General features: G+C 65.3%; 60 protein-coding genes, 3 pseudogenes and 2 other annotated features (2 of these 65 cut by a window edge). Of the genes and pseudogenes, 36 read left to right on the top strand and 27 right to left on the bottom strand.

All coding sequences use genetic code 11. From position 1 onward, the window contains the following. Both G6N43_RS09215 and G6N43_RS09210 read left to right on the top strand, forming a co-directional pair. Positions 1-11, top strand: partial view of an Rv2640c family ArsR-like transcriptional regulator gene (locus G6N43_RS09215; RefSeq protein ID WP_083156796.1) — the 3' end only. The gene continues 349 nt to the left of window position 1, outside the view; 11 of the gene's 360 nt are visible here — the last part of the coding sequence; its start codon lies off the left edge, out of view; it ends in the stop codon at positions 9-11. A 60-nt stretch (positions 12-71) separates the two neighbouring features. Further along, a complete protein-coding gene (locus G6N43_RS09210; protein WP_234810264.1) occupies positions 72-332 on the top strand; it encodes a hypothetical protein in 261 nt (86 codons plus the stop codon). A 12-nt stretch (positions 333-344) separates the two neighbouring features. Here the strand turns inward: G6N43_RS09210 and G6N43_RS09205 are convergent, their stop codons facing one another. Both G6N43_RS09205 and G6N43_RS30650 read right to left on the bottom strand, forming a co-directional pair. Next, positions 345-1,205: an IS3 family transposase gene (locus G6N43_RS09205; RefSeq protein WP_244960520.1), complete on the bottom strand. Its 861-nt coding sequence runs from the start codon at positions 1,203-1,205 to the stop codon at positions 345-347. After that, positions 1,172-1,298, bottom strand: a sequence feature (AL1L pseudoknot). It overlaps the preceding gene by 34 nt. Then, positions 1,253-1,597: a transposase gene (locus G6N43_RS30650; protein ID WP_244960516.1), complete on the bottom strand. Its 345-nt coding sequence runs from the start codon at positions 1,595-1,597 to the stop codon at positions 1,253-1,255. It overlaps the preceding feature by 46 nt. Positions 1,598-1,712: 115 nt before the next feature. Between G6N43_RS30650 and G6N43_RS09200 the strand changes: the two genes are divergently transcribed. Continuing rightward, complete coding sequence (locus G6N43_RS09200; protein WP_179967985.1) at positions 1,713-2,087, top strand: hypothetical protein; 375 nt, start codon at positions 1,713-1,715, stop codon at positions 2,085-2,087. A gap of 445 nt (positions 2,088-2,532) precedes the next feature. Here G6N43_RS09200 and istB read toward each other — a convergent pair. From istB to G6N43_RS09185, 3 genes and pseudogenes are all read right to left on the bottom strand, one after another. After that, a pseudogene (istB, locus tag G6N43_RS09195) lies at positions 2,533-3,389 on the bottom strand (IS21-like element helper ATPase IstB). Continuing rightward, positions 3,386-4,747, bottom strand: a complete 1,362-nt coding sequence (locus G6N43_RS09190) for a Mu transposase domain-containing protein (protein ID WP_163658056.1) — start codon at positions 4,745-4,747, stop codon at positions 3,386-3,388. The pseudogene istB and the gene G6N43_RS09190 overlap by 4 nt, the downstream one beginning before the upstream one ends. A 122-nt stretch (positions 4,748-4,869) precedes the next feature. Beyond that, positions 4,870-5,433: an abortive infection family protein gene (locus tag G6N43_RS09185; protein WP_234810362.1), complete on the bottom strand. Its 564-nt coding sequence runs from the start codon at positions 5,431-5,433 to the stop codon at positions 4,870-4,872. A 137-nt stretch (positions 5,434-5,570) separates the two neighbouring features. On the opposite strand from G6N43_RS09185, the pseudogene G6N43_RS09180 reads away from it, so the two are divergent. From G6N43_RS09180 to G6N43_RS09110, 15 genes and pseudogenes are all read left to right on the top strand, one after another. Beyond that, a pseudogene (locus tag G6N43_RS09180) lies at positions 5,571-6,830 on the top strand (IS3 family transposase). Next, positions 5,870-6,001: a sequence feature (AL1L pseudoknot), on the top strand. (Overlaps the previous pseudogene by 132 nt.) Positions 6,831-6,861: 31 nt before the next feature. Further along, a pseudogene (locus G6N43_RS09175) lies at positions 6,862-7,380 on the top strand (IS3 family transposase); the annotation flags it as partial. Next, positions 7,377-7,724 carry a tyrosine-type recombinase/integrase gene (locus G6N43_RS09170; protein ID WP_083157812.1) on the top strand — a complete coding sequence of 116 codons (348 nt, stop codon included), beginning with the start codon at positions 7,377-7,379 and terminating at the stop codon, positions 7,722-7,724. The pseudogene G6N43_RS09175 and the gene G6N43_RS09170, both read left to right, overlap by 4 nt. A gap of 74 nt (positions 7,725-7,798) precedes the next feature. After that, complete coding sequence (locus tag G6N43_RS09165; RefSeq protein ID WP_110810586.1) at positions 7,799-9,178, top strand: recombinase family protein; 1,380 nt, start codon at positions 7,799-7,801, stop codon at positions 9,176-9,178. Then, positions 9,165-9,671 carry a hypothetical protein gene (locus G6N43_RS09160; RefSeq protein ID WP_083157810.1) on the top strand — a complete coding sequence of 169 codons (507 nt, stop codon included), beginning with the start codon at positions 9,165-9,167 and terminating at the stop codon, positions 9,669-9,671. Before G6N43_RS09165 ends, G6N43_RS09160 begins: the two co-directional genes overlap by 14 nt. Positions 9,672-10,238: 567 nt before the next feature. Further along, complete coding sequence (locus tag G6N43_RS09155; protein WP_083157809.1) at positions 10,239-11,582, top strand: AAA family ATPase; 1,344 nt, start codon at positions 10,239-10,241, stop codon at positions 11,580-11,582. A gap of 176 nt (positions 11,583-11,758) precedes the next feature. Continuing rightward, positions 11,759-12,034, top strand: coding sequence for a hypothetical protein (locus G6N43_RS09150; RefSeq protein ID WP_083157808.1), 276 nt, complete (start codon positions 11,759-11,761; stop codon positions 12,032-12,034). A 120-nt stretch (positions 12,035-12,154) separates the two neighbouring features. After that, entirely contained in the window at positions 12,155-12,550 is a 396-nt protein-coding gene (locus G6N43_RS09145) for a hypothetical protein (protein ID WP_133056607.1), read from the top strand. Between the two features lie 55 nt (positions 12,551-12,605). Further along, positions 12,606-12,962, top strand: coding sequence for a hypothetical protein (locus tag G6N43_RS09140; RefSeq protein ID WP_083157806.1), 357 nt, complete (start codon positions 12,606-12,608; stop codon positions 12,960-12,962). A 402-nt stretch (positions 12,963-13,364) separates the two neighbouring features. Then, complete coding sequence (locus tag G6N43_RS09135) at positions 13,365-13,580, top strand: hypothetical protein (protein ID WP_234810351.1); 216 nt, start codon at positions 13,365-13,367, stop codon at positions 13,578-13,580. Positions 13,581-13,708: 128 nt separating this feature from the next. Further along, positions 13,709-14,395 (top strand): hypothetical protein, encoded by a 687-nt coding sequence (locus tag G6N43_RS09130; protein WP_234810350.1) that lies wholly within the window; start codon positions 13,709-13,711, stop codon positions 14,393-14,395. A 193-nt stretch (positions 14,396-14,588) separates the two neighbouring features. Then, the gene (locus G6N43_RS09125) at positions 14,589-15,386 is read left to right on the top strand and encodes a hypothetical protein (protein ID WP_083157803.1); all 798 of its coding nucleotides are present in this window, start codon (positions 14,589-14,591) and stop codon (positions 15,384-15,386) included. A 187-nt stretch (positions 15,387-15,573) separates the two neighbouring features. Continuing rightward, entirely contained in the window at positions 15,574-16,368 is a 795-nt protein-coding gene (locus G6N43_RS09120) for a hypothetical protein (RefSeq protein ID WP_083157802.1), read from the top strand. 191 nt (positions 16,369-16,559) lie between these two features. Further along, positions 16,560-17,000, top strand: coding sequence for a hypothetical protein (locus G6N43_RS09115; protein WP_133056606.1), 441 nt, complete (start codon positions 16,560-16,562; stop codon positions 16,998-17,000). A 43-nt stretch (positions 17,001-17,043) separates the two neighbouring features. Then, complete coding sequence (locus G6N43_RS09110; RefSeq protein ID WP_133056605.1) at positions 17,044-17,811, top strand: hypothetical protein; 768 nt, start codon at positions 17,044-17,046, stop codon at positions 17,809-17,811. A gap of 33 nt (positions 17,812-17,844) precedes the next feature. On the opposite strand, the gene G6N43_RS09105 is transcribed toward G6N43_RS09110, so the two are convergent. The 5 genes from G6N43_RS09105 to G6N43_RS09085 form a co-directional block, all read right to left on the bottom strand. Further along, complete coding sequence (locus G6N43_RS09105; RefSeq protein WP_234810349.1) at positions 17,845-18,156, bottom strand: CDGP domain-containing protein; 312 nt, start codon at positions 18,154-18,156, stop codon at positions 17,845-17,847. Between the two features lie 221 nt (positions 18,157-18,377). Next, positions 18,378-19,663, bottom strand: a protein-coding gene (locus tag G6N43_RS09100) for an IS3 family transposase (protein WP_110810599.1) whose coding sequence is annotated in 2 segments (ribosomal slippage) — positions 18,378-19,381 and positions 19,381-19,663 — 1,287 coding nt in all. Because the reading frame shifts where the segments join, the coding sequence is not laid out codon by codon here. Positions 19,664-19,711: 48 nt separating this feature from the next. Then, complete coding sequence (locus G6N43_RS09095; protein WP_083157420.1) at positions 19,712-20,464, bottom strand: hypothetical protein; 753 nt, start codon at positions 20,462-20,464, stop codon at positions 19,712-19,714. 649 nt (positions 20,465-21,113) lie between these two features. After that, the gene (locus tag G6N43_RS09090; protein WP_083157422.1) at positions 21,114-21,494 is read right to left on the bottom strand and encodes a hypothetical protein; all 381 of its coding nucleotides are present in this window, start codon (positions 21,492-21,494) and stop codon (positions 21,114-21,116) included. Beyond that, positions 21,485-21,700, bottom strand: coding sequence for a hypothetical protein (locus tag G6N43_RS09085; protein ID WP_083157423.1), 216 nt, complete (start codon positions 21,698-21,700; stop codon positions 21,485-21,487). The genes G6N43_RS09090 and G6N43_RS09085 overlap by 10 nt, the downstream gene beginning before the upstream one ends. A gap of 551 nt (positions 21,701-22,251) precedes the next feature. Between G6N43_RS09085 and G6N43_RS09080 the strand changes: the two genes are divergently transcribed. Next, positions 22,252-22,422, top strand: coding sequence for a hypothetical protein (locus tag G6N43_RS09080; RefSeq protein ID WP_163658054.1), 171 nt, complete (start codon positions 22,252-22,254; stop codon positions 22,420-22,422). An 8-nt stretch (positions 22,423-22,430) separates the two neighbouring features. Here the strand turns inward: G6N43_RS09080 and G6N43_RS09075 are convergent, their stop codons facing one another. From G6N43_RS09075 to ychF, 4 genes are read right to left on the bottom strand one after another with little or no spacing between them, the layout of a single operon-like run. Further along, positions 22,431-23,297, bottom strand: coding sequence for a tyrosine-type recombinase/integrase (locus G6N43_RS09075; RefSeq protein ID WP_234810314.1), 867 nt, complete (start codon positions 23,295-23,297; stop codon positions 22,431-22,433). Further along, on the bottom strand, positions 23,294-24,328 hold the full coding sequence (locus G6N43_RS09070; RefSeq protein WP_083157424.1) for a tyrosine-type recombinase/integrase: 1,035 nt from the start codon (positions 24,326-24,328) through the stop codon (positions 23,294-23,296). The genes G6N43_RS09075 and G6N43_RS09070 overlap by 4 nt, the downstream gene beginning before the upstream one ends. Then, entirely contained in the window at positions 24,325-24,675 is a 351-nt protein-coding gene (locus G6N43_RS09065) for a hypothetical protein (protein ID WP_083157425.1), read from the bottom strand. The genes G6N43_RS09070 and G6N43_RS09065 overlap by 4 nt, the downstream gene beginning before the upstream one ends. Positions 24,676-24,718: 43 nt before the next feature. Next, complete coding sequence (gene ychF, locus G6N43_RS09060) at positions 24,719-25,807, bottom strand: redox-regulated ATPase YchF (RefSeq protein WP_083157426.1); 1,089 nt, start codon at positions 25,805-25,807, stop codon at positions 24,719-24,721. 84 nt (positions 25,808-25,891) lie between these two features. On the opposite strand from ychF, the gene G6N43_RS09055 reads away from it, so the two are divergent. Then, entirely contained in the window at positions 25,892-26,923 is a 1,032-nt protein-coding gene (locus G6N43_RS09055; protein ID WP_083157427.1) for a DUF6542 domain-containing protein, read from the top strand. Between the two features lie 4 nt (positions 26,924-26,927). Here the strand turns inward: G6N43_RS09055 and G6N43_RS09050 are convergent, their stop codons facing one another. Continuing rightward, positions 26,928-27,929, bottom strand: coding sequence for a 4-hydroxy-3-methylbut-2-enyl diphosphate reductase (locus tag G6N43_RS09050; protein WP_083157428.1), 1,002 nt, complete (start codon positions 27,927-27,929; stop codon positions 26,928-26,930). Positions 27,930-27,983: 54 nt separating this feature from the next. Here G6N43_RS09050 and G6N43_RS09045 point away from each other — a divergent pair, with 54 nt between their 5' ends. From G6N43_RS09045 to G6N43_RS09015, 7 genes are all read left to right on the top strand, one after another. Next, complete coding sequence (locus G6N43_RS09045) at positions 27,984-28,556, top strand: lipid droplet-associated protein (RefSeq protein ID WP_083157429.1); 573 nt, start codon at positions 27,984-27,986, stop codon at positions 28,554-28,556. A gap of 21 nt (positions 28,557-28,577) precedes the next feature. Then, complete coding sequence (gene xseA / locus G6N43_RS09040; RefSeq protein WP_083157465.1) at positions 28,578-29,843, top strand: exodeoxyribonuclease VII large subunit; 1,266 nt, start codon at positions 28,578-28,580, stop codon at positions 29,841-29,843. Then, a complete protein-coding gene (locus tag G6N43_RS09035; protein WP_083157430.1) occupies positions 29,840-30,052 on the top strand; it encodes an exodeoxyribonuclease VII small subunit in 213 nt (70 codons plus the stop codon). Before xseA ends, G6N43_RS09035 begins: the two co-directional genes overlap by 4 nt. Before the next feature lie 63 nt (positions 30,053-30,115). Continuing rightward, positions 30,116-31,225 carry a 3-beta-hydroxysteroid dehydrogenase gene (locus G6N43_RS09030; RefSeq protein WP_083157431.1) on the top strand — a complete coding sequence of 370 codons (1,110 nt, stop codon included), beginning with the start codon at positions 30,116-30,118 and terminating at the stop codon, positions 31,223-31,225. A gap of 114 nt (positions 31,226-31,339) precedes the next feature. Next, positions 31,340-32,884, top strand: a complete 1,545-nt coding sequence (locus G6N43_RS09025; protein WP_083157432.1) for an arylsulfatase — start codon at positions 31,340-31,342, stop codon at positions 32,882-32,884. Then, entirely contained in the window at positions 32,884-33,804 is a 921-nt protein-coding gene (locus tag G6N43_RS09020; RefSeq protein WP_083157433.1) for an HAD family hydrolase, read from the top strand. The genes G6N43_RS09025 and G6N43_RS09020 overlap by 1 nt, the downstream gene beginning before the upstream one ends. A gap of 30 nt (positions 33,805-33,834) precedes the next feature. Beyond that, positions 33,835-34,716 carry a formylglycine-generating enzyme family protein gene (locus G6N43_RS09015; RefSeq protein WP_083157434.1) on the top strand — a complete coding sequence of 294 codons (882 nt, stop codon included), beginning with the start codon at positions 33,835-33,837 and terminating at the stop codon, positions 34,714-34,716. A gap of 13 nt (positions 34,717-34,729) precedes the next feature. Here the strand turns inward: G6N43_RS09015 and G6N43_RS09010 are convergent, their stop codons facing one another. Then, positions 34,730-35,179 carry an SRPBCC family protein gene (locus G6N43_RS09010; protein ID WP_179968029.1) on the bottom strand — a complete coding sequence of 150 codons (450 nt, stop codon included), beginning with the start codon at positions 35,177-35,179 and terminating at the stop codon, positions 34,730-34,732. A 77-nt stretch (positions 35,180-35,256) separates the two neighbouring features. On the opposite strand from G6N43_RS09010, the gene G6N43_RS09005 reads away from it, so the two are divergent. Genes G6N43_RS09005 through G6N43_RS08995 form a run of 3 tightly spaced genes read left to right on the top strand, consistent with a single transcriptional unit; the run spans position 35,257 to position 38,091 of the window. Further along, positions 35,257-36,036: an SDR family NAD(P)-dependent oxidoreductase gene (locus G6N43_RS09005; RefSeq protein ID WP_083157436.1), complete on the top strand. Its 780-nt coding sequence runs from the start codon at positions 35,257-35,259 to the stop codon at positions 36,034-36,036. Next, positions 36,033-36,860 carry an SDR family NAD(P)-dependent oxidoreductase gene (locus G6N43_RS09000; protein ID WP_083157437.1) on the top strand — a complete coding sequence of 276 codons (828 nt, stop codon included), beginning with the start codon at positions 36,033-36,035 and terminating at the stop codon, positions 36,858-36,860. The genes G6N43_RS09005 and G6N43_RS09000 overlap by 4 nt, the downstream gene beginning before the upstream one ends. Before the next feature lie 10 nt (positions 36,861-36,870). Further along, positions 36,871-38,091, top strand: coding sequence for an AI-2E family transporter (locus G6N43_RS08995; protein WP_083157438.1), 1,221 nt, complete (start codon positions 36,871-36,873; stop codon positions 38,089-38,091). On the opposite strand, the gene G6N43_RS08990 is transcribed toward G6N43_RS08995, so the two are convergent. Both G6N43_RS08990 and G6N43_RS08985 read right to left on the bottom strand, forming a co-directional pair. Further along, on the bottom strand, positions 38,072-38,869 hold the full coding sequence (locus G6N43_RS08990; RefSeq protein WP_083157439.1) for a dienelactone hydrolase family protein: 798 nt from the start codon (positions 38,867-38,869) through the stop codon (positions 38,072-38,074). The genes G6N43_RS08995 and G6N43_RS08990 overlap by 20 nt on opposite strands. Positions 38,870-38,892: 23 nt before the next feature. Continuing rightward, positions 38,893-39,540, bottom strand: a complete 648-nt coding sequence (locus G6N43_RS08985; RefSeq protein WP_083157440.1) for a DUF4245 domain-containing protein — start codon at positions 39,538-39,540, stop codon at positions 38,893-38,895. A 54-nt stretch (positions 39,541-39,594) separates the two neighbouring features. Here G6N43_RS08985 and glpX point away from each other — a divergent pair, with 54 nt between their 5' ends. The 4 genes from glpX (at position 39,595) to G6N43_RS08965 (ending at position 45,211) form a co-directional block, all read left to right on the top strand. Further along, positions 39,595-40,623: a class II fructose-bisphosphatase gene (glpX, locus tag G6N43_RS08980; RefSeq protein ID WP_083157441.1), complete on the top strand. Its 1,029-nt coding sequence runs from the start codon at positions 39,595-39,597 to the stop codon at positions 40,621-40,623. 32 nt (positions 40,624-40,655) lie between these two features. After that, entirely contained in the window at positions 40,656-42,065 is a 1,410-nt protein-coding gene (locus G6N43_RS08975) for a class II fumarate hydratase (RefSeq protein ID WP_083157442.1), read from the top strand. Positions 42,066-42,170: 105 nt separating this feature from the next. Continuing rightward, on the top strand, positions 42,171-44,897 hold the full coding sequence (locus tag G6N43_RS08970; protein ID WP_083157443.1) for a helix-turn-helix transcriptional regulator: 2,727 nt from the start codon (positions 42,171-42,173) through the stop codon (positions 44,895-44,897). A gap of 125 nt (positions 44,898-45,022) precedes the next feature. Next, entirely contained in the window at positions 45,023-45,211 is a 189-nt protein-coding gene (locus tag G6N43_RS08965; protein ID WP_083157444.1) for a hypothetical protein, read from the top strand. Positions 45,212-45,265: 54 nt separating this feature from the next. Here G6N43_RS08965 and G6N43_RS08960 read toward each other — a convergent pair whose 3' ends face one another. The 4 genes from G6N43_RS08960 to G6N43_RS08945 form a co-directional block, all read right to left on the bottom strand. Beyond that, on the bottom strand, positions 45,266-46,618 hold the full coding sequence (locus tag G6N43_RS08960; RefSeq protein WP_275989805.1) for an RNA 5'-3' helicase PhoH2: 1,353 nt from the start codon (positions 46,616-46,618) through the stop codon (positions 45,266-45,268). A 152-nt stretch (positions 46,619-46,770) separates the two neighbouring features. Further along, complete coding sequence (locus G6N43_RS08955; protein WP_083157445.1) at positions 46,771-47,598, bottom strand: acyl-ACP desaturase; 828 nt, start codon at positions 47,596-47,598, stop codon at positions 46,771-46,773. Positions 47,599-47,655: 57 nt separating this feature from the next. After that, positions 47,656-49,119 (bottom strand): glycine hydroxymethyltransferase, encoded by a 1,464-nt coding sequence (locus G6N43_RS08950; protein WP_083157446.1) that lies wholly within the window; start codon positions 49,117-49,119, stop codon positions 47,656-47,658. Between the two features lie 26 nt (positions 49,120-49,145). Next, entirely contained in the window at positions 49,146-50,360 is a 1,215-nt protein-coding gene (locus tag G6N43_RS08945; RefSeq protein ID WP_083157447.1) for a DUF885 domain-containing protein, read from the bottom strand. A gap of 30 nt (positions 50,361-50,390) precedes the next feature. Between G6N43_RS08945 and coaA the strand changes: the two genes are divergently transcribed. Continuing rightward, on the top strand, positions 50,391-51,329 hold the full coding sequence (gene coaA / locus G6N43_RS08940) for a type I pantothenate kinase (RefSeq protein WP_083157448.1): 939 nt from the start codon (positions 50,391-50,393) through the stop codon (positions 51,327-51,329). Between the two features lie 73 nt (positions 51,330-51,402). On the opposite strand, the gene G6N43_RS08935 is transcribed toward coaA, so the two are convergent. The 4 genes from G6N43_RS08935 to G6N43_RS08920 all read right to left on the bottom strand — a co-directional run bounded on the left by G6N43_RS08935 (position 51,403) and on the right by G6N43_RS08920 (position 54,617). Further along, on the bottom strand, positions 51,403-51,813 hold the full coding sequence (locus G6N43_RS08935) for a hypothetical protein (RefSeq protein WP_083157449.1): 411 nt from the start codon (positions 51,811-51,813) through the stop codon (positions 51,403-51,405). Positions 51,814-51,902: 89 nt separating this feature from the next. Then, entirely contained in the window at positions 51,903-52,331 is a 429-nt protein-coding gene (locus G6N43_RS08930) for a hypothetical protein (RefSeq protein ID WP_083157450.1), read from the bottom strand. Between the two features lie 123 nt (positions 52,332-52,454). Next, positions 52,455-53,810, bottom strand: coding sequence for a hypothetical protein (locus G6N43_RS08925; protein WP_083157451.1), 1,356 nt, complete (start codon positions 53,808-53,810; stop codon positions 52,455-52,457). A 15-nt stretch (positions 53,811-53,825) separates the two neighbouring features. Then, entirely contained in the window at positions 53,826-54,617 is a 792-nt protein-coding gene (locus G6N43_RS08920) for a (2Z,6E)-farnesyl diphosphate synthase (protein WP_083157452.1), read from the bottom strand. Between the two features lie 32 nt (positions 54,618-54,649). Between G6N43_RS08920 and trhA the strand changes: the two genes are divergently transcribed. Further along, the gene (gene trhA / locus G6N43_RS08915) at positions 54,650-55,405 is read left to right on the top strand and encodes a PAQR family membrane homeostasis protein TrhA (RefSeq protein WP_083157453.1); all 756 of its coding nucleotides are present in this window, start codon (positions 54,650-54,652) and stop codon (positions 55,403-55,405) included. A gap of 51 nt (positions 55,406-55,456) precedes the next feature. On the opposite strand, the gene G6N43_RS08910 is transcribed toward trhA, so the two are convergent. After that, positions 55,457-55,780, bottom strand: the 3' portion of a protein-coding gene (locus G6N43_RS08910; RefSeq protein ID WP_083157454.1) for a nuclear transport factor 2 family protein. The gene runs 48 nt beyond the window's last position; the window shows 324 of its 372 coding nt (coding positions 49-372); its start codon lies beyond the right edge, outside the window — the gene reads right to left on this strand; it ends in the stop codon at positions 55,457-55,459.

Raw genomic sequence — 55,780 nt, 5'->3', positions numbered from 1 at the left:
GCTGCACCTGACCCCTGCGCCCGGAGCGTTCCGGGTTCGACCGCGCGTGACCCCGCGTAACCTCACGTTTCGTGAACTGGTCGACATTTGTTTCCACCGGCCTTGTACCGATAGCTTCGGTCGTATCGACGGCGACCGTTGCGGTATGGACGAAGCGCATCGACGCTCGCAACAGGCGAGAGGATCGTGAACACGACAGAGTTCTCGACTACGAAAAGCGGGCGGCAGACGACAAGAAAGCTGTTCTTAAGTCACTGATTTCGGCGACTCTCTACATCAAGCGTGGAGCCGAAGCCGTCGGTAAAGAAGACAGTGAATCGCCCTGGTTCTGACGGAGACTCGAACTATTGGATTGCGACCAGGGGTTGGTCGGTCCGTTGGGCATCGTAGAACGCTGCTTCGAACTCTGTGGGTGAAACGTCATCGAGGTAGCTGTGGAGGCGGTTGGTGTTGTGCCAGTAGACCCAGCCCAGGGTGGCCAGTTCGACGTCCTCGACGGTCTTCCATGGACCGCTGCGGGCGGGGCCGTAGATCAGCTCGGCTTTGTAGTAGCCGTTGACTGTCTCGGCGAGGGCGTTATCGAAACTGTCTCCGATTGAACCGATCGAGGGCACCGCGCCGATCTCGGCGAGCCGTTCCCCGTAGCGGATGGACGTGAACTGCGATCCGGCATCGGAGTGACATGTCAAGCCTTCCAACAGGTTTCCGCGTGACCAGCGGGCCATTTCCAACGCGTCGAGCACCATGGTGGTGCGCATGTGAGACGCCACTCGCCAGCCCACGATCATCCGGGAGTAGGCGTCGACGATGAAGCAGACATAGGCCACCCCCGACCAGGTCGGCACGAACGTCAGATCGGTGACCCACAATTGGTTGGGCGCGCTCGCGCTGAACTTCCGGTTGACCAGATCCGGGTGGCGCGCCGCGGCCGGGTCCGGTGTGGTGGTGGGCACCCGTTTACCGCGGCGCACTCCGTGGATGCCGGCCGCGCGCATCAGCCGCGCGACCTGGTCGCGGCCGACGTCGTGGCCAGCGCGGCGGGCGGCTTTCCACAGCTTGCGCGCCCGTAGACGCGGTAATTGTCCTCCCACAACGCCACCAGGGCAGGCCCCAGGACCTCGTCCGCTGCGCGCGCCGACGGCGCGCGGGTCTTGGTGTCGTAGTAGGTGCTCGGGGCCACACCCTGCGGTGCGCAGGACGGTGATGATGGGCTCGACCCCGAACTCGGCGCGATGGGCGTCGACGAAGTCGACTACTTCTTGTGTTGGCGGTCGAGCTCCGCCCCGAAGAAACTGGCCGCTCGCTTCAGTATTTCGTTGGCACGCTTGAGTTCTCGGTTCTCCTGTTCAAGCGCTTTGATCCGCGCCGACTCCGCAGTGGACACTCCCGGTGCGTACCCGTCGTCGATGTCAGCCTGGCGCACCCACGAGCGCACCGACTCCACCCCGTACCCGAGCTGGCGGGCCACCCGCGACACCGTGCCCTGCTCGGTGCCCAACTCGGCACGCAGAGCGCGGACCATCCGCACCGCGGCGGCCTTCTCCTCCGGGCTGTAACGCCTTGACGTGGGCTTCCCGGCAGACTGTTCCTTCGGCATACCTGCATCCTCGTTTCCAAGGTCAGGAGCCTCCGGGATTTCCAGGGCGATTCACAGTGAGGCCGCCGCCAACCGCAGGCGCGCCGAGACGGTGAGAGAGCTTTACGAATTCCGCATGCGCATGGGTCTGGACGATGGGATCGCAGAGTTGATGGTCTACGCGGCGGAACCGGTGCGCGAATTGACCGACCTACTGCTTGACGAATGGGATCGTCAATTCCGCGAGCACGGTTATTCGTTGGCACAACTTGATTCCTGCAAGAGGCAGCTCGCCAAGACAGTTGTAGATGCTCCACCGCCCGACGACACCATGGTGTATTTCGGTGGGCACCAGAAGTGGTCAGAGCTGAAAGCTGAAGAGACCGCTTGGCTCGACCGGCTCGGCGAGGAATCAAACCTCGACATCGACGCACTGGTGGTCCTGTGTGACCGCACACTCAAGGCCGCCCACAAGGACCTAAGGGGCGGCTATGGCCTTGAACACGACTAGATCTGGGATCCGAACTAAACACGAGTAGTCAGGGCGGAATCATGCTGGAATAAAGGAGGATCAGCGAGCAAGAACGTCATACACGGTGGCGCGGCTAACGCCTAAAGACGGCTCAATGGTCGGCTCAATGGTCGACGCAGACTCGCCGCTCGCATGCATCCGCTGTGCCCGACGCGTCGATCTAGACGTTGAAGCGGAACTCGTTGCTGGGCGTTTGGCGCCGCTAGTGACGTTGGTTGCGTTAACTACCTGCAGGTCAGAAGGTTGGCTACGTATGACGACGCACGACGGTTGCCGAAGCTACTGCGGACGAACTGCGGACGGCGCTTGGCCCTCATCACTCCACGCGGGAGATCCCTTTGCACGGTCGAGCGTGGCGAGCGTGACCGCGCTCATCGAAAGTCCTCAGGTGTGCTCGTTGAAATTCCTCACCTGTGAGCAGCGGTCAGTGTAGTTGTTGGCGGGTGCCGGTGGTGGTGCGGCGCAGGGTTTCGGCGGCGGCCTGGTGGTCGCGGAGGCGGTAGGACTCGCCGTCGAGGTTGATGACCACCGAGCGGTGCAGCAGACGGTCGAGCATGGCTGCGGCGACGGTGGTGTCGCCGAGGATTTCGCCCCACGCACCCACCCCGCGGTTGGTGGTGATGACGATGCTGGTCTTCAAATACCGTTGGGACACAACCTGAAACAATGCGGAGGCAGCCTCGGCGGGCAGCGGTAAATACCCGAGTTCGTCGATAACCAGCAGGGTCGGTCCGGCGTAGAACCGCATCGTGGTGGCCCAGCGTCCCTCGATCGCGGCGCGGTGACACCGTGCGGCGAGGTCGGCGGCGGTCGTGAAGTATGTCCGGTAACCGGCGTGCGCGGCGGCGCGGGCCAATCCACGGAGAGGTGGGTTTTGCCGGTGCCCGGTGGTCCGATTAACAAGATGTTGGTCGCTGATTGCAGGTAGCGGCAGGTGCCCAGTTCGTCGATGAGCTTGCGGTCGATGCCGGCGGCGGAATCGACATCGAAATCATCGAGGGTGGCCGGGGTGGGCAGGCAGGCGAACCGTAGCCGGCCCGCCAGTCGGCGGGCGGTGCTGGCTTCGACTTCCACGGCCAGCAGTCGCTCCAGGGCCACGGTCAGCGAGAGGTTCTCGGCGGCGGCCTGGTCCAAGACCGCGGGCAGGGCTTCGGCGGCCGCGGCCAGTTTGAGTTCGGCCAGATGCGAACGCAGCTGCTGATACCGCGACGCCGCCGCCGACGGCGACTCGTCGCCGGTGGTCGTGGTGGTGGTCTTTGGGGTGCGGGGTGTGGGGGTCATTGGATGGTCCTGTTCTGGGCGGCCCGCTCATAGGCGGACAGATCGATGACGGTGGAATCGGTTGACGGAGTTGACGTTTCAATTGCCGTGATGGGTAGCTGCCTGAGTTGAAGTAGTTGCGCGGCAGCGGCTTTGGCCGCCGGGCCGGGTGGGATGCGTTCCTTGCGGCGGTGTGGCCGTCCGGTCGCCGCGGTGGCCATCGCCGCGGTGTCCAGGGCGATGACATGACCGCTGTCACGCACCATCACCCCGAGCCCGTCGGCGGCCATTCGGTGCCGGGCGACCACGATCCCGCTCATGGTGGCGATATCGCAGAACTGACCACCGACCGGATGGCTGACCACCACTTGAGCAGTGGCGAGCTCCGGGGGCACCGAGTAGCGGTTGCCGCGGTAAGACACCAACGCCTGCCGCGACGCCGTGCGGGTCTCGGTCACGATCACCGGATATGGGGTTGCCGGCATAGGTTGCAGTGGCTCCGTTTTGGCCACCACCGCGACCGAGGACCGGCCATCAGCGGTGGCCCGCAACCGGGTGTCACCACGTACCCGCGCAAAGCGATCCAGGTCGACCTGGGCCGCCTCAACCGTCATATCGTCGGCCAGGGTGCGCCACCAACGTTGCGCGGCGGTGTGGTTGACCTTCTCCACCACGCCCTTGCGGTTGCCGCGCCGGGCCGGGCAGATCGCCACCGAGACGCCGTAGTGCTTGGCGACCCCGGCGAACGACGCGGTCACCCGGCCCGAGCCGGGATCGCAGACCGTGGCCATCCGGTCGAAGCGCCACACCCGCGTGCACCCTCCCAGGCCACGGCTCACCCGGTCCAGGCCGGCGACCAGATGCGGTTGATCCTCCGACGCCGCCAGGAAGCCGCGCCATTTCCCGGAATGAGCCAGTGATCCGACCAGCAGGTGTGCGGTCTTGCCCCAACCCCACGATGCCGGTGGATCGGGCAATTCCAGCCAGTCCCATTGAGTTTCGTCCCCCGGTGGGTGTGGGATGACGGCGTTCGGGCGCTGTGTGGCTGCGCGGCAGGCTTCACAGACCGGGCGCAGGTTCCGGGTGCGGATGTTGCGGGTCAGGCTCTGATACGACAGCCCGAAGCCCAGTTCCTCGAGTTCGTCGAACAGGGTGCGGGCCCACAGGTGTGGGTCCTCGGTCAGCCTCGCGGTGACGTAGTCGACGAACGGATCGAAGGGGTCCGGGCCGGGGCGGGCTCGCACCCCGGGCTGGCCGTCACCGGCCAGGTACTTGCGGACCGTCTTGCGGTCGAAGCCGGTGTGCCGGGCGATCGCCGAGATCGTCCAACCACGCTTGGCCAGGGCATGTAATTCCACATCGTCCTCCCATGTGAGCATGAGAAAGCGGGCCTCCTTCGGGCAGTACTGCAGGCGTCAGACACCAGCAGCATCGAAGGAGGCCCGCCCTTCTCGGCGGAGCCACACGGGTGGGGAATTTCGATGAGCGTCAGTGGGGAATTTCAGCGAGCGCGGTCAAGCGCGAACTCAGCTACGGAGCACGCTTCCTTCACGACCAACCGAGCAAGCTCGGCGGTAACGCCAGTTGGCAAAGTCCGACCGTGCCCAGTGCCTTGTAGGTTCCTGAGAGCATTGACCTGCTCAGCAATCGTCCATGCACTCTGGAGGACCGACTTGATGTGATTAGCGCCGAGGGTGGTGCCCGCAACCTGCTGGGGAAGTATGCCGAGTCGTTCCCTCGCGAGGTACCAAAGCTGGCCAAAGTCGGCGTTCGGCTGAATGGGCCATTCCAGTTCCGAAAGAACGAACTTCGCGACAGCCTCAAGTAGGTCCTTAGCAGAACCAAGGGCTAGGGCCGGGTCATCATCTGCGCGTTGTAGACGACTCAGTTGCTCGTTGAGCGCAGGTCTGCCACCGGTGTCCAAATTGACCACCAGTTCGGCGATTTCGCCGGAATCGGACAGGATCCAACCTTGCCTACGAAATGCAGCCTGCGCTCGGCTGAGGTCGCCACTGGGAATCGAGCCGTCCTCAAAATGTCCACCCACGCGCAGATCGCGAAGCAAACAGTCGATAAGGAGTCGCGCGCGAGTCGGGCGACGCGTGGCGGCTTGTATCGCCCGACGGACCCGGGTCTCCTTATTAGGTGTGAATCGCCCTGGAAATCCCGGAGGCTCCTGACCTTGGAAACGAGGATGCAGGTATGCCGAAGGAACAGTCTGCCGGGAAGCCCACGTCAAGGCGTTACAGCCCGGAGGAGAAGGCCGCCGCGGTGCGGATGGTCCGCGCTCTGCGTGCCGAGTTGGGCACCGAGCAGGGCACGGTGTCGCGGGTGGCCCGCCAGCTCGGGTACGGGGTGGAGTCGGTGCGCTCGTGGGTGCGCCAGGCTGACATCGACGACGGGTACGCACCGGGAGTGTCCACTGCGGAGTCGGCGCGGATCAAAGCGCTTGAACAGGAGAACCGAGAACTCAAGCGTGCCAACGAAATACTGAAGCGAGCGGCCAGTTTCTTCGGGGCGGAGCTCGACCGCCAACACAAGAAGTAGTCGACTTCGTCGACGCCCATCGCGCCGAGTTCGGGGTCGAGCCCATCATCACCGTCCTGCGCACCGCAGGGGTGTCGATGGCCCCGAGCACCTACTACGACACCAAGACCCGCGCGCCGTCGGCGCGCGCGCAGCGGGACGAGGTCCTGGGGCCTGCCCTGGTGGCGTTGTGGGAGGACAATTACCGCGTCTACGGGGCGCGCAAGCTGTGGAAAGCCGCCCGCCGCGCTGGCCACGACGTCGGCCGCGACCAGGTCGCGCGGCTGATGCGCGCGGCCGGCATCCACGGAGTGCGCCGCGGTAAACGGGTGCCCACCACCACACCGGACCCGGCCGCGGCGCCACCCGGATCTGGTCAACCGGAAGTTCAGCGCGAGCGCGCCCAACCAATTGTGGGTCACCGATCTGACGTTCGTGCCGACCTGGTCGGGGGTGGCCTATGTCTGCTTCATCGTCGACGCCTACTCCCGGATGATCGTGGGCTGGCGAGTGGCGTCTCACATGCGCACCACCATGGTGCTCGACGCGTTGGAAATGGCCCGCTGGTCACGCGGAAACCTGTTGGAAGGCTTGACATGTCACTCCGATGCCGGATCGCAGTTCACGTCCATCCGCTACGGGGAACGGCTCGCCGAGATCGGCGCGGTGCCCTCGATCGGTTCAATCGGAGACAGTTTCGATAACGCCCTCGCCGAGACAGTCAACGGCTACTACAAAGCCGAGCTGATCTACGGCCCCGCCCGCAGCGGTCCATGGAAGACCGTCGAGGACGTCGAACTGGCCACCCTGGGCTGGGTCTACTGGCACAACACCAACCGCCTCCACAGCTACCTCGATGACGTTTCACCCACAGAGTTCGAAGCAGCGTTCTACGATGCCCAACGGACCGACCAACCCCTGGTCGCAATCCAATAGTTCGAGTCTCCGTCAGAACCAGGGCGATTCATGGGTCACCGTGACGTTCGTGCCGACCTGGTCGGGGGTGGCCTATGTCTGCTTCATCGTCGACGCCTACTCCCGGATGATCGTGGGCTGGCGAGTGGCGTCTCACATGCGCACCACCATGGTGCTCGACGCGTTGGAAATGGCCCGCTGGTCACGCGGAAACCTGTTGGAAGGCTTGACATGTCACTCCGATGCCGGATCGCAGTTCACGTCCATCCGCTACGGGGAACGGCTCGCCGAGATCGGCGCGGTGCCCTCGATCGGTTCAATCGGAGACAGTTTCGATAACGCCCTCGCCGAGACAGTCAACGGCTACTACAAAGCCGAGCTGATCTACGGCCCCGCCCGCAGCGGTCCATGGAAGACCGTCGAGGACGTCGAACTGGCCACCCTGGGCTGGGTCTACTGGCACAACACCAACCGCCTCCACAGCTACCTCGATGACGTTTCACCCACAGAGTTCGAAGCAGCGTTCTACGATGCCCAACGGACCGACCAACCCCTGGTCGCAATCCAATAGTTCGAGTCTCCGTCAGAACCAGGGCGATTCAGTTTCCCGGTCAGGGCGGAAACCCACTCCATCAGAACTCAGTTGGGTATCAATGGCGAAAGACACGGACGGCCGTCGACGTTGCCTACGACCTACATGACCTCCGCCACTTCTACGCTTCCGGCCTGATCTACGAGAACTGCGACGTGGTGACTGTTCAGCGGGCACTCGGGCACAAGTCGCCAACCGTCACGCTGAACACCTATGCGCATCTCTGGCCTAACGCCAACGAGCGGACCCGCAAGGCTGCCGCGAACCTCTTCAAGGCGGCAGTCAATCCTGCTGCGGACGGACTGCGGACGGAGAGCCGATAAATGGCTGTTGAGCAGCAACTTTACACGTTGAAGCGGAATTCGACCAGATTACAACGCTGTGCAACAATATGTCTATGGCAAGTGCGCAGCGCGCCGCGACCTACCTTCGAATTTCGCTCGACCAAACGGGCGAGGGGCTGGCGATCGCCCGTCAGAGGCGTGAGTGCGTCAAGATCATCAAGCAACGCGGCTGGAAGTTGGTTGGCGAGTTCGTGGACAACAGCATCAGCGCCAGCGATGCACGCAAAAACCGACCCGGTTACGACGCACTCGTAAAGGCGTATGAGGCAGGCGATTTCGACGCGCTTGTGTGCTACGACCTCGACCGCCTAACCCGTCAGCCCCGGCAGCTCGAGGACTGGATCGACGCAGCAGAGGACCGCGGCCTGGCGCTGGTCACCGCCAACGGCGAGGCCGACCTAACGACAGACGGGGGGCGCATGTTCGCCCGCGTCAAGCTCGCAGTGGCCCGCGCGGAGGTAGATCGCAAATCGAGGAGACAGCGCGATGCCGCCAGCCAGCGCGCGCGTCTCGGCCGCCCGCCGCTCGGCGTCCGACTGACCGGCTACACCCCGAAGGGCGAAATCGTGCCCGCCGAGGCCGACCTTGTGTGCAGAATGTTCCAGATGTTCCACGCCGGCGAATCGCTGAAGTCGATCGCTCGCACCCTAACCAACGAAGGCGTCACCACTCGCGGCCGCAAACCATGGCACCCTTCTACGATTCGCACGATCCTCGTCAACCCGCGTTATGCGGGCCGCGCAATATATCAGGGCAAACCGACAGGAAAGCTGGGCAACTGGGAGCCCATTGTCTCCGATGACGTGTTCGACGTGGTGCAGGCCAAGCTCAACGACCCGCGCAGGGTCTCCAATCGGGAAGGCACCGACCGTAAGCACCTCGGGTCGGGATTGTTCCTGTGCGGCATTTGTGAGGCACCGGTGAGTAGCTGGTCGCAGAACCGGTACGTGTGCAGAGAGCGGCATGTGAACCGGGCCCGCGTGCCCGTAGACAATTGGGTGCGCACTGTCATCGTGGCCCGACTGCAACGTGAGGACATGGCCGATTTGCTGGCCCCGACCGAGTCCGAACTCGCACCGCTGCTCGCCGAGGTCGAGCAGCTACAGAACCGGCTGGCACGCATCGAGGCCGACTACGACGCCGACCTCATTGACGGTTACCGGTACGCCTCAGCGACAGAACGGGTACGCGCTGAGCGCGCCGTCATCGAGCGCAAGATCGCCGCGCACAGTTCAGGTGCCGCGCTAGGCGAAATCCTCAACTCGCCAGACCCCGCAGCCGCATTTTTCGGCGCGGGCCTCATGGCGCAACGCGCCGTCATCGATGCGTTGTGTGTGGTTCGACTGCTACCGGGCACTAGGTATTCGCGCGTATTCAACAAAGACACTGTGGCGATAACACCAAAGAAGGGCGCCAAGGATGCACAGCGGTGACGACAAGGACATGCCGGTGTTCGACTCGCTCGATGCGCACCGCGAAGCGATGCGTCAGGAGCTTCAATCCACTGCCGACGACACGCCATTGACTATTCCCAATCCGTATCCTGTCGTCTTTATCTACTGCGGCAACCACAGGGAAACGCCCGTCGCCGAATTCGTAAAGGTCGACGGCGACTGGCTGCGGATGGATGAATCTGCGCGGTTGCGTTTGTTGTCGGACGCGGAAGTGTTCGTCGATGATGCGTCCGACAACTGGCTCACTGACGATATTGAAGATCCGAGGTGGACGGACCGCAGGTACAACGTCAAGTGTCCTAAGTGCGCCGACCTACCGCGGAAAGACACCGACCCAAAGCCCACCACTGTCCCGGTGCGTCACGCGAACTTGGTGCCGTTCCTGGATCGATGGCACGCCAAAAATGGCGCCGTGTCGTTCATCCCGCTTGCCGATTTAGCGGCTAACATGTCACGTAACAAGCGGCTCTAGTCGGTGCCGTTTGAGTAAGCCTCCCAGCGGAGGGCGTGATTCGCCCTGCCCTAGGAGGCAACACAATGGCCGCTCCCTCGGCCCCCGTCGCTAAACTCCGCGCTAGTAAAGCCCGTCGCCTACAGTCCTACCCTCCGGACCACCCAAAGGTCCGTGAAGTCGGCCAAGCCCTCGCCTACGAAGTCCTCGCCGAGCACGCCGCCCGAGTCGTAGCAGACTGGCCCACCCCAAGCGCAGAGCAACTCGCGAAAGTTGCAGCGGTACTGCGGAATGCAGGCGGTGCGGCATGACCGGACCGATCAAAGAAGGGCCGCCCGAAAAACCCGAAAAAGAAGTGGCGCCCCCCGCCACAGAGAGCGCCACCCACACGACAGCCGAAGTCGATGACCACAATGATAGCCGCCTCGACAGACAGTTCAGGCCTGAGTTCGTCCGCAAAGGGACGGTGTGTCGGCCGCCGGTCGACCAATCGACGCCGACGCAGCTTCGGCGGCGTCGGGAAGCGTCTCTACGCCTAGCGCCATCGCCGTACACACGACGCCGGGATCCGAGCTCGAGGATCGTCGGATGAGCGGCGACCCGGAACTCATCGATAGGGGCAGGGCCGTTGCGGAGCGGGTGGCACGCTTCGACGCCGGCGACTATCCCGTCACCGATGACGATTGGGCGCAAATCCCACTCCCGCCAGAGCCACCCGACGACGAGCGCACATCAACCGTCCCCCACAACGGGGCGGATTCGATATCCGACCGTGCCGACGCCAACAACGTGGCAGAGCACGGTGATCACGAAGAGCAGGTGATCGAGAACCGGATGCGCGTACTGCGGATTGAGCGGGAAGCTCGGCGCCGTCTCGACGAGCAGGACCGGCCGGCCGTAACACCACCCCCGGTGCGCAGCCTCGACGAGCTGCTAGCAGAGCCCGACACAGCTGCCCGTTATCGCATTGACCAGCTGGCGCTACTCAACGGCCGTGTACTGATGTCGGCTCAGTTCAAGGCAGGCAAAACCACGCTCGTCGGGAATCTGTTGGGGTCCTTATCAGACCAACAACCGTTCCTCGGACAGTTCGACATCCCGATGCCGCCGCGCAGAATCGCGCTAATCGACACCGAGCTCGACGACAACACTCTGCGCCGATGGCTCCGCGACCAGAACATCGCCAACCGCGCCGCCCTGGCCGACGTCGCCGGACTACGCGGCCGAGTCGCATCGCTCAACCTGCTCGACGACCGGATCCGCGCCCAGTGGGCCACACGACTCCGCGACCTCGGCGTCGAATACCTTGTGCTCGACTGCCTACGGCCGGTGCTGGACGCGCTCGGACTCGACGAACACCGCGACGCCGGCCAATTCCTCGTCGCTTTCGACGCGCTACTCATTGAAGCAGACATTCCCGACGCCTTGATCGTGCAGCACATGGGCCACACCAACGAACGTGCCCGCGGCGATAGCCGTCTGCAGGATTGGCCCGACGCGATCTGGCGTCTGGTCCGCGAGGACGACAACCCCGGGTCTCCTCGGTTCTTCTCCGCCTATGGCCGCGACGTCGATGTGCCCGAAGGACGCCTCAGCTTTGACCCCATCAACCGACGACTCACATACGCAGCCGGATCACGCCACGACGCGAAAATCGAAGCCGCAGAGCATGACGTCGTCGCCGCCCTGGCCCGACACCACGGGGAAGGACTGTCCGGCCGCGACATCGAAGCCGCCACCACCGACAGCGAACACACCCGGCGAGCACTGCGCGACGCACTAAAAGCCGCAGTCGCCCGCGGCCTGGTCACCGTCGACAACGGACCACACCGATCCAAGCTGCACCGCATCGCCAACCCCTGCGCGGTCTGCCACTACCCACTCACCGCCGGACAGACCGGACAACACCTCGAATGCGGGACAACCCAATGACCAACCCAGTGCGCCAGTGCGCCGAAGTGCGCCACCAGTGCGCCAGCGCACTAGTAAAAGTGAGTGCGCCAGTGCGCCAGCGCCCCTATAGGGCGCACGCGGCGCACACACACCACACAACAGACATTCAGAAACCAAACCAGTGCGCCAACAACACCCAACGAAAGGCACTCCAGATGGCCGACTTTCCACTCCTCGACGCGGACTACACCGCCGCCACCACAGACCTAAACCGAACCGTCCTCAACACACTCGACCCCATCGAACCCGCGATCGACGAAACCGACACCTACTGCACAATCCCAATCCGACTAGTCCACGACACAGCCGCAGGCCTACACCTCGAACTCGGCCCATACACAATCGACCACACCGACATCGAACGACTCCGCAACGCAATCCACGCATACGACCTCGCCAACCACGGACCAACACTGAGGCGAGTCAAATGACCCCGAACCCGGCGAGTCAGCCGCCCTGTCACCTACTGCTGACATTCTGCTGACATGAAACGCATTGGGACTCGGAGGGAGTCGCGGGCGCGCCATGAGCAGGCGGCCACTCTACGGGCCGTGGGCTACACGTGGCAGGCGATTGCGGATGAACTGGGGTTCGGGCATAGGCAGGCCGCTAAGAGCGCCGTAGAGCGGTTGTGGGCGCGAACGCGGGATTCGCCGGAGATGTCGCGGCGATCGCTGTCTGAGGGGATGCAGTTGATGAAAACGATGCTGTTTGAACAGGTTGCGGTCGCAGTGCAGCGTGGTGATGCAGACCTGATCGTGACGTTGTCTCGCGAACTGCGGTCTGTTACGGATCAGTTGGCGCGGATTGATGGGCTGCATGCGGCGCGGCGTGTCGAGGTCGACGTAACTCAGCGGACGACGGTTGAGGTGCTGGCGGATCTTCGTCAAGCGATGCATGCGGCGATTGACGCCGAGGTGGTCGAGACGCGGGAGATCGAGCAGTGAAACTACGCGTAGATAGGTCGTGGGTTGCGCGGAAAACGATGGGAGAGCTGGGAAAATGAGTAATCGTGCGGAGCGGCGGGCGGCCGCGAAGAAGCACGCGGTGGATGCGGCGGTGTCGATCGCGGATGACGTGACGACGGGGCGGCTCGATCCTGAGCAGCTCGAGGCCGAAGCGGTGAAGGCTTGCCGCGAGGTGGCCGGCACTGTCCTCGGCCCTGAGGATCCAATCTGGCCGCTCCAGGTCGATATCGCGCGCCAGGTCTTGGCGATCGGTGGCGCTATCTGCGCTAATGAGCTGGCCGAGTGGTCGGCCGTCGAACGGAGCCGTGAAAAGGGTAAAGCTGCCGAGGGTTCGTGGATCGAGCAGGTGTTGGCGGAGGGCGCTGATGAGGACGACGACGATGCGCAGTGACAACGGGGACGGGGTGTCCGTGGTCGTGGACGCCCTGCGCGTATCAGGGGTGTCTGTCTGGCGGGCACCCTTTTGCGTGCGGTCACGAAAAAGATCTGCGTTGCGTGCAGGCTCGCACCTGAGATGCGGTCCTGCGTGAGCTGGCTATCGAGCGGGAATCCCGCGAAGCCGAGTAGGTGTCGCGTCTGGAATGCCGGGGAGGTTTGCCCGAGGGGGGTGCCCGCTGAGCGCAGCGGAGGCCCCGCGAGAATTTCTGCAATTTTTTGGGTGTTGTGCGTGGTCGTTGTGTGATCTGGGTGACACTGGAGGTTACGGTTTGGATGTTGTTGCGACACAGGGTCTTAAGCGTTAAGACCTGTTGCACCGCAAGGGTTTACCGTCATATACATGGAGACCCTTTGTGTGAGTGAACCGGACTCGAAGCGGGCGTCGTTGTGGCGTGCTGAGCTCGGTCACTTGAAAGCTCTTGGGCGGTCGGAGGACGATCCGGGCGTTCGGGCGTGTCGGGCGGGTTTGGCGTATTGGACGGTTCGGCGTGCGATCGATGCGGCGAGGCCGAATCTGACCGCTGCTGGTGTTGATGCGTTGGCGGCGCTGCTGTTGGGGCTGGGCCGATGAGCGCGTGGGGTGTTGCGTCGCCGGTTGATGCGGAGCGGGTTGGGCGGCGGCGTTCGTTGCTGTCGAGTGATGCGCCGTTGTCTTCGGAGCGGGACCGGGGTCGCGCGCGGGGGTCGTTGGTGCGGTCGGTGCCGAGGCGGGTGGATTTCGACCAGGCGGAGGGGCGGGAGCAGCGCCGTCAGGGGTGGGACGTCCACTATGCGAGTTTCGATCTGTGCGCTGAGGTTGAGGCTCAGTGTCGGCCGTTGGCGGTTGAGGTTCAGGCTCTTCTGGCGGATGGTGTGCGGTTGGCGGACAGGCGCAATTTCGGTGACGGCGTACCTCCGCTGCTGGAGCCGCTGCGGGATGTCCGTGAGATCGCGAAGGAGGTGTGTGGTCTTCGTGCCGCGGTGGTGGAGCTGTTGGCGAAGCAGTCAGCGTCGGGGTTGCCGGAGGGTGCGCGTGATCGGTTAGCGGCGTTGGTGCGCGATCCGGCCCACAAGACTGTGCCTGAGATTGACGAGAGCGACTTGTACGACGGTTCGTGGGTGGATCTCCTTGTGGCGGTGGTGGAGCCGCTGAACTCGGATTTGGCGGCCGTGGTGGCGGCACAGCCGGCCGGCCAGGTATCGGAACTTGATGTGGGTCTCTCTGATGCGTTGTCGAGTGACAGCCTGGTTGGTTTCGATCAAAGGGTTGTGATGTTGCGAAACCGGCTGCCGGGGCTGCGGAATCGTCGTCAGCTTGCGTTGTCGGGTCGGGCGCTGGCGAAGGCTGCGGTACAGGACAGGGAGCGGGAGCGTGTGGCGGCTGATATGCGGAGGCTGCGGCTGTGAGTAGTCGGTTGGCGCGGGATTCGGCTGTGGGGGTGTGTCCGGACTGTGACGGCCCGTCGCGGACGTTCAAGGGGAACGTCCACAAGTGGCGGTGCATCGATTGCATCGAGCTGGTGGTGGGTGCCGACCGGCCGCCGACAGCGCCTCCCTCGACTGAGCTGGCTAACCCTGTTGTAAGAGAGGATATTTTGAGATGACGAGTGTGTTGGCGCCGGTGCCGTTTGACGCGCCGCTGGTGAATCCGTCGGTAGGTGGGTTGTTCACTGTGACGCAGTGGCAGCCGACGGCTGGCGACGTCGAGCGGTGGCTGCCGGACGGTGTCGAAATCAAACCCTGGAACTACGGGATCGACGACTCGTTCGGTGTCTGGGCGGCTGCCTGGAACGCATCTGAAGAGGACTTGGACCCTGAGGCGGACGTGAAGCGGGCTGCCGACCGTCCGTCCGCGTTACCGGTGTTCGCGGCGGTCACCACGTGGGCGGCCGACGAATGTGATTTGACGGCGCCGTCTAGGGATGAGATTCGTACCCGTGCAGCCCAAATCCACCGGTTGCGTGAACCGATCGCGGTGGAGGCGGAGTTCGCGGCAAGGCTCCTCGATGACGTAGACACGCCAACTGAGGTGGTCGACGTTGTCGCCGCGGTTGGTGCGCTGGATGAGATGCTGGCGGCGACGAACACCCTCGGATTCATACATGGACGTCCGTCGTGGATGTCTGTTGCGGCGCAGGCGAATTTGTTGGTCCGTACAGGATCGGTTTTCAAGACGCCATCCGGTCACACGTGGGTTTTCGGGGGTGGGTATCCCGAAACGCTGGGTGACACGTTGGTGGCGACGTCGCAGCCCTTTGGCTGGCGCGGGGAAGTCCATTTGCATCCCGCGGAAAAACTGGAGCACAACCGGTTTCACGTCATCGCGGAGCGGTCCCTGGTGATCGGATACGAAGCGCTCATAGGAGCTGTGGACATTGTTGGACCCGAGACACCATGAAAGCTATGAAGGGAAAGGAGCGTCAACTTTTCGTCGGTTCTACATTGCACAACAACGAGATTCACTTGAACTGCAGACAGGTGATCGCGTTGAACTCGGTTGGTTGTCGAGGGCGGGTGGTCATGCGCTATGTGCCGCGCCCGCCCTCGACAGCGAGACCTAAGACAGAGAAACAGGAGCATGAGCCGTGAACTTCACGATGCCCGACCAACTACCAAGCAGCGTGGCTGAGTTGGACGCGCTCACCGCGCAGGCGACCGCGGAGATCAACGTGTTTTCGGCGCGCGTCGGCGCGAACGATAGTTTCACCTATGCCGACACGCGCCGGCTGGAGTACCTGCTGGCGTCGCGGGACGATCTGTGGGAAGCCGCGATTTCGCTCGACAATCCGTCACCGGCTGCGGCGTCGCTAGAAGCCAAACCACGACAGGGATTTCAGCTTTCGGAGCGGCTGGCGCATGCCGGACACGAAGCAGGTCACGCCGTCATTGCCGTACTGCTAGGCGGTGAGGTGGACACTGCCGAGGTCTTTCGACCAGAACAAGGCGCCCCAATCGTTCACCGTGACGGCAGGCAGCTCAACGGGCAATGCCGAGTGGTGCCGTTGACCACGGTGACGGAGGCCCGACGCCACTTGGTGGCCGCGGCGGGGCCGGTAGCCGAGGCGATCGCACGGTTCGGGCCGTCTCCGACTCCGGCGCAGATCCACCAGGTGTTGGCGGGTCAGCCGGACTTCGAGGAGTTACGGCGATACGCGTTGACGGCCGGGGCGTACGCGCCAGATCCCATCGGTGAGGTGCTGCCGTTGGTGTTGCGGTGTTGGCCGGCGATCACGCAGCTCGCGGTCAAGATGGATGACGGACTTGTCATAACTCATGCGGATGTGGCTGCGGCGCTAGGTCTTTCGGCGGATCGCAGCCTTCATGGGTTCGAGTGCGCGAACATCCGCGCCGGCTTGCGTAGCGTGGGAGGTGCCGCATGATGTTCGTCGCTAGGGGCGGGATGTTCGCCGGATCACAGGCAGTTCCGTTTGACGCTGTCGGGGACGGCGCCAACGGCACCGGATCGGTCCAATCGTGGAGTCACACCGCCACAGCGGGCGCGGATGTATTTGTCTGGCACTGCACCACCGGAACCGCCACCTCAACGGGTTGCACGTACGGCGGAGTCGCCATGACGCTGCTGGGCGCGGTGTCCCACAACAACAATGCCAGCCTGGGGCAGCTCGCGCTGTACCACCTTGCCGGTGTTGCTGGCGGCTCCAAGACGGTAGCGGCCACCAAGAGCAACGCTACTAACTCTGCGTGCGCGGGTTCTGTCTCGTACTTGGGCATTGGGTCGGTTGGCACTCCCGCATCTGCGTACGGGGCGAGCTCGTCAGCGATGCAGTCCGCGACCGTCCCCGCGGGGAGTCTGGTGGTGCAGGGCTTGGGTGCCAGGGCTGACGACTTCTCCGGAATCACCGGTGGAGCACAACGCTTCAACGGAAGTCGGGGCGGTGTGGCAGCCGGGTTGATCATTAGCGATTCCCCGGTTTCGACAGCCTTCGTCGGCGCGATCAATTCATCCACCGACTGGTCTGCTCTGAACGTCGTCCTCACCCGTGCCCCGTAGCGGACCCCCACTACGGCCTGACTTGATCAGCGAGGTAATGCTGATGGCCGAGCGCCAGCACCGCGAGGCCGTCGTCGGCTGGCGTTTCTGGTACACGCGGCCGCACGATGACCGGCTGACGTTGCACTCCCCGCAAATACGGCACGCATATGGACGCCGGGGAGCGTCGGATCTGCGCGCGAGCGGCCGGATCATGCGTGCTCGTTGTTGTTACTACGATCATGCGCCGCCAGCAGAAGGATGCAAGTGTGGTGTCTACGCGTGCGCGAATGTTGTTGACGCGATTTTCCGGATGCGCGCAATGGTCCGCGGCATGCGCCACGCCGCCACTGTCCGCGGCAATAATCCCCGGGCCGAAGCGGTGCGCCGCGCCGCCGAAGGCCCGACCGGCAAGGTCGCCCTCGTCCTCACAGAGGTGGTCTGCCATCAGGCGGTGAGCCATAACGACAACCGGGGCGAGACGCCGATCCTGACGTCGAGCGGGCAATTTTCGATGCTCGGTCGAGAGACGCGTCTCGAGGTCGATCCCGACACCGGCCGCAACTGCTATTCGGTCATCGAGATCGACATCCCGGTGATCCGCGCGGCCGCAGTGGAAATAGTCCGCTTCTTTGTCCCTGATGAGCAGATCGGCGCCGCGGCGGCGCGCGACCTCGCTCAACGACTGGCGGTCCGCTACGGCGTCGAGGCGGTCACCGGCTATCCCGAATACACGCCGGATGAATGGGATTTGCGGCCGGAGTGGATGCGCACCGAACCGTGGCAGTCGATGTACTCGGTCGACGGGGTGCTCGCGGGGGCCGCCGCCTAGTCGGTCCGACTCGACGCGACGGGTTGAAGTCGCCTAGCCTTCGATGTGGTAGTTCGGCTGCCCGATCGGGAACATCGGGATCTGGTCGGCGCCAGGGACGATGAAACAATTCACGGTCGGCGGAGAGAACCCAACGCCGTCGCTGAACAGGCAGCGTTTCCACGACCCGTCCTCGCGGATCGGCCCGTCACAAAGCTGCTGAGCCAACGCGGTCACACACCCGTTAAGCGGATCACCAGGGACCGCACCGGCCGCGGGAGCCCCGACGCACGCCGCTGCTGCGATGATCGCCAGCACGGACATCCCCGCAAGGAACCACACTGTGGACGCGGTCGCGATGGACACAACACGCGCCGATGATGACGGCACCATCGGAACCCCCTGGCAAGTTGCAGTTAGAGAAGCGTACGACACCACGGTCACACACGGGGGTCAGACTGATTATCCCGGTTGCAGCACAACACAATCGCTGACAGTGCGTGCCCCTAGTCAAGACCGTCGGGCCAATCACTCACTCCATGGCGGTATGACCCGTCCCGGTGAGTCCAGAGACTGCATTTGTTGAATCACCCCGCCTTTGGTGGAGTGCGTCTGTGATCGTAGTGGAGCCTCTCGACGGCCTCAGGGGTGAAGTCGTCGAGGTACTCGTGGGGGCGTTCGGTGTTGAACCACGCGACCCATTCGGCGGTGGCGAGCTCGACCTGGTTGACGTCACGCCAGGGGCCTTGCCGACGGATGAGTTCGTTCTTGAATGAGCCAACGGTGGTCTCGGCCAAGGCGTTGTCCAGCGCGTCGCCGACCGAGCCGACCGAGGGATCCACGCCCTCGTCGATGAGGCGCTGGGTGAACGCCACCGATGTGTACTGGCTGCCGGCGTCGCTGTGCGCGATCAGCCCGCGCAGGCTGGTGGTGCCGTCCTGGGTGCGGGTGAAGAAGGCGTGCTCGATCGCATCGAGGACCAGATCGGTGGTCATCGACCGGGCGGCGCGCCAGCCCAGGATCCGGCGGCTGTAGGCGTCGATGACGAACGCCACGTAGACGAACCCCATCCACGTCGACACGTAGGTGAAGTCAGCCACCCATAACCGGTTTGGCGCACAGGCGTAGAAGCGTCGATCAACCAGATCGGGGTACCGCTGGTGGCTGTCGTCGGCGACGGTGGTCTTGTGCTTGGACCCGTAACGCGCACCCTCCCAACCCTGTTGGCGCATGATCCGCTCCACCGTGCACCGTGCCACATCGTGGCCCTGCCCGCGCAGCCAGATCCACAACTTGCGCGACCCCAACGTCTGGACGAACCGACCTTTCTTCTTGTCTTCCCTGGCCGCAGTGATGATCTCGACCAACTCGGCATCCCGGATCTGGCGACGCGTCGGGGTCTTCGTGATCCACTCGTAGTACGTCGACGGACTGATCGGCACACCGTGCTCGGAGAGCACCGCACACATGGGCTCGACACCCCAGCGCAAGCCGGCCCCACCGTCGGGGCCGGAGACCTGGTGGTCCTTGTGTTCGGCGATGAACCGGATCACCGTCTCCCGGGCCGGTCGAGCTCGGCCCCGAAGAAAATCGCCGCTGCTTTCAAGATCTCATTGGCCCGACGCAACTCGGCGATCTCCTTGCGCAGCGCCTTATTCTCCTCGGCCATCTGCGTCGTCACACCCGGCCGCTGGCCGGTGTCGACCTCCGAGCGACGGATCCAGGTCCGCAGGGTCTCCGGGGTGCCGATCCCCAACATGCCCGCAACCGCGGTGATCGCCGCCCACTGCGACGGGTACTGCGGGCGCACCTCAGCGACCATGCGCACCGCCCGCTCACGAAGCTCGTCGGGGTACTTGCTGACACGTCCCATGACTCAGATCCTCCCAAGATCGGGAGTCTCCGGACTCACCGGGACAGGTCAGTAACTCCGCTGGAGCCCCATCTGCATATGCCATTCATCTGCGAATCTCATACTCGACTCCCAAGCCCAGCGGGCGCCGCCGGCGCAGAGGGGCTGCTGGGGAAACCACGGGTGTGAACCACGAAGTAGCGGATTCTCGGGGACCAGGTGCTTCATCTCAGCTTCCAGGTCGTGGACCTGGTTGTCCCACTGCGTTTCTGGAGTGAAGTGCACCAATGCGTTGCGCAGTTTGATTAGCGCCTTGACATCCGAATATGGCCTACGGGACTTGTCTAGTGGCGGCTTACCTGCGCACGTCAGAAGCACCGCATACTTTTCCATCAGCTTGAGTGATCGCTCGACCCTTTGTGTTCGAAGGTCCCGCATCAGCGCTATCGCGTCCGAACTTAATCCCTGCAGCCGATCGGAGGGTACGACTGGTTCCGTCTCGGCGGCGTCCTCCCAGATTTCGTTCACCACCGCTTCCAACATGGCGACGGACTCCATGACGGCCCCAATCGCGAGCGATTGCAGGTGCTTGTCGACTCTCCGTTTGGCGCCGCCTTCGACCTCTGCGAGTAGCTGTTCCTCCCGCGCGCGACATAGGTGCGCCATCAGGCGTGCTGCCCAAAGGTGTTGTGCCGCGAAGTACTGGCGTACGCCTATCAGGGCGGTGGATGCTTGCGCGGAGGCAGTCGGAATCTGGTCGATATCGATTATCTGGTCGGAAGGGCGGCCGTCAGTAGCGGTCTCCAAGGGCTCATCTGTCACGGAACCAACGCTAAGACACGGGTGCGGGCATAGAGGCCGAGCCGCCCTGAAAACCTAACTACTTAATTCTCGGGACACGATGTAGTCACCGGCGGCGCCGGCGACCTCACGTTGGCCCGCGGGGCGGGGGGAAAATAATCCGTCGACCGTCGGCAGCGGTTGGGGGAGCATATATTGCATGGCCGACGACGACTACTGCGCCGAGTGCGGTTGCCCTGTCAACGAACACGATGACACGGGCGTCTGCCATGCCCTCGATCTGCCTGAAAATGGCGACGCCATCCAGTGCCGGTGCCCTGGACTCCCGCGCACAAGAGACCGACGCCGAGCACAGCGCGATGCGCTCCTGACGCAAATTGTTGAGGAGGATTACAGCGTCTTGGAGCGGTTGGGCGACGGGTGAACGGCGAGATTGCGCGGGCGGTAGTAGTACGTCAGATCCGTTCGGTGTACACGGCGTCGACAGACAATCCCGGGGCTCGCATCGACAGCAGCCCTTCTACGTGCCTGCGCGCCACAGCTCGGTGCCGGTGTAGAACGTGTGATCGGCTGGGGTCGGCTCGGTGGTCCGTGTGAGGGTTACCCGGGTTATCCGCTTCGCGATCACGGAGTCACCACCTCGACAATGATCTTGGGCTAGCCCATATTCTCAAGACGAGATGAGCTGCTGCGCACGCTGATGCGAGATGCCCAGCGCGGCACCGATGTCTCGTACCGTCATGCCTTCGTCCCGCATCGCCCGGGCCGCGAAGCGCCGTTCAATCGCTGATTGTGATTGAAACCAGGCAGCTTCGCCGGCGTACTTATCCGCTAGCTCTAGGTGGTGTCGCACACCATCCGGCAGATCTACTTGTCGTTCGAGTTGGAATGACTCAGGCTCAACCCCACGAACGAGTGAAATAAGTTCGCGCGCCATGGATTCGACTTCCTGCAAGTTGCGCGCTTGCGTGTACTGATCTAGTTCGGGGATGTAGACAAGCCAGAACTTTCCATCGCGGTTGACGACCGCATGGTAGGTGTTCAACGCCACCAGCCCCTTCCTAACTTGCCTTCGCATTGCTTGTACACGGTCTCGGCATAACGCTGTCCGAATTCCCTATGCCGTGCGATTGGAATCATCACCCCGTCGAGGTCGTAGATTGTGTGGTTCGCGCCTTCGCGGACTAGCAGAAACTTCAATTCGGCGGCCTTGGCCGCCTTTTGTATCTGCTTGATGATGTCTGCCCGCTTTGGCACGCTAGCAAGTCTAGTGCAGGCTAGACAACTCAGTCAATAGCGCACTAGACAAACAACATTCTTGTAACTCTGGTATCACCTCAGGTAGTCACGTGGAAGTGGTTCGGCCCCGCCATAAGGAGGAGGTGGGCGGGGCCGAGGTATTAGATCAGACGCAGCGCGAGGCTGAGCGGTTCCCCGCTACCTCCCGGTACCCTTTGGACTGCAGTAGAAGCTGCCCGTGAGCGTCATTCCCTCGCCTCTTACGAAAGCGGATCGCGGTGCCTGAGCGCCAGGACGTCGGTTCCCGGCCGAATCGCCGACGAGAACGTACAGACCATTGGTCCTCCGCGCGATGGTCGCGAGTGCGCGACTTGCGTAGCAGAAAGCCCTCACGCTTGGCGGCGCGACGGACACGGTTTTCGTGAGATTTTGCATGCATGGCAGATCCTCTCGGGTCGATTACAGGGATTCGATCCCGCGCCAAGCCATGCCCTGAATATCCGTGAGCGGACACGGTTGATAGTACTCGCAACTAGTCTCGCGGGTGAATATACGAATGGGGAAACCGAATGAGCGACAAAACCGACGTGCGCGCCAGTCTCGACCAGCTGCGCGATGCAGTCGCGAAGTTTGAATCACATGAGAGCAATGAGCTTGGGCCGTACCACGTGGCACGCCACAACCTCCTCAGTGCACTCAGCGCCGCCGTCCTCGCGATTGGCGATGAAGTAGCGAAGTAGGGGCCGTCTCACCCGAATGGGTCGAGTCGGTCGATTGCGTCGACGCGGCGTTCGTCGGACACCTCGGTGTAGATGGCGGTGCTGGCGAGATTCTCGTGGCGCAGCAGTGTCTGCGCGGTACGCAGATCGGCCCCAGATGCGACGAGGTTTGTTCCGTACCAGTGCCTGAGACGGTGACATGTTCCGCCGGGGATGTCGGCTCGCTTGCAGGCGTCGCTGACCGTGTTAACGACGTGACGCGACGTGACGTGCTCGCCGGGGCGGGTCGAGTTCGCGGGAAACCACCACCCCCGCGACGGCATTTCGCGTGCGACCTCGACAAGCAGCGGATGCAACGGGATCGTCGCCGCGTGCCCGCCCTTCCCGATGACGTACAGCGTGCGCGCGTCAGGGTCGACGTCCTGACCGCGAACCTTGGCGATCTCGTGCGCGCGTAGCCCTGCCAGCGCGGCGAGCATCACCATCGCTCTCGTCTTGCGCCGCAACGACAACGCCAGCAGCGCCTGCAGCTGCTCCGTAGTGATAGGGCGCGGCGTGCAGCGCGGCATACGCGGGCGCGGCAGCGTGGCCATCGCGTCCGCGCCGAGCCCCTCATTGGCCAGCCAGCGGAAGAACCCGCGCAGGTGCCCGAAATAGGTGTAGCGGGCCCGGGCTCCGAGATTCTCATCGCCGAGGAAGCGTGAAATCGCCAGCGCGGGTGTCGATTCGATCGGATAGCCGCTCACGTTCTGGAGACGCCGCAAGGTCAGTACCGAGTCGGTGATGGTGCGCGCGGCCAAACCGCGGCCACGCATCCACACCTCGTAAGCCTCGATCGGGGGCAGTTGTCCGTCGTTGGAGCCGGTCCCTTGGACCAGCCGCAGCACCGCGCTCATGCGCTTGCCGCTTCCATGGCGGCGCGGACCTCGTCGTCATCGACGGCGGTGTAGCGCTGTGTGGTGGCGACGGACGCGTGGCCCAGCAGCGTCTGAACGGCACGCAGGTTGCTGCTGCCTCGATAGGCGCGTGTGGCGAATCGGTGCCGCAGCGTGTGCATCGTCCACGTGTCCGGTAGCGCGGCGTTCACGATCGCGCCGACTCGTTTGGGGTCCAGGTGCCCGCCAGTGCCGTTGGGGAACAGCCAACAATCAGGCTCCACACCTGCGGGGATTTGGCTGGCCGCGCTCGAGCGAATCGCTGCAGCCACCGAGTCGCTGATTGGGACGATCCGCTTCTTGTTGCCCTTCCCGTGAACCAACAGCGAGTAGCCGCTCGCGCCTTCGGTCAGATCGCGGGTGTGCACCTGGGCGACCTCGGCCCGCCGCAACCCAGCCTCGGCCGCCAGCCGCATCATCAGCGCCACCCGAGGTGTCGCCGCCGCCAACGCCGCCCGCCACGCCGTATCAGGCGCCGGCCGCGGCGGACCAACGTGGCTACGCACCCTCGGCAAATCGTCGGCGATATGAACCGCGATGCGCCTGGTCCGATAAGCCCACAGGAAAAAGCTGTGGGCGCTGTTGCGGTGGCTGCGGCGATACTCAGGCGCCCACTCGGTGTGACGCCCCATCCACTCAATCAGATGCTCGGCCGTGATCTCGGCCGGACTGCCGCCGACCTCACGCGACATCTGCGTCAGGTGCTGCCGACGCAACGTCAGCGTGATCTGAGACGCCCCGCCCGCCGTCAAGGAGACGAGATAGTCCTCGATAATCGGCGCCCACGCCGCAGGTGGCTGCGCCCGCCGCGGCGTCGGCTTGGGCCGCACATACCGGTCGTTGACATAAGCCGCCACGGTGTCGATCGGGCCGCAGGTCACCAACCCCTCACCGTTCAGCAGATCGAACCGGCTGCCGTCCCGCTTCACCACCCGCAACCCGAGCGTCTTGGCATGTCGACGCAACCTCTGCTCGCGCGCATCCATCGTCATGCCGCCAGCACCTTCGCACCAGTGGTCAGTGCCCGCGCCATCGCAGCCGGATCGTCCCACGTCATCCCATCGGTACCGGTCACCGCGCGCTCGGCGCGCTGACACAAGGACGGAACCGCGTCGTCGCTGTTGACCGCGTCCACGATGATCGCCACCGCGGCGTGCTTGGCGTCATGCCACGACATCCCCGTGAAAGCCCCCGCGATCTCCAGGGCGGCGGTGAGCTCCTGCAGCACATCCAGCGGCGGCCAAGTCTTGCCGAGCAAGTCCTGCGGCAGCCGAACGATCAACTCAAGCGCTGCGGCCTCAGGATCTGACGGGTTTTCGGGAACTTCGAAGATGGACATCGCTACCCTCTCGGTACGGGCCGAGCGGGCAAGCAGCGCTGGCCTACTTCGGCTTAGTTGTTGCTCCGTGTCGGAATTCGACCACGTCACCGTCCTGCATGACGTAGTCCTTGCCCTCCATCCGGACCTTGCCGGCCGCCTTGGCCGCGGCCATCGACCCGGCCTCTTTCAGGTCGTCGAACGACACGACCTCAGCCTTGATGAAGCCCTTCTCGAAATCCGAGTGGATGACGCCCGCAGCCTTGGGCGCGGTGTCGCCCTGGTGAATTGTCCACGCGCGCGCCTCTTTCGGACCAGCGGTCAGATAGGTCTGCAGCTTCAACGTGTGAAAACCCGCCCGCGCCAACGCATCCAGGCCCCGCTCGGTCTGGCCGATCGACTCCAACAGCTCGGCAGCGGACTCGTCGTCGAGCTCCTGCAGCTCCGCCTCGATCTTCGCGTCGAGGAACACACAATCGGCCGGCGCCACCAATTCGCGCAGTTCAGCCTTCTTCGCCTCGTCGGTCAGCACCGATTCGTCGGCATTGAAGACGTAGAGGAACGGCTTGGTGGTCAGCAGGTTCAGCTCACGTAGAAGAGTCGTATCCACCCCCGCGGCGAACAACGTCTTGCCGCTGTCCAACACCGCCTGCGCGGCGACCGCCGCCTCGTGCACCGGGCGGCGGTCCTTGTGGGTGCGCGCCTCCTTCTCCAGTCGCGGCAACGCACGCTCCAGCGTCTGCATGTCGGCGAGGATCAGCTCGGTCTCGATCACCTCGATGTCGGCCTTCGGGTCGATGCGGCCGTCGACGTGAGCCACGTCATCGTCGGCGAACACCCGCACCACCTGGCAGATCGCATCGCTCTCGCGGATGTTGGCGAGGAACTTGTTCCCCAGTCCCGCACCCTCAGATGCGCCTTTGACAATGCCGGCGATGTCGACGAACGTGACCGGCGCATGGACGAGCTTTTCCGACCCGAACATCTCCGCGAGTTCGGCGAGCCGCGGATCGGGCAGCGGGACAACACCCTCGTTCGGCTCGATCGTCGCGAACGGGTAGTTGGCCGCCAGCACGTCGTTGCGCGTCAACGCATTGAACAGCGTCGACTTGCCGACGTTGGGCAGTCCCACGATTCCGAGGTTCAGGCTCACAGGGAGGACAGTCTAGGAGACTGTGACGCGCTCGCCAGCAGCGCGCTCACAGCCTCTCCAGGGGACAGCCGGTACGGTCGACGTGTGTCAGCACAGCGCGCACGGTCAGCCGTCACGGCCGACCACCGTTCCGTGCACCCCAACATCCCAGGCGTGCCCTGGTGGGGTGCTGTGCTCATCGCTGCGACATTGATGGCCGTCGGATTCGCCTACGACGCGGGGTCCGGCACGAAACAACTGACCAGTGTGTTCTCCGGCACCTATGTGGTCGGCTGCATTCTCGCGGTACTGGCGGTGCGGCAGGCGGGGCTCTTCACCGCGGTCATTCAGCCTCCGCTGCTGCTGTTCGGCGCCGTCCCGATGGCCTACTTCGTGTTCACCGGCAGTCAGCTGTCGAATCTCAAGGACACCCTGATCAACTGCGCCTACCCGCTCATCGAGCGCTTCCCGCTGATGTTCTTCACATCCGCGGTGGTGCTGCTCATCGGCATGGCGCGGTGGTACATCGGGATGTCCACGCGTCGCGGCGCACCGAGCACGCCCGTAAAGGAAGAGCCGAGCGGCGAGGGACCATTGGCGACGGCGGTCGCCAAGATCTCGGCTCTGCTTGCGGCCCGAAAGGCCGACGACGAGCCCGACGAAACGCCACGTCGGCGTAGGGCCGCCACCACCACCGCACGCCCCAGATCGACGAGTCGCTCCCCCAAGCCGACGAGCCGCTCGGCACCGTCGCGATCACGGCACGCACGCCCGCCGGAGACCGAGATCATCGAACCCGTGGCCGACCGGCCACGCCGCCCGCGCCCCAGGCGTCAGGGGGAGCCGCCCATCGAACCGCGCCGCAAGCCGCGGACCGGGGCCGGACAGCGCAGGCGCCGCTACGACGACGAGCCGCCCCCCGAACGTCGCAGTGGTTACGAACGCCCCGAGCGTCGCCGTCGCTACGACAATGACCTGCCGCCCCTTTCGTACGGCGGCAACGGCAGCGGCACACATCACCCGGTGTCACGCGTGCGCTATCGGGGCGGCGAAGACGGCGAGGACTACGACCAGTACCGCGCACCGCGCCGGTCAGCGCGCGAGCGGGCGGTAGAGAACTGGGAGTACGACATCTGACCCGTCAGGCGCGAGCCGGACGGATCTCCCTGGGGAGTGCGAAGACCAGCGTCTCGTTGGCCGTGGTTACCGGCTGTACCGTGTCGTAGCCGTACTCGGCGAGCCGCTCGAGAACGCCGCGCACGAGCAGCTCCGGCACCGACGCGCCCGACGTCACACCGACGGTCGTCACACCGTCGAGCCAGGCAGGGTCGATGTCTTCGGCGTAATCCACCAGGTACGCGGCATCGGAGCCGGCGTTCAACGCGACCTCGACCAACCGCACAGAGTTCGACGAATTGCGTGAGCCGACGACGATCACCAGCTCGCATTCGGGCGCCATGGCCTTGACCGCGACCTGGCGGTTCTGGGTGGCATAGCAGATGTCGTCGCTGGGCGGATCCTGCAGCGTCGGGAAGCGTTCACGCAGCCGACGCACGGTCTCCATCGTCTCGTCGACGCTCAATGTGGTCTGCGAGAGCCAGATCACCTTGTTCTCGTCGCGGATGGTGACGTCGTCGACGGAATCGGGTCCGTCGACCAGTTGCACGTGGTCCGGTGCCTCACCCGCGGTGCCGACGACCTCCTCGTGGCCTTCGTGTCCGATCAGCAGGATGTCGTAGTCGTCGCGCGCGAAACGTTTGGCCTCGTTGTGCACCTTCGTCACCAGCGGGCATGTGGCATCGATGACCTTGAGGTTCCGCTCGGCGGCGTTCTGATGCACCGTCGGCGCGACACCGTGGGCGGAGAACACGACGATGGCGCCCTCGGGCACCTCGTCGGTCTCGTCGACGAAGATCGCGCCCGCCTTGGCCAATGTCTCCACGACGTGGACGTTGTGGACGATCTCGTGTCGCACGTACACCGGCGCGCCGTGCTTCTCCAGGGCGCGCTCCACGGTCTCAACGGCGCGGTCGACCCCGGCGCAGTATCCGCGCGGCTCGGCCAGCAACACCCTCTTGCCTTTGACGCCACCGGTGACCGAGCTCGATGCGCCCGGAATCCCCATGTTGATAGTCGGTGGCATGTTTCCAAGGGTACTGACACGCGGGCTCAAGAGGCCAACCGTAGTCTGGAGCGCATGGCAACTGCACCGTATGGGGTCCGTCTGCTGGTAGGTGCGGCGGTGACCGCCATCGAGGAAACCCGCAAGATCCCGCAGACCATCCTCACGTACCCGATGACCGTGGCGAGTCAGATCGCCCACCTGGTGATGAAAGTGCAGCAAGACGTCGCCGACCTGGTCATCAAGGGCGACGAGACCCTCGACTCGCTGTTTCCCCCGAAGGACGAGCAGCCCGAGTGGGCCACCTTCGACGAGGATCTCGAAGACGCGCCCGCGAAGCCGGCGGTGGACGGCGAACGGCTCACCGAAGGCCGTTTCGCGCTCTTCACGGGTGGCGAACCCGAGACGGCCAAGGCCAGCAACAACGCCTCAGACCCTGAACCGGCGGCGCGGCCGGCGGACAGCGTGCCCGAGATCGTCGAAGAGCTCGATTACGAGTCGCTCACCCTGGCGCAGCTGCGTGCCCGGCTGACGTCGTTGCGGGTGGCGGATCTGCATGCGCTGCTGGAGTACGAGGAGACGACCAAGGCACGCGCGCCGTTCCAGACGCTGCTGTCCAACAGGATCACCCGCGCGACCGCGAAGTGACCGCCCCGGCGGATGCGGGAGATGACTGAGGCGGAGCCGGGCAAGTCGCCCGACAATCCCTGGCCCGTGCGCGCGGTCTCCACCCGCGTCCAGAAGTACATCGACAAGCTCGGCTCGGTATGGGTGGAGGGCCAGATCGCCCAGCTGAATCTGCGACCCACGGTCGCGTTCATCATGTTGCGCGACCCGGCTGCCGACATGTCGCTGTCCGTGATGTGCCCGCGAGACCTCGTCGAGAACGCACCGGTGGAACTCACCGAGGGCGTGCAGGTCATCATGCACGGCAAGTTGCAGTTCCACCCCGGGCGCGGCACTATCGCGTTGCGGGTGAACGAGATTCGCGCGGTGGGACTCGGTGAACTCCTCGAACGCATCGAGCGGCTGCGCAAGCTGCTCGAGGCCGAGGGTCTGTTCGATCCGCGCCTCAAGAGACCACTGCCCTTCCTGCCGAACACCATCGGCCTCATCACCGGACGGGCCTCGGCTGCCGAACGCGACGTCGTGTCCGTCGCTCAGAGTCGTTGGCCCGCAGTGCGGTTCGCCATCCGCAACACAGCGGTACAGGGGCCCAACACGGTTCCACAGGTCGTGGAGGCGCTGCGCGAACTCGATGCCCACCCGCACGTCGACGTGATCGTGATCGCGCGCGGCGGCGGGGACATCGACGCACTGCTGCCCTTCTACGACGAGACCCTGTGCCGCGAAATCGCCAAGTGCACAACACCTGTCGTGAGCGCGATCGGCCACGAACCCGACAATCCGCTCTGCGACCTGGTCGCCGACCTGCGCGCGGCCACCCCCACCGACGCCGCCAAACGCATCGTCCCCGACGCGGCCGCCGAACAGGCCGCCATCCGGGATCTGTGCCGACGCGGCGGCCGCGCACTGCGGAACTGGGTGCACCGCGAACAGCGCCACCTCGACCAGTTGCGCAATCGGCCGGTGCTGGCCGCGCCGCTGGCCGCCCTCACTGCCAGGTCCGAGGAGATACACCGCGCCCGCACCGCGGCCCGGCGCGACATCAACCGCATGGTGGCCGCGGAGACCGACCGCATCGGACACCTGTCGGCCCGCCTGGCCACACTGGGACCGGCGGCCACACTGGCGCGCGGCTACGCGGTCGTGCAGACCCTGCCGGATGCCTTCACTGGGAGGGTGCTCCGGACCACTGCCGACGCCCCCAAGGGTGCGCGGTTGCGGATTCGGGTGGCCGACGGTGCGGTCACAGCCGTCAGCGACGGTCCAGAAGGTCCGCTCAGCGCGAGCGCTGAAAGGGGTACTAGATGAAGCCCATTAGTGAGCTTGGATATGAGGAAGCCCGCGATGAGCTGGTCGCCGTCGTGCAGCAGTTGGAGCAGGGCGGGCTCGATCTCGATGCATCGCTGAAATTGTGGGAACGCGGCGAGGAGCTCGCTAAACGCTGTGAAGAACATTTAGCTGGTGCCCGTAAGCGAGTCGAGGATGTTTTGGCGGCAAGGGAGCCGGAAGAAAGTTGATATCGGAAGGACCCCGATCGCGGAAGGTCGAAACTGTAACACGTTTCAGTTAGGCTGGCTGGCATGGGCTCAACGATGACCAACGACCTTGGCCGCGTGCTTGTGACCGGAGGCTCCGGATTCGTCGGCGCCAATCTGGTGACCGAACTGCTCGAACGCGGTCACGAGGTCCGCTCGTTCGACCGCGCGCCCTCACCCCTACCCGCGCATCCGCGCCTCGAGGTCCTCGAAGGCGACATCTGCAACCCCGAGACCGTCGCCGCGGCGGTCGCCGGCATCGACACCGTCTTCCACACCGCCGCGATCATCGACCTGATGGGTGGCGCATCGGTCACCGACGAGTACCGGCAGCGCAGTTTCTCGGTGAACGTCACCGGGACCGAGAATCTGGTGCGTGCCGCGCAGGCGGCCGGGACGAAGCGGTTTGTCTACACCGCGTCCAACAGTGTGGTCATGGGCGGCAAGAAGATCTCCGGCGGCGACGAAACCCTGCCCTACACAGAACGATTCAACGACCTCTACACCGAGACGAAGGTGGTGGCGGAGAAGTTCGTGCTGTCACAGAACGGCGTCGACGGGTTACTCACCTGCTCGATCCGGCCGAGCGGCATCTGGGGTAACGGCGATCAGACCATGTTCCGCAAGGTGTTCGAGAGCGTGCTCGCGGGTCACGTCAAGGTGCTGGTCGGCAGCAAGAACGTCAAGCTCGACAATTCGTACGTACACAACCTGATTCACGGCTTCATCCTCGCCGCGCAGCACCTGGTGCCCGGCGGCACCGCACCCGGGCAGGCGTACTTCATCAACGACGGCGAGCCGATCAACATGTTCGAGTTCTCGCGGCCCGTGGTGGAGGCGTGCCGTCAGCGCTACCCGAAGATCCGCGTACCCGGCCGGCTGGTGTGGTTCGCGATGACGGTGTGGCAATGGCTGCACTTCCGCTTCGGAATACCCAAGCCGATGGTCGAACCCCTCGGGGTGGAGCGGCTGTACCTCGACAACTACTTCTCCATCGCCAAGGCGAAGCGCGAACTGGGATATGAGCCGCTGTTCACCACTGAAGAGGCGATGAAAGACTGCCTGCCCTACTACGTCGAACTGTTCGACAAGATGCAGAACGAGGCCAAGGCGCCTGCCGTCAGCCTCGCCGCGACCGCGCCGCCGGAGGGCTGAAAACCGCCGGCCGTCGGCTCAGATTCAGCAGGATCAGATCGTCAAGAACCCGAAGAGTTCCTTCCAGCGGCGTAGCTTCAAATCGGACGTCGACACTTCGGGAGAGGACGTGCCATGCCTGATTCAAAGCCGAACATCCTCGTCATCTGGGGCGACGACATCGGAATCTCCAACCTCAGCTGCTACAGCCGCGGGATGATGGGTTACTTCACTCCCAACATCGACCGGATCGCCAGCGAAGGAATGCTGTTCACCGACTCCTATGGTGAGCAAAGTTGCACGGCGGGCCGGTCGTCGTTCATCACAGGGCAGAGCGTGTACCGCACCGGCATGAGCAAAGTCGGGATGCCCGGCGTCGATATCGGGCTTCAGAAGGAGGACCCGACGATTGCCGAGCTCCTCAAGCCATTGGGTTACGCCACAGGGCAATTCGGCAAGAATCATCTTGGTGACCTCAACAAGTATCTGCCGACCGCGCACGGCTTCGACGAATTCTTCGGCAACCTCTACCACCTCAATGCGGAGGAGGAACCCGAGCACGTCGACTACCCGACCGCGGAGGAGGCCCCGCTGCTACGGGCCGCACTGCTCCCCCGCGGCGTCATCCATTCCTGGGCCACGACAGAGGATTCGGGCGAGGTCGACGACCGGTACGGGCCGGTCGGCAAGCAACGTATCGAGGACACCGGGCCGCTGACGAAGAAGCGGATGGAAACCATCGACGACGAAACCACCGCCGCCTGTGCTGACTTCATCAGACGCCAGCACGAAACCAATACGCCGTTCTTCGTCTGGATGAACATGACGCACATGCACTTCCGGACCCACACCAAGCCCGAGAGTCTCGGTCAGGCGGGCAGATGGCAGTCGCCGTACCACGACACGATGATCGACCACGACCGCAACGTCGGCACACTGCTCGATCTGGTCGACGAACTGGGCATCGCCGAGGACACCATCGTCATCTACTCCACCGACAACGGGCCGCACGCCAACAGTTGGCCCGACGGCGCGACGACGCCGTTCCGCAGCGAGAAGGCCACCAACTGGGAAGGCGCCTTCCGCATCCCCGAGATGATCCGCTGGCCTGGCAAGATCAAAGCAGGATCGGTATCCAACGAGATTGTGCAGCACCATGATTGGTTACCGACTTTCCTGGCGGCTGCGGGTGACCCCGACATCGTCGAGAAGCTCAAGAAGGGACACCAGGCCGGGGACATGAAGTACCGGGTGCAGATCGACGGATACAACCTGTTGCCCTACCTCACCGGCGAGGTGGACGAGAGTCCCAGACGCGGAATGATCTACTTCTCCGACGACGGCGACGTGTTGGGAATCCGGGCGGAGAATTGGAAGATCGTGTTCATGGAGCAGCGCTGCCCCGGCACGCTGCAGGTGTGGTTCGAGCCGTTCACCCCGCTCCGCGCGCCGAAGTTGTTCAATCTGCGTACCGACCCGTACGAACATGCCGACGTCACGTCAAACACGTATTGGGACTGGACGATTGACCGGCTCTACCTGATGCTCTACGGCTCCGCCCTTGCGACTCAGTTCCTGGAGACGTTCAAAGAGTTTCCACCGCGGCAGGAACCGGCATCCTTCACCATCGATCACGCTGTCGAGCAGCTCAACAAGTTCCTGGCAAGCCGAGGCGGCTGATGCTCGAGTCGTGGGTCGGCGGTCCCACGAAGTCCGCGATCATCGACTTCGTGGGGCGCGTCACCTCCGAAGGGCCCCACTTCGTCGCACCCGAGCATCGCGTCGCGGTCTTCGACAACGACGGCACGCTGTGGTGCGAGAAGCCGATGTACATCCAGCTCGACTTCATCGTTCGCCGGCTGGCGGAGAAGGCCGCGTCCGACAGATCTTTGGCCGCACAGCCGCCGTACCAGGCGGCGGCCGCCGGCGACTTGCACTGGTTCGGAGGCGCGATCACCAAGCACTATCAGGGTGACGACACCGACCTGAAAGTGCTTGTGCAGGCGGTGATGTCACTGCACGAGTCGATGAGCGTCGAAGACCACGCGGCACTGGTCGCGGCCTTCTTCGCCGAGGCGAAGCATCCAACGCTCGGCCGGCCGTATCCGGAGTGCGTATACGTGCCGATGGTGGAGCTGTTGCGGTATCTCGAGGACCACGGCTTCACCTGCTACATCGTCTCCGGCGGTGGCCGGGATTTCATGCGGCCGATCACGGGCGAGATCTACGGAATCCCACCTGAGCGCGTCGTCGGCAGCGCACAGGGCCTGAAGTTCGACGGGGCCGAGGGACACGGCGACCTGCTGATCCAGCCCGCACTCGACATCTTCGACGACGGACCCGAGAAACCGGTGCGGGTCTGGAGCCGCATCGGCAGGCGGCCGATCCTGTCGGCGGGGAACTCAAACGGTGACGACGAGATGCTGCAGTACTGCGGACGGCCCCGCGCCGCAGCTTTGAGAATGCTGGTGCTGCACGACGACGCCGAACGCGAATTCGACTACACCGCGGGGGCCGAACGCGTGCTCGAGCACGCCGCCGCCTACGGCTGGACCGTCGTGAGCATGAAGAACGACTGGGCGACAGTCTTCGGTGTCTGATGCGCAAGGCCGCGGGTGCTCAGGGCTGTCATGACCACCGATGACCTCGCGTGGATTCCGGGACAGGCCGCAGTACTCGGATCCGATCGCCACTACCCCGAGGAGGCGCCCGCCCGCCCGATCAGCGTCGACGGATTCTGGATGATGGCCAGAGCGGTCACCAACAGTCAGTTCGCCGAATTCATCGATGCCACGGGGTATCTCACGGTTGCGGAGCGACCCCTGGATCCCGACGACTACCCGGACGCCCCACCGGAGAACCTGCAACCGGGGTCGATGGTGTTCACCCGCACCAAAGGGCCGGTAGACCTTCGACACCTCAACTTGTGGTGGACGTGGACGCCCGGGGCGTCGTGGCGCCATCCCGTCGGCCCGCTGTCGTCCATCGACAAGCGCGCCGAACACCCCGTCGTACACGTCGCATACGAAGACGCCGAGGCCTATGCGCAATGGGCGGGCATGTCGCTGCCCACCGAGGCCGAATGGGAAACCGCGGCCAGGGGCGGCCTCGACCACGCGGAATACACCTGGGGCGACGAGCCGGAAGTGCCGGGCCAGCCGCTGGCCAACTACTGGCACGGCGACTTTCCGTGGCGACCGGACCGCGGGTACGGACGCACCACGCCCGTCGGCAGCTACCCGCCCAACGGTTACGGCCTGTTCGACATGGCAGGCAACGTCTGGGAGTGGACCACCGACTGGTACGGCGAAACCCACGACAGCCAACCCTGTTGCGCCTCAGACAGTTACGATCCGCGGCAACCGCAGTTCCAGGTACCGCGCAAGGTGGTCAAAGGCGGTTCATTTCTCTGTGCCGACGTGTATTGCCTGCGGCACCGTCCCGCTGCCCGACGTCCGCAGCCCCTCGACACCGGCATGAGCCACATCGGGTTCCGCTGCGTCAAGCGCTGACCGGCATGCGCGGTCAGCTGTTTTCGGCGACCCTCTTGATCGCGGCGAGCGTGGCGGGGATACCGCTCTCCGCCAAGGCGCGCCGGTGTTCGATCTGAGCCTCTGCGTGCTCGCCCCACCGCTCATGGAAGCCGGCGATCCCCTTCGGCAGGAACTCCCAGTGCTCGGTCAGGCGAGTGCCGTCGCCCTCGGGCTCCAAGGTGTAGCCCCAGTGCACCCAGCCGTTGTTGACCTCCCAGGCGAACTCGCGGCCCGGGTCGGCGGCGACGACCTGGCTGCGGGTCTCCCAGGTGCGCTCCGGGAGCTCGTTACGGCCGGTGAACCAGGCGCCGACCTTCGGACCCTCGCCCTCATCCCACCAGCATTCCTTGCAGACGGGGCTCCACTCCCCTGTCCTTGTCACGTCCGACACCAGCGCATACAGCTCATCGGGAGGCACGGCTACGTAGATCGACTCCGACATCTTCAATTCAGCCACGAACCGAGTGTGCCAAAGCGATAAGTTGGAACACGTTCCACTTCCGTCGAAAGGGCAACTGGATGAGCAACAGTAGTGAGCAGGCCAGGCAAGCGGTTGTCATCGGCGGGGCCTCCGGCATCGGCTGGGCGACAGCGCAGGCACTCGCCGCCGACGGCTGCACCGTCACCGTCGCCGACCGCAACGCAGACGGGGCCCGGGATAGGGCCACCGAACTCGGCGAACCGCACACCGCCGCGCACGTCGACGTCACAGACGAGGCCGCGGTGCAGCGGCTGTTCGGCGGGACCGGTCCGCTCGACGTCGTGGTGAACTGCGCGGGCTTCGGCAGCATCGGCCAGATCACCGACCTGTCCGTCGATGAGTTCCGCAGCGTCGTCGACGTCTGCCTGAACGGGGCGTTCATCGTGGCCAAGTACGCGGGACAGCAGCTGCGCGAGGGCGGCTCGCTGGTGTCCATCAGCTCCCTGAACGGGCGTCAACCCGCAGCCGGGATGAGCGCCTACTGCGCGGCGAAGGCCGGGCTGTCGATGCTGACCCAGGTCGCGGCGCTGGAGTGGGGACCGCGCGGTATCCGGGTGAATGCGGTGGCGCCCGGTTTCGTCGACACACCACTGACGGCGGGATCGTCGCTCATCCCCGGCCTCGTCGAGGACTACGTCGAGAACACCGCGATCGGGCGCGCGGGCAAGCCGGAGGAGATCGCCGACGCAGTCGTGTTCCTCTGCTCGCCGAAGAACTCATGGTTGACCGGCGAAGTCCTCGACCTCAACGGCGGTGCGCACCTGAAGAAGTATCCGGATATTCTCGGTCATGTGATGAAATTGGCGCAGGCGCAGTGAGTTTCGCGGGCAAGCAGGCGATCGTCACCGGCTCCGGCTCGGGTATCGGCGCCGCTTTGTGCCGGGCTCTGGTCGCCGCCGGCGCCGAGGTGGTGTGCACCGACATCGACGGTGCGGCCGCCGAACGCACCGCTGGGGCACTCGGTGACAGGGCACGCGCCGCCCGCCTCGACGTCACCGACGCCGCAGCCGTGCAGGCGGCCGTCGACGAGGTGCTCGACCGCGCCGGGCGACTGGACCTGATGTTCAACAACGCGGGAATCTGTTGGGGCGGCGACACCGAACTGCTGACGCTGGATCAATGGAACGCGATCATCGACGTCAACATCCGCGGCGTAGTGCACGGCGTCGCCGCCGCCTATCCGGTGATGTTGCGCCAGGGCCACGGTCACATCGTCAACACCGCCTCGATGGCGGGTTTGGCGGCCGCCGGCCAGATCACCAGCTACGTGACCACCAAGCACGCGGTGGTCGGCATGTCGATGGCACTGCGATCGGAGGCGGTCCCGCGTGGCGTCGGTGTGCTCGTCGTCTGTCCGGCCGCGGTGGAGACGCCGATCCTCGACAAGGGCGCGGTAGGCGGGTTCGTCGGCCGCGACTACTTCCTGCAAACCCAGGGCGGCAAGCCATATGACGCCGACCTGTTGGCGCGCGACGTGCTGCGGGCCGTTGAGAAGAACAAGGCGATACTGGTGAGGCCTCGAATCGCCCGCGCACAGTGGCTCTTCGCGCGACTGGCACCGACGCTGCTGAACCGCATGTCAATGCGGTTCATCGAAGGGCAGCGCGCCAAACAGGCTGAGGCGAGGTCGAAAGTCCGCTAGAAATAGCGCGATGAACACCGAATTCACGCTGACACAGAAGCGTGCGCTGGCGATCGCGACTGCCATCGCGATCCTCTTCGGCGCGTACTTCCTGCGTGAATACTTCATCCTGATCGTGGTCGCCGCAGTGGCGGCCTACCTGTTCCAGCCGCTTTACACGCGGCTGAACAAGCGGGTCGGCGCGGGATTGTCGGCGACGCTGACACTGCTGGCGGCCTTCGCGATGGTGATCGTGCCGTTGGGACTGTTCGTGTTCCTCGCCGTCGTCCAGATCACCAACATGGTCGAACGCGTCGCCGAATGGGTCGAACGGACCGATCTCTCCGCACTGGGCGATCGGTCGCTGGTGTTGGCCAACGAACTGTTGCACCGCCTGCCGTTCGTCGAGATCACGATCACCCCGGACTCGCTGCGCGGTTCGATGACGACGGTCGCGCAGGAAGCCGGCAAATGGTTGCTCGGCCTGCTGCAGGGCGCGGCGGGCGGCGCGTTCGGCGCGATCACGTCGGCCATCCTGTTCCTGTACGTGTTCATCTCGCTGCTGACCAACCGCGACAAGGTGTTGCTGCTCATCCGGCGGCTCAATCCCCTCGGCGAGGAGATCACCGATCTCTACTTGTCGAAGATGGGCGCGATGGTCAAGGGCACCGTCATGGGCCAGTTCGTCATCGCCGTCTGCCAGGGTGTCGCCGGCGCCGTATCGATCTACATCGCCGGATTCCATCAGGGCTTCTTCCTGTTCGCGGTGCTGCTGTCCGCGCTGTCGGTCATTCCGCTGGGCAGCGGTGTCATCACGATCCCGTTCGGTGTCGGAATGATTCTGTTCGGCAACGTATTCGGCGGCGTGTTCGTGATTCTCTTCCACATCATCGTGATCACGAACATCGACAATTTCCTGCGCCCGATCCTCGTTCCCCGGGCGGCCCGCCTGGACTCGGCGCTGATGCTGCTCGCGGTGTTCGCCGGCATCGCGATGTTCGGCGCGTGGGGCATCGTGATCGGCCCCGTCCTGATGATCGTCATCGTGACGACGATCAGCGTGTACCTCTCCGTCTACAAGGGCGTGCCGCTGATCGACCTCGACGAGCAGGACGCGAAACCCAAGCGGCGAAACCCGTTCTGGCGGTTGGGGCGTCTGGTCAAGCAGAAGCGCGACGAGGAGAAGTCCTCCGAGGATTCCGACGACGAGAACGTCGCGACGGGGCCGGCAGCTACGTCAAGCGCTGAGTGAGGAACTCGACGACGCGCTTGAGCGCGGTGTCGGTGGGATAGCCCTCCTCGTGACGCATCTCCAGCGTCAGCACGGAATGCGCCATCCGTCCGAAACCGTGCTCGTTACCCTTCTTCGAGTTGATCTCGATGACCTCGAAAGCATCGCCCAGACGATCCTTGAGAGTCTTGAACCGGGCGGCGGGCACCAGCGGGTCCTCGGTGAATCGCAATCCCAGAGCACACAGTCCCTCATCGGCCGCGCGCCGCTCGACGATCTTCAGCTCCGCTTCGGACAACCCGGGATCCCGCCGCTGTCTGGCGGTCAACGGCAACGGCAGCGACGGCTGGCTGAGTACCGGCGCGAGCACGCTGTCGTCGACCGCAGCCGCCAGCGCGAAGCCGCCGGTGAAGCACTGGCCGATCACGCCGACGCCCTTGCCCGGCGTCGAGGCGTTGAGGTCACGGGCAAGTGCGCGCAGGTAATGCGCGACCGGCCGATCGGTGTTGGTCGCGAAAGTCGCGAATTCCTTTGCCACACAGGCGCGCATGATCGCCGCACCCGCTCCCGGCCGGGCCGCAGGTGCCCCAGGTGTACCGAACAGCGACGGTGCCGCCACCGTGAACCCGTTGTCCACCAGGTGATTTCCCAGTGCCAGCACGCCAGGATGCAGTCCGGGTAACTCAGGGATGAGCACCACCCCCGGACCCTCGCCCTTGCGGTACACGTCGTGGGTGTAGCCCGCGGCCGAGAACGGTGCGCAGGTCCAGCCGGTCAGATCCGCTTCCGGAGCGGTCATCGCTTCTCCTATGCGGTGGGCAACTATGCGCTGGGCAAGGGCGAGGCGCTCTGCGTCGCCGCAGCCAGCGTACGAAACTCCTCCGTCGATGCGGCGCCGGTTATCGCAATCTGTACCGGACCCTTCGGGCCGGTCAACCGGGTGGTCCACAGGGGTTCGCCAGGCCGCCCATCGCGGTCGCCGCCGCCGTAGACCACCCAGGTGACGCCGTCGACGGTCTCGACGCCCGTCGGATACAGGTCGTCCTCGATCGAGCCGACGAGCTTGTCCTCGTCGGCGTTGCTCTGCGTCAGGCTGATGTACATCCCGCTGGGCGCCAGATAGCCGACGGTCGAGCTGACCGCGCGAAGGTGCTCCCCAGACGTCGGGTCGGCGCGCCCGCCGTCGATGCCGTTTCGGCTGCCGGAGTTCGGCTGCCATCCCTCGGGTAGCTGCGGCACCCGGATCGGGATCTTGAGGGCGTCGGCGTCGGCCTGCAGCGCCCGAGGTGCGTCGTACGAGGGCACCGGCCCCTCGGCGGGCCCACCCGCCTGGAACGAGCACATGCCCAGCACACCGGCCAGCACGATGCAGGCCAAGATCAGCGGCGCCATCGACCAGAACATGTCCCGGCCGTCCTGCAGCAACCGCGACTTGGCTGGCTTCGGAGCCGGCTGCGGCTGGGTGGTCATGGTCGCCAGTATCCCAGGTCCCAATGGCCGACCGGCGGATGGGACAATCTGCGCATGACTCCCGCGCGTGGTGAAGCCCCAGACCGTAACCTCGCCCTTGAACTCGTGCGAGTGACCGAAGCCGGAGCGATGGCCGCAGGCCGCTGGGTAGGCCGCGGCGACAAGGAAGGCGGCGACGGCGCGGCCGTCGACGCCATGCGTGAGCTGGTCAATTCCGTGTCAATGCGTGGCGTCGTGGTGATCGGCGAGGGCGAGAAAGACAACGCCCCGATGCTCTACAACGGCGAAGAGGTCGGCAACGGCGACGGACCGGAATGCGACTTCGCCGTCGACCCGATCGACGGCACCACGCTGATGAGCAAGGGCCTGTCCAACGCGATCTCAGTGCTCGCGGTGTCCGAGCGCGGCACCATGTACGACCCGTCCGCGGTCTTCTACATGAACAAGATCGCGGTGGGTCCCGACGCCGTCGACGCCATCGACATCACGGCCCCGATCGGTGAGAACATCCGCAAGGTCGCCAAGGCCAAGAACGTATCGGTGTCCGACCTGACCGTCTGCATCCTGGACCGCCCCCGGCACAAGCAGCTGATCGACGACGTCCGCGCCGCAGGCGCCCGCTGCCGGCTGATCTCCGACGGCGACGTTGCGGGCGCGATCTCGGCATGCCGGCCCAACACCAGCACCGACCTGCTAGTCGGCATCGGCGGCACCCCGGAGGGCATCATCGCCGCGGCGGCCATCCGCTGTATGGGCGGCGCCATCCAGGGCATGCTGGCGCCCAAGGACGACGAGGAACGCCAGAAGGCGATCGACCGCGGTCTGGACCTCGACCAGGTGCTATACACCGAGGACCTGGTCTCCGGCGACAACGTCTTCTTCTGCGCGACCGGCGTCACCGACGGCGACCTGCTCAAGGGCGTCCACTACTACGGCGGCGGCTGCACCACGCAGTCCATCGTCATGCGGAGCAAGTCCGGCACCGTACGAATGATCGAGGCGTACCACCGGCTCTCCAAACTCAACGAATACTCTGCGATCGATTTCACCGGCGACAGCAACGCGGTCTACCCGCTGCCGTAACCGGATCCCACATCAACGAACAGGGAGCACAAATGCCCGACGACGCCGTCGAGTACCGCATCGAGCATGACACCATGGGCGAGGTCCGGGTGCCGATCAATGCGCTCTGGCGAGCCCAGACACAGCGCGCGGTGGAGAACTTCCCGATCTCCGGCCGCGGCCTGGAGCGCACCCAGATCCGGGCGCTGGGCCTGCTGAAAGGCGCCTGCGCACAGGTGAACAAGGACCTCGGCCTGCTCGCCCCGGAGAAGGCCGACGCCATCATCGCCGCCGCCGGTGAGATCGCCGACGGGCTGCACGACGACCAGTTCCCCATCGACGTCTTCCAAACCGGTTCCGGCACAAGCTCGAACATGAACACCAACGAGGTGATCGCCAGCATCGCCGAACGCAACGGTGTGAAGGTGCACCCGAACGACGACGTGAATATGTCGCAGTCGTCCAACGACACCTTCCCCACCGCCACGCACATCGCGGCCACCGAAGCCGCTGTGCGCCACCTCATTCCGGCACTCGAGGTGCTGCACGCGTCGCTGGACGCGAAGGCGCGCCAGTGGCGCACGGTCGTCAAGTCCGGCCGCACCCATCTGATGGACGCCGTCCCGGTGACACTGGGCCAGGAGTTCAGCGGCTATGCCCGCCAGGTCGAGGCCTCCATCGAACGCGTGAAATCGACACTGCCCCGGCTCGGCGAGTTGGCCATCGGCGGCACGGCGGTCGGCACCGGCCTCAATGCGCCAGACGATTTCGACGCGCGGGTGGTCGCGGTGCTGACCGAGCTCACCGGGCTGGCCGAATTACGGGTGTGCGCAAACCACTTCGAGGCGCAGGCCGCCCGTGACGGGCTGGTGGAAGCGTCGGGCGCGCTGCGTACCACCGCGGTGTCGCTGACGAAGATCGCCAACGACATCCGGTGGATGGGCTCGGGTCCGCTGACCGGCCTCGGCGAGATCCAGCTCCCCGATCTTCAGCCGGGCAGCTCGATCATGCCGGGCAAGGTCAATCCCGTTATCCCGGAAGCGGTTACGCAGGTCGCCGCGCAGGTGATCGGCAACGACGCCGCGATCGCGTGGGGCGGCGGCAACGGCGCGTTCGAGCTCAACGTGTACATCCCGATGATGGCCCGCAACCTGCTCGAGTCCTTCAAGATCCTCACCAACTCGGCGAAGCTGTTCGCCGAGCGCTGCATCGATGGCCTCGTCGCCAACGAGGAGCGCCTGCGGGAGCTGGCCGAGTCGTCGCCGTCGATCGTGACGCCGCTGAACTCCGCCATCGGCTACGAGGAGGCCGCCGCCGTCGCCAAGCAGGCGCTGAAGGAGAAGAAGACCATCCGCCAGACGGTGATCGACCGTGGGCTCATCGGCGACAAGCTGTCGCTCGAGGAACTCGACAAGCGTCTCGATGTGCTCGCGATGGCCAAGGTCAAGGACGGCGACCGGTAACCGCGCCCGAGCGTAAAACCGGCACGTAGCGGGTATAGGGCCACCTGCCGAGCGACTGGAGTCGGTCGTGCGGCGCAGGGGTTCGTCTACGTGCCGGGGACTGGAGTGGCTGGTTTCGGGGGCCGCCCGACGGAGAATCGCGCGGTTGAGTCGTTTCTGACCGCGACAGCCGTCGGGCCATCGGCGCTGCTGATCGAAGGTGAACCGGGCATCGGCAAGACCACGGTGTGGTCGGCCGCCGTCGACCAGGCACACGCTCGCGGATTTCGGGTCCTGTCCACCCGCGCCGCGGCCGCCGCGTCGGTGCTGGCATATACGACCCTGGCGGACATGCTCGTCGACGTCGACCCGGCCACCTGGGCCGATCTGCCCGCCCCGCAACTGCGCGCGGTGGACCAGGTGCTGCTGCGCAGTCACACCGGTGACGTGACCGACCAGCGGGCCGTCGCCGCGGCGTTTCTGGCGGTGATCGAGCGGCTCGCCGAATCCGGGCCGACGCTGTTGGCCATCGACGACCTGCAGTGGATCGACCCCTCCAGCGTCCACGTACTCGCATTCGCCGCACGCCGACTCACCGGCTCCGTCGGAGTTCTCGGCAGTGTGCGCACCGAACTGCGCGACGACGCCAGCGCAGCGTGGCTCCAACTGCCACGACCGGAAGCCGTCACCCGTATCCGCCTGAGCCCGTTGAGTATTGGTGAGCTGCATACCGCGGTCACGGCCCGGCTGCAACGCCACCTCTCCCGCCCGGCGATGGCCCGTATCTACGAGATCTCGGGCGGGAACCCGTTCTACGCCATCGAATTGGCCAGGGAGCTGGATGAGCATTCGGCCAAGCTGCCCCGCACCCTGAGCGAGATCGTCCGAAGCCGTCTCGCAGGCCTCGACGCCGATGTCCACGAGGCGCTGCTCGCGGCGTCCTGCATGGCGGCGCCGACGGTGGATCTGGTGTCGAGGGCGACGATCGGAGATCAACTGGTCGATGCTCTCGAAACCGCCGAGAGCAAAGGCATCATCGCGATCGACGGCAACCGGATCCACTTCGCGCACCCGCTGCTGGCCAGGGGTGTCTACACCGAAGCCCCACCCGAGCGACGCCGTTCGATGCACCAGCGGCTCGCCGCGATCGTCGACGAACCCGAAGTGCGCGCACGGCATCTGGCGCTGGCGGCCACCAGTGGTGACGACCTGACACTGCGCGCCCTCGATGAGGCCGCCGAATCGGCGCGCGTACGTGGGGCCCCCGTCGCGGCCGCCGAACTGATGGACCTGGCCATCGGTCTGGGCGGCGATGCGCCCGATCGCCGGCTGCGCTCAGCGCTGCACCACTTCGACGCCGGCGACCACGAACGCGCAGCCGCGGTGTTGCAGGAGACGGTAGACCGGCTGCCACCGGGAGACCTGCGGGCAGAAGCCTTGTGTCGCTTGGCGGTTGTGCGGCTGTACACCGAGGGCTTCGTCGAGGCGTCCGGTGTGCTGCACCAGGCCCTCGACGATGCGGACGAGAACAGTCCGCTGCGGGTGCAGATCCTTATCACGCTGGCGTATTCGCTCATGCACGCGAACCAGATTCACGAAGGCAGGGACACCGCCACCCGTGCGGTGGCCGTCGCCGAGCGGTTCGGTCAGCCGCATCTGCTGAGCCTGGCCCTCGGGATGCGGGTGATGTTGGGCTTCATGGCGGGCGAAGGACTGGACGCCGAGAGCTTGAGTCGCGCAGTGGAACTGGAGGATGACGAGGTCTTCACACCGCTGGTTTTCCGGCCCGGCGTGCAGCGCGCCCTGCTGCTGGAGTGGACCGGCGAACTGCAGACGGCGCGTGAGGCCCTGGAGCGGATCAGGCTGCGCTGCATGGAGAGGGGCGAGGAGGGTGAGTACGTCTTCATCGCACAGCACGTCGTGTTGAGCTCGATGTGGGCGGGCGACTTCGTCAACGCCAACCTCGTCGCCGAGGACGCCGCCGACCGTGCCCGTCAACTCGCCGGCAGCACTCCGCTGTTCCTCGCCCACAGCATGCGTGCCCCACTCGCGGTGTTCGCCGGCCAGGAGGCCGAGGCGCGGGGGATGATCGATGCAGCCCTCGAGATCGTCGGTCGGACAGGCACTTTCCGGCTCGGTGATCGCCTGTTGGCCACCCTGGCGTTCCTGGAGCTGTCGTTGGGCCACTATGCGGACGCCGTCGAAGCCGTGGCACCGATGCTGTCGGCCTTCGATCCGGAGTCGACGCCGACCGAACTGCCCGGTGCCATGTTCCTGCCGGACGCCGTCGAGGCCCTCGTCCAGTTGGGCAGGCTCGAGGAGGCCGAGCCCCTGATCGGGGCATTGGAGCGTAACGGTCGGAGTTACGACCGGGCCTGGATGAAGGCGGTCGGGGCGCGGTGCCGCAGCATGCTGTTGGCGGCGCGCGGTAACGTCGACGGCGCATACGCGGCGGCGCAGCGGGCGATGGTCGAACACGAGCGCGTGCCGATGCCGTTCGACCGGGCGAGGACGCTACTGCTGCTGGGCCAGCTGGAACGTCGTCTCCGCAAGAAGGACTCCGCGACCGCGAACCTGCAGGCCGCGCTCGACGTCTTCGAGCGGCTCAACATTCCACTGTGGGCCAACCGGGCCCGCGCCGAACTGACCCGCGCCAAGGTCAAGCCCTCGGGTCACCTGACCCCCTCCGAACAGCGCGTCGCCGAGCTCGCCGCGTCCGGCATGAAGAACCGCGACGTCGCGAATGCGTTGTTCATCAGCCCCAAGACCGTCGAGGCGAACCTGGCCCGGATCTACCGCAAGCTGGGCATCAAATCGCGCGCGGAACTGGGCCGCCACGTCGGCAGGACCTAGCCGGTTAAGCGGTAGGGAAATTCCCTATTCCCCACCGCACTCCGAGGAACTAGCGTCAGACGCCGGAACTGAATACTCCAGGAGGATAGGTGCGCGTCGACCAGGCTCCCTCGACCCCGTCGCCCATGGTCTCCCAGAGCACCCCTCTGGTCACGACCGCGACCTGTCAACCCGCGTTGCGCACCGGATTCGCGATGCTGGCCCTGGTGTCGCTTATCGACCTACCTCGAGCCGAGCGGGCCGACCGGGTGCTGGCGTTGAGCGGTGCCGCGGCGGCGGGCTGGTTCCTTGTGCGGGGCCGCCACAAATTGTGATTTCGGCGTGCTCAGTCACGCTCAGCGGTACCCAGCACGCCGAAACCGCCTAAATTACGGCAGCGCGCCCGGGCTGATCTCCTCGAGCATCTCGGTGACGAGTGCCGCGATCGGCGAACGCTCGCTGCGCAGCAGCGTGATGTGCGCGAACAACGGGTGGCCCTTGAGCTTCTCGATGACCGCTGCCACGCCGTCGTGACGGCCCACCCTCAGGTTGTCGCGCTGGGCGACGTCATGGGTGAGCACCACTCGCGAACCCGCGCCCAGGCGCGACAGCACAGTCAGCAGCACGTTCCGTTCCAGCGACTGCGCCTCATCGACGATGACGAACGAGTCGTGCAGCGAGCGACCGCGAATGTGTGTCAGCGGCAGGACTTCCAGCATGCCGCGCGACAGCACCTCTTCGAGCACCGCGGGACTGGCCAGCCCCTCGAGGGTGTCGAAAACCGCCTGCGCCCAAGGGCCCATCTTCTCGCTCTCGCTGCCGGGCAGGTATCCGAGATCCTGACCGCCGACCGCGTACAGCGGCCGGAACACCACGACCTTGCGGTGGGTGCGACGCTCGAGCACAGCCTCCAGGCCGGCACACAACGCCAGCGCTGACTTTCCGGTGCCCGCCTTACCGCCCAGCGAGACGATGCCGACCGATTCGTCGAGCAGCAGGTCCAATGCGACGCGCTGCTCCGCGGAGCGTCCGCGCAGACCGAACACCTCGCGGTCGCCGCGAACCAGCTGCACCCGCTTCTCCGAATTGACCCGGCCCAGCGCATGGGAGCTTCCGCCGAGAAGCCGGATTCCGGTGTGGCACGGGAGGTTTCGCGCCGCCTCCAGATCGATCTCGCCCTCGGCGAACAGCGCGTCGATCTCTTCGGCCGACACCTCCACCTCGTCCATGCCCGTCCAACCGGACGTGATGACGTCCTGAGCGTGGTACTCGTCCGCCGTCAACCCGACGGCGCCCGCCTTCACCCGAAGCGGAATGTCCTTGCTCACCAACGTCACCAGCTTGCCCTCCGCGGCGAGGTTGGCCGCACAGGTGAGGATGCGCGAATCGTTGCTCTCGGTTCGGAACCCCGCAGGCAGCACCGTCGGGTCGCTGTGGTTCAACTCGACGTGCAATGTACCGCCCTGTGTACCAACGGGAATCGGCTGATCCAGCCGTCCGTGCTCCAAGCGGAGATCGTCGAACATCCGCAGTGCCTGCCGGGCGAACCAGCCAAGCTCGTGGTGATGACGCTTGGCTTCCAGTTCGCTGATGACCACCAGCGGAACCACGACTTCGTGCTCGGCGAACCGCGTACAAGCCCACGGATCGGACAGCAGCACTGAAGTGTCGAGAACGTAGGTCCGCAAGGGCGAATCAGTCACGTAGCGCTCCTCGTGCCCGCGCGGCCCCACGCAGACCATTCGGCGGACGCAGCGGCATTGGGACCGGGGCCGGTCCTCTCGCGATCGAAACGATCGGTACCGCCCGGACAGCAGAGCATGTCGCTAGCCATCGCACATGACGCTACTCCCGCGGCGGCATGTGCGCCTCGCAGGCGCGCCGCGGCAAACGGTTAGCGCTGCGTGAACTGTGCGAGTTCAGGCGCGTCGGCCAGACCCCATGCGGTGATCCGGTCGGAGATCACCTGCTTCAGTTGCTCGGACCCGAAGATGCCCGCTTGAGCGATGTTGGCGACCTTGTCGGCGTAGGCGTCGATATCGGCACCGACGACCTCGAGTTCGCCGGCGCGGCGCGCGATCGCGTCGATCGTCTCCTCGCGGTGGGTTTCAAGCAGGTGCGCCACGAGGTTGTGGAAGAACTCCTCGTGACGCTCCTCGTCCTTGGCGATACGGCCGACGAGCGACTTGAGCACCGGCTCGGTGATCTGTGCCTCGAGGTTGCGGCAGTACACGGCGTGCGAGCGCTCGAAGAACGCCATGAACGCCAGCCGCTCGATCTGGCTGTAGGTGTCGGCACGGTAGCCCTTCATCACGTGCTCGACGCGCACATCCTCGTTGGCCGCCGGGTCGATCTCACGGGTGACGACCAGATAGTTCCGCAGCACGATCGCGTGCAGGTGCTCCTCGGCGGTCCAGCGGCCGAGCCACCGTCCCCACTTGTCCTCGAGGATGAAGCTGAACACGAATTCGCGGTGGTAGCCGGCGAGGTTGTCCTTCGTGATCAGCAGGATCTCCAACGCATCGGTGATGTGCTTAGGCAGCGTCACCTGGGAGGGATCCCAGTCGCGTCCGCCGAGGAAGGCGAAGTTCTCACCCTGCTCGAACGGCACGTAGTCGTGGGCGTACCAGAGTTCTTCCGAGTCGATGTGACGACGCAGCTCCTGCTGCACGACCGGCTCGAGTTCGAGGATCAGCGCATTAGCGACAGGTTTCTGTGCCATGCAGTTACAGTAACCCAATTCTGTGGGAATCGTAAAATTCCCAGGACGTGGCGTGTCTTACAGCGTTAGGCCCGGATACAGCGGGTTCGCCGCCAGCAGTTCGGCCGCCGCGGCGTGCACCCGCTCGGCCGTACCGTCGGCCAGCTTGTACTTGGCCTTGGAAGTGCCCTCGGGCTGGGTGTTCGACAGCACGTCGACGATCAGTTCGGCGACCCGGTCGAAGTCGTCGGCGCCGAATCCACGGGTGGTCAGCGCGGGGGTGCCCAACCGGATGCCGCTGGTGTACCAGGCCCCGTTGGGGTCGGCGGGCACCGAGTTGCGGTTGGTCACGATGCCCGCGTCGAGCAGCGCCGACTCCGCCTGCCGCCCGGTCAGCCCGAACGAGGTCACGTCCAGCAGCACGATGTGGTTGTCGGTGCCGCCGGTGACCAGCGCCGCGTCCCGCTTGAGGAACCCGTCGGCGAGGGCCTGCGCGTTGTCGGCCACCCGCTGGGCGTAGGCCTGGAACGCGGGCTGACGGGCTTCGGCGAGCGCGACGGCCTTGGCGGCCATCACGTGCGAGAGCGGCCCGCCGAGCACCATCGGGCAGCCCTTGTCGACCGCGTCGGCGTATTCGGGGGTGGCCAGCACGAGGCCACCGCGCGGTCCGCGCAACGACTTGTGCGTCGTCGTCGTGGTGACGTGGGCGTGGGGCACCGGGTCCTCGTCGCCGGTGAACACCTTGCCCGCCACCAGACCGGCGAAGTGGGCCATGTCGACCATCAGCGTCGCGCCGACCTCGTCGGCGATCTCGCGCATCGTGGCGAAGTTGACCCGTCGCGGGTAGGCGGAATAGCCGGCGACGATGACCAGCGGTTTGAACTCGCGGGCGGCGGCCGCGACGGCGCCGTAGTCCAGGAAGCCGGTCGCCGGGTCGGTCCCGTACTGGCGCTGGTGGAACATCTTGCCCGAGATGTTCGGCCGGAAGCCGTGGGTGAGATGGCCGCCGGCGTCCAGCGACATGCCCAGCAGCCGTTGGTTGCCCAGCGTGGCGCGCAGCTTCTCCCAGTCGGCCTCCGACAGGTCGTTGACGTGTTTGGCGCCCAGCTCCGCCAGGCCGGGAGCCTCGACCCGGGTGGCCAGGATCGCCCAGTACGCAACGAGGTTGGCGTCGATACCCGAGTGCGGTTGCACGTAGGCGTGCGGTGAACCGAACAGCTGCTCGGCGTGTTCGGCGGCGACGCTCTCGACGGTGTCGACGTTCTGGCAGCCGGCGTAGAACCGGTGCCCGATGGTGCCCTCGGCGTACTTGTCGGAGAGCCAGGTGCCCATGGTCAGTAGCACGGCGGGCGAGGCGTAGTTCTCGCTGGCGATCAGCTTGAGCGAATCCCGTTGGTCGGCAAGCTCTTTGCGCGTGGCGGCCGCGATGCGGGGTTCGACGGATTCGATGACCTGCAGTGCCGCCTGGTAGGCAGCGCTTGCGGTGTCCGCGTACTCGGCGCCGGGCGCCGCTGCTGAGGTGGCCGTGGGTTCTGCAGTCATGCAGCTCAGCCTAGTCGGGCGGAAATTCAGGCGGCCCGCAGAGTCGACGGGATCAGCGGCTCGTCGAGCAGCCTGCCGAACCGCTGCCCCAGCGACACGTCCGCAGGCCGGTCCTGGAGCCAGCCTCTCAGCAGCCGGTAACCCTCGACGTAGGTGCTGGTGTAGGCGCGCCACAGCGGCGACGACAGGAATCGCAGCATCTGCCGGGCCCGCTGGTCGTCGACCAGCAGCCACGTCTTGAGGAACTCGACGACGTCGTCGACGTCGCGGTGCTCGTCGTGCAGCATCAGCGCCGCGTCCTGGCGCACGTCGGCGAGGGCTGCCGCGGCTTCGGAGACGGCCTGCGCGCGGGCGCCGTCGAATGCCAGACCCAGATCGGCGTAGATCTCACCGGCCCAGGCGCCCCAGTCCGGGCCGATCGCCGCGTAGAGCGCCAGGTCGGCCAGGCCCTCAGCCATCAGGCACTGCGGGGTGTTGACCAGGAAGATCGTCTGCTCGGCCTGACCCTTGCCCTCGACAAGGCCGGCCTCTTTCCGGCAGTGCTCGGTGTGGTGGCCGGGATAGGACTCATGTGCCACCAGTCGGGGCAGGTTGGACATCTGCTGCTTGAGGTCGGCGTTGACGGCCACGGTCGAGGTGTAGTTGCCGAGGTAGTAGTTGAACCCCGACCACGGCTTGTCGGTCACGACCTCGTAGTTGATCGTCTCCGTGTCCGGCAGCGGGTATTCGGCGCGCACGCGGTCGCGAAGAGCGCTGGAGAACGCGTGGATGCACTCCTCCAGGCGGTCGGGCGGCACCTCCTCGCCCGCGCGATAGGCGACCATCCGGTCGGCAAGCGGCCCGGTGCCACCCAGCGCTTCGTCGAGCTTGGCATGCGCCTGCCGGTAGTTCTCGGGGTCGCCCTTGGCGATCCGCACGTCGAAGTACGCCTCGACCTCGTCGACGAAGCCGACGTCCTGACCCGCGAACTTGCGGCCTGCACAGGCCAGCGCGCGCAGATGAGCCTTGATGAACTCGGCCCGGCTGTGTTCGAGGTCGGTGCCGGCGTCGAGGTCTTCGAGCAGCCGCTCGGCCTGACGGACGAGCTCGGCGGGCTCGGGAGCCGGTTCGTTGGCGACGATGCGGCGCAGTTCGGGGTCTCCGGTGAAGGAGTCGACGTAGCCCTCCTCGACCCGGTCGAAACGCAGTCCGAGCATCAGATATTCACGGATGAGGGGGGAATTCGCCAAGCCCGAGTTCATGTGCTCAACGCTAACTGCAAGACTGGGCGTATGCCGCGGCTGAGCGAGCCGAGCCCCTACGTGGAGTTCGACCGGAGTGAGTGGCGTTCGTTGCGCATGTCGACTCCGTTGAAATTGACCGAGGACGAGCTGCAACGTCTTCGTGGTCTGGGTGAGAAGCTCGACCTGCTCGAGGTCGAAGAGGTCTACCTGCCGCTGGCCCGACTCATCCACCTACAGGTCGCCGCCCGTCAGGCGCTGTTCGCCACGACCGCGGAGTTCCTCGGCGAGCCGCAACAGAATCCGGACCGCCCGGTGCCGTTCATCATCGGTGTGGCGGGCAGCGTCGCGGTCGGCAAGTCGACCACCGCGCGTGTGCTGCAGGCGTTGTTGGCGCGCTGGGAACATCACCCCCGCGTCGACCTGGTCACCACCGACGGCTTCCTGTACCCAAACGCGGAGTTGGCGCGGCGGAACCTGATGCACCGCAAGGGCTTTCCGGAGAGCTACGACCGCCGCGCGCTGATGCGCTTCGTCACCGCGGTGAAGTCCGGCTCCGACGCGGCCTGCGCGCCGGTCTATTCGCACCTGCTCTACGACATCGTCCCGGGCGAGAAGCAGATCATCCGGCATCCGGACATCCTCATCCTCGAGGGTCTCAACGTGCTGCAAACCGGTCCCGCCCTGATGGTTTCGGACCTGTTCGACTTCTCGGTCTACGTCGACGCCCGGATCGAGGACATCGAGCAGTGGTACATCTCGCGCTTCCTGTCGATGCGCGCGGGCGCGTTCGCCGACCCGGCGTCGCACTTCCACCACTACTCGACGTTGACCGACGAGCAGGCCGAGATGGCCGCCCGCGACATCTGGCATTCGATCAACCGGCCCAACCTGATCGAGAACATCCTGCCGACGCGGCCGCGGGCCACTCTCGTACTGCGTAAGGACGCCGATCACTCGATCAATCGGCTGCGTCTCCGCAAACTCTGATTGCGCGAGCAGTCGCGAAAACCCCCAAAATCGCGCCATTTTGGGGGTTTTCACGTCTTCTCGCCGGAAGAAGTTACCGGTTGATGCGGCGCACACCCTGGTACTGCAGCTCGGCCATGACGAGTGTGTAGACGCCGGTGGCCAGCGTCGCCACCACGCCGAAGGTGGTCAGCGGGAACACGTCCACGAGCACGAAGACGACGGATGCGACGGTGTAGAACGCATTGCCCGCGGCGATGACGATGCCGGTCGCCTTCACCGACGGCCGAGCAGCGAGCGCGAAGACACCGGCGGCGAACGCAATGAACACCGCGCCCATGGCGTATTCGAACGCGACCGTGGTGCCCGACGTCTCGGCCAGCCAGCCGGCCAGCAGAAGGCCCGCGATGCCCATCAGTGCGCTGCACGTCGCGTCCAGGCGCAGCGCGAAGCGCAACAACGAGTCCTTGGCGGCCCCGAGTTTGGGAGTGCTTAAAGCGGTCATCAACTTTCCTTTCTGGTGGGGTGATGGACCGTTCCGGAGCCGACGACGCAACCTCTCACGGCGGCGGCTCCGGACCAGTCATGAGGGAGTCACGCCAGGCGGCGCACCCCGAGGTACTGCGCGTAGGCGAAACCCAACGTGGCGGCGGTGAACGCGATGGTCGCGACGACGCCGAGCTCGGTCAGCGGCAGCCAGCCCGCGATGAGCACGACGGTGACGACGATCGCAAAGGCGATGTTGCCTGCCAGCACGCCGACGCCGACGGGTCGAACTCGCGGCGCGCCGGCGAGCAGGTACAGCCCTGCGCCGTACACGACGAGCGCCGCACCCGCGATCCACTCAGCAGTGGAGGTAAGGCCCGTCGCCTTCGACAGCGGGTCGGAGGCGATGGCGGTCAGCAGACCGAGACCGGCGCACAGAGTCGCGTCGGCTCGCAGTGCGAAGCGGAGGAGCGAATCTTCGGTAACCGTGCCGACGGCGCCGCGTCGCCGGTCGGCCCTGGTGGTGATGGCGGTCATGTCACCGATGCTGCGCAGATGCCACTGCCAGATCGACGCCAGACGCTGCCAGCTACTGCCAACCGCAGGTCAGGGACGATGCGGCCGAGGATGAGCTGACCAATCAAATCCCGTCAGCGTTCCTCATCCGTCTTGTGCGGCCACAAGTTGTCCGCGCAGATCGGCGGCGATGAGCCGGGCCGCGGCGTTCTGCCAGTTGTGCAACGACCGCTGCGGCACCTCGGTGACGAACCACTGCCAAGCCTGGCGCGCGACGGGGTCGAGCCCTGCGGCGGTCGCGTTCTGGGCGTAGGCGCGCACGCCGACCACGTAGGGAAAGTACAGCGAGTTGTAGTAACGCCACTCCTCGGTCGTGCCGAACTCGCCGCCGTCACGGGGTTTGAGCCGGGCGATGCGCTCGGCGAGCAGGGCCTTGAGTTCGTTGGCGCGTTCCAGCGGCTGGTCGGGCGCGTCGCGCGCCGCGAGCCGTTCCTCGATGGCGGGCAGCGCCGTCAGCGGGCTGGCGACGAGCTTGGACAGGTCGCCGTAGTGGCCGAGGGCGCGGCGGGTCAGCCGGACGAACGTGTCCTCGTCAACGCCGTCGAGCGGGTTGGTCGATCGCAGCGGCAGCGCGGCGCCGGTGCTTCGCAGCGCGGCGCGGTCGGCGCGCAGTCCGGGTGAGCGGGAGAACGCCAGCCGATCGAGCAGCCCGGCGAGAGGGTCGGCCAGCACGTTGACCGAGATCGCGATGGCCAAGCTGGTGAACAGCAGCACCGTCAACGCGGTCTGCGGACCCGTCACCGCCAGCCCGATCAGCGCCTGCCCACCGAACAGCACCACCACCACACCCGTCGCGACGAACGATCGCAGCATGTCGGCGCGCAAGGCCTGCCCCTCGTCGAAGGCATCCCACATCGCGACGGCGACGCCGAGGAGGATGACGTCGAATCCCGTTGACGCCAACGCCAGCCAGCTCGGGACCAGTCCGAGCGGGATGACGATGATCGCGTTGCCCAGTGCGAAGAACAACGTCGCCACGATGAGGTAGCCCACGACCGGTCTCGGCTGCCACGGCCCGAAGACCGCGCGCAGCATCGCGCCGAGCGAGGACAGCGAGATGACGCCGAACATCACCCAGTGGCCCATCCGCACGGGTCCGTCGACGTTGCCCGCCATCGCCGCACCGGCGAACGCACCCAGCGCGACGGCTCCGACCGCCACCAGTTCCGCGGCGCGGCTTCGCCAGGTGTCGCGGGGGCGCGACAGCTCGAGCAGCACCGCGAACCACGCGATGCCCGGGACGGTGACCAGGTACACCTCGACGCTGCTCAGCAGGGCCGAACCGGTCATCGTGCGGATGGCATCCAGTGCGACCACCGTCGCAAAGCTGGTCAGGCCGATTGCGGCGAGCGCCAGGACGGGCTTGCGGGGGTCACGGGCCAGGAGATACAGGCCCAACCACCAGCTGAGCGAGAAGACGAGCGCTGACAGCGCAGCCATGGCTCAAGTGTTGCACTAGATGCCGTAGCGGCGGTGACGCGCGGTGTAGTCGCGCAGGGCCCGCAGAAAATCCACGCGCCGGAACTCCGGCCAGTAGGCCTCGGTGAACCACATCTCCGAGTAGGCGCTCTGCCACAGCAGGAAGCCCGACAGCCGCTGCTCGCCGGAGGTGCGGATCACCAGGTCGGGGTCGGGCTGGCCCGAGGTGTAGAGGTTCTCGGAGATGGCTTCCTCGGTGACGGCGTCGATGAGCTGCTCACCCGTCACCCCGTTGGCGAGCTCCTTGGCGAGCAGGGCGCGCACCGCGTCGACGATCTCCTGGCGACCGCCGTAGCCCACGGCGACGTTGACGTGAAATCCGCTGCCGTTGCCTGACGTCGACTCGACGGCGTCACGCAGGCGCCGGGCCGGCTCCTCGCCGATCAGCTCGAGATCGCCGACCGTGCGCACGCTCCACCGGTTGGCGGGGGCGCAGATCTCCTCGACGACGTCGGTGATGATCTCGATGAGCGACGACAGTTCCTCGGGGTCGCGCTGCAGGTTCTCGGTGGAAAGCAGGTACACCGTGGCCATTTCGACGCCGGCCTCCTGGCACCAGCGCAGCATCTCGGCGATCTTGCGGGCGCCCGCCCGGTACCCGTAGCTGACGTCGTGGTGACCAGCATCACGGGCCCACCGCCGATTTCCGTCGCAGAGGACCGCGATGTGGCGGGGTAGCTCGGACTTTGACGACGCCAACCCCTGGCGCAACCGCATCTCGTAGAGCCGGTACATCGGTTCCTTGAGCCGCGAAGGAATGATGTCCACCGAATCAGACTACTGTGGCCTTGAAAACTCCAATGGCATTAGTCGAGGTGAACGTGGCTCAGGTCGATGCCGACGAGGCTCAACAACCCCCAGTACGCGTCTACGCAGAGGATTTCGCGGAAGCGGTCGTAGATGGCGTCACCAATTTCATCGGAAAGCCGCGGTTGCGCGGCTGGATTCACGTCTATTCGGCGATCGTCGCGTTCATCGCGGGCGCGGCGTTGGTCTCGGTGTCGTGGTCGGTGGTGTCCACCCGCGCGGGCATCGCGACCCTCGTCTACACGCTGACGATCGTCGCGATGTTCGCCGTCAGCGGCGCGTACCACCGCATCAACTGGCGCTCGGAGACGGCCCGAAAGTGGATGAAGCGTCTCGATCACTCGATGATCTTCATCTTCATCGCGGGCAGCTACACGCCGTTCGCCGTGCTGGCCCTGCCAAGCAGTGACGGCATGGTCCTGCTCAGCATCGTCTGGGCGGGCGCGCTCGCGGGTGTGCTGCTCAAGATGTTCTGGCCGTCGGCGCCGCGCTGGGTCGGGGTGCCGCTGTACCTGTTGCTCGGCTGGGTGGCGGCGTGGTTCGTCGGCCCGATCATGCACGGCGCGGGCGTGGCGGCGCTGGTGCTGCTGATCGTCGGTGGCGCGCTCTACAGCATCGGCGGCGTGCTCTACGGCCTCAAGTGGCCCAACCCGTGGCCGACGACGTTCGGCCATCACGAGTTCTTCCACGCGTGCACGGCCGTCGCCGCGATCTGCCACTACATCGCGATGTGGTTCGCCGTTTTCTAGCGGTTTCGGCGTGCTCGGTCACGCTCAGCGGTACCCAGCACGCCGAAATCGCTACAACTGGGTGATATTTTCCGGCGTCCAGTAGGCCTTCATCGTCGCGATCTTGCCGTCGTCGTTGAACGTCATGACGCTGATGATGTCGACGCGCATCTTGTTCTCGCCAAGATCGATGGTCAGCGACCAGTAGAACGCCACCTCGTTGCCGAGGGCGCGCAGCGTGACCACGTCGGCCGAGGCGCCGTTGGTCGGCAGGCTGTCGTAGAAGCCGCGGATCGCCTGACGCCCGATGTGGACCTCTCCCCCGACCGGATCCTCGACGGTGCCGTCGTCGGCGTACAACTCGGCGATGTCGTCGGCCCGGCCCTGCGAGGCCAG

Origin of the sequence: Mycolicibacterium moriokaense (assembly GCF_010726085.1) — a bacterium.
Lineage (GTDB): Bacteria > Actinomycetota > Actinomycetes > Mycobacteriales > Mycobacteriaceae > Mycobacterium > Mycobacterium moriokaense.
Note: the sequence above shows the minus strand (reverse complement) of the source record. Positions and strands in the feature narration are given on the sequence as shown.

Coding starts and splice junctions, on each gene's coding strand:
- G6N43_RS30650 (WP_244960516.1), bottom strand. CDS start 1,597: ATGCCGAAGGAACAGTCTGCCGGGAAGCCCACGTCAAGGCGTTACAGC.
- G6N43_RS09200 (WP_179967985.1), top strand. CDS start 1,713: ATGCGCATGGGTCTGGACGATGGGATCGCAGAGTTGATGGTCTACGCG.
- G6N43_RS09190 (WP_163658056.1), bottom strand. CDS start 4,747: ATGCTCACATGGGAGGACGATGTGGAATTACATGCCCTGGCCAAGCGT.
- G6N43_RS09165 (WP_110810586.1), top strand. CDS start 7,799: ATGGCAAGTGCGCAGCGCGCCGCGACCTACCTTCGAATTTCGCTCGAC.
- G6N43_RS09160 (WP_083157810.1), top strand. CDS start 9,165: ATGCACAGCGGTGACGACAAGGACATGCCGGTGTTCGACTCGCTCGAT.
- G6N43_RS09155 (WP_083157809.1), top strand. CDS start 10,239: ATGAGCGGCGACCCGGAACTCATCGATAGGGGCAGGGCCGTTGCGGAG.
- G6N43_RS09150 (WP_083157808.1), top strand. CDS start 11,759: ATGGCCGACTTTCCACTCCTCGACGCGGACTACACCGCCGCCACCACA.
- G6N43_RS09140 (WP_083157806.1), top strand. CDS start 12,606: ATGAGTAATCGTGCGGAGCGGCGGGCGGCCGCGAAGAAGCACGCGGTG.
- G6N43_RS09125 (WP_083157803.1), top strand. CDS start 14,589: ATGACGAGTGTGTTGGCGCCGGTGCCGTTTGACGCGCCGCTGGTGAAT.
- G6N43_RS09115 (WP_133056606.1), top strand. CDS start 16,560: ATGACGCTGCTGGGCGCGGTGTCCCACAACAACAATGCCAGCCTGGGG.
- G6N43_RS09110 (WP_133056605.1), top strand. CDS start 17,044: ATGGCCGAGCGCCAGCACCGCGAGGCCGTCGTCGGCTGGCGTTTCTGG.
- G6N43_RS09080 (WP_163658054.1), top strand. CDS start 22,252: ATGAGCGACAAAACCGACGTGCGCGCCAGTCTCGACCAGCTGCGCGAT.
- G6N43_RS09075 (WP_234810314.1), bottom strand. CDS start 23,297: ATGAGCGCGGTGCTGCGGCTGGTCCAAGGGACCGGCTCCAACGACGGA.
- G6N43_RS09070 (WP_083157424.1), bottom strand. CDS start 24,328: ATGACGATGGATGCGCGCGAGCAGAGGTTGCGTCGACATGCCAAGACG.
- G6N43_RS09065 (WP_083157425.1), bottom strand. CDS start 24,675: ATGTCCATCTTCGAAGTTCCCGAAAACCCGTCAGATCCTGAGGCCGCA.
- G6N43_RS09050 (WP_083157428.1), bottom strand. CDS start 27,929: ATGCCACCGACTATCAACATGGGGATTCCGGGCGCATCGAGCTCGGTC.
- G6N43_RS09045 (WP_083157429.1), top strand. CDS start 27,984: ATGGCAACTGCACCGTATGGGGTCCGTCTGCTGGTAGGTGCGGCGGTG.
- xseA (WP_083157465.1), top strand. CDS start 28,578: ATGACTGAGGCGGAGCCGGGCAAGTCGCCCGACAATCCCTGGCCCGTG.
- G6N43_RS09035 (WP_083157430.1), top strand. CDS start 29,840: ATGAAGCCCATTAGTGAGCTTGGATATGAGGAAGCCCGCGATGAGCTG.
- G6N43_RS09030 (WP_083157431.1), top strand. CDS start 30,116: ATGGGCTCAACGATGACCAACGACCTTGGCCGCGTGCTTGTGACCGGA.
- G6N43_RS09025 (WP_083157432.1), top strand. CDS start 31,340: ATGCCTGATTCAAAGCCGAACATCCTCGTCATCTGGGGCGACGACATC.
- G6N43_RS09020 (WP_083157433.1), top strand. CDS start 32,884: ATGCTCGAGTCGTGGGTCGGCGGTCCCACGAAGTCCGCGATCATCGAC.
- G6N43_RS09015 (WP_083157434.1), top strand. CDS start 33,835: ATGACCACCGATGACCTCGCGTGGATTCCGGGACAGGCCGCAGTACTC.
- G6N43_RS09010 (WP_179968029.1), bottom strand. CDS start 35,179: ATGTCGGAGTCGATCTACGTAGCCGTGCCTCCCGATGAGCTGTATGCG.
- G6N43_RS09005 (WP_083157436.1), top strand. CDS start 35,257: ATGAGCAACAGTAGTGAGCAGGCCAGGCAAGCGGTTGTCATCGGCGGG.
- G6N43_RS08995 (WP_083157438.1), top strand. CDS start 36,871: ATGAACACCGAATTCACGCTGACACAGAAGCGTGCGCTGGCGATCGCG.
- G6N43_RS08990 (WP_083157439.1), bottom strand. CDS start 38,869: ATGACCGCTCCGGAAGCGGATCTGACCGGCTGGACCTGCGCACCGTTC.
- G6N43_RS08985 (WP_083157440.1), bottom strand. CDS start 39,540: ATGACCACCCAGCCGCAGCCGGCTCCGAAGCCAGCCAAGTCGCGGTTG.
- glpX (WP_083157441.1), top strand. CDS start 39,595: ATGACTCCCGCGCGTGGTGAAGCCCCAGACCGTAACCTCGCCCTTGAA.
- G6N43_RS08975 (WP_083157442.1), top strand. CDS start 40,656: ATGCCCGACGACGCCGTCGAGTACCGCATCGAGCATGACACCATGGGC.
- G6N43_RS08965 (WP_083157444.1), top strand. CDS start 45,023: ATGGTCTCCCAGAGCACCCCTCTGGTCACGACCGCGACCTGTCAACCC.
- G6N43_RS08960 (WP_275989805.1), bottom strand. CDS start 46,618: ATGGTCTGCGTGGGGCCGCGCGGGCACGAGGAGCGCTACGTGACTGAT.
- G6N43_RS08955 (WP_083157445.1), bottom strand. CDS start 47,598: ATGGCACAGAAACCTGTCGCTAATGCGCTGATCCTCGAACTCGAGCCG.
- G6N43_RS08950 (WP_083157446.1), bottom strand. CDS start 49,119: ATGACTGCAGAACCCACGGCCACCTCAGCAGCGGCGCCCGGCGCCGAG.
- G6N43_RS08945 (WP_083157447.1), bottom strand. CDS start 50,360: ATGAACTCGGGCTTGGCGAATTCCCCCCTCATCCGTGAATATCTGATG.
- coaA (WP_083157448.1), top strand. CDS start 50,391: ATGCCGCGGCTGAGCGAGCCGAGCCCCTACGTGGAGTTCGACCGGAGT.
- G6N43_RS08935 (WP_083157449.1), bottom strand. CDS start 51,813: ATGACCGCTTTAAGCACTCCCAAACTCGGGGCCGCCAAGGACTCGTTG.
- G6N43_RS08930 (WP_083157450.1), bottom strand. CDS start 52,331: ATGACCGCCATCACCACCAGGGCCGACCGGCGACGCGGCGCCGTCGGC.
- G6N43_RS08925 (WP_083157451.1), bottom strand. CDS start 53,810: ATGGCTGCGCTGTCAGCGCTCGTCTTCTCGCTCAGCTGGTGGTTGGGC.
- trhA (WP_083157453.1), top strand. CDS start 54,650: ATGGCATTAGTCGAGGTGAACGTGGCTCAGGTCGATGCCGACGAGGCT.